Source organism: Vicinamibacterales bacterium (genome assembly GCA_041659285.1).
Classification (GTDB): domain Bacteria; phylum Acidobacteriota; class Vicinamibacteria; order Vicinamibacterales; family UBA2999; genus 12-FULL-67-14b.
In genome coordinates this window covers 1-56260 of record JBAZYO010000003.1, presented here as the reverse complement: position 1 = coordinate 56260, position 56260 = coordinate 1, and the positions used below count along the sequence as shown (strand labels likewise).

The window sequence follows — 56260 nt, the reverse complement described above, 5'->3', positions numbered from 1 at the left end:
CACCTGCCCCTTGTTACTTCCGAACCCTCCGGCGACACGGCATGCCAGCCGCATTGCGCGATGGGTTTCACGGTTAATGCTCGTGTTGAGGGTGACCCCTGCTTGTTGCTCCGTCCGTGTCTAGCGCGCGCTCAAAACAATGGAGCTGGCGAAGGGATTTGAACCCCCGACCGGCTGATTACAAATCAGCTGCTCTACCGGGCTGAGCTACGCCAGCCTAGACAAAACGGAAATGCTAGCACGTCTTGTGCCAGCCATGCAACCTGAAGGGACACGTATCTCGTACAGCAGTTCCTACTCTCCTCCGGGGTGCAAACGGCCGAGTCATCCTAGGACGACCCTGGCCTCCCCCGGCTCCGGCTCCGCCGCTGCCTGACCGCCTCATACAAGACAATCGCAGTCGCGGCCGAAACATTAAGACTTCCCACGTGGCCCAGCATGGGGATGCTGACCACCTGGTCACACCGTTCCCTCACGAGCCGTCGCAGCCCGTGACCCTCGGCGCCAACAACCAGCGCCGTCGGAAGAGTGAGATCCCATTCATAGTAGGACATTTCCGCGTCGGCGTCGAGTCCCACCGTCCAGACCCCCGCCTTTTTCAGCTCTTCGAGGGACCGGGCGATGTTCACCACGTCGGCCACCGGGACGTAATTGACGGCCCCGGCCGAGGCCTTGGCCGCCGCCCCGTCGAGCGCGGCCGCCCGGCGGGTCTGGCGCACCACGCCGGTGGCCCCGGAGGCGTCCACGGTCCGCAGGATGGCGCCCACGTTCTGCGGATCTTCGACCTCGTCGAGCACCACGATCAGCGGCGGCCCGGCCTCGCCCTTCGCCAGATCGTCAAGGGTGACCTCCGCGCGCCTGGCGACATCGGCCACCACGCCCTGGTGCGATCCGCCGCGCGACTCGTTGTCCAGCACCTCACGCGACACCCGCCGTACGCGAACGCCGCGGCGCGCGGCGTCGTCCAGGAGGCGCTGCAGGCGGTCGTCGGAGCGCTCCGCGACACGGATCTCCGTGACGCGGCCGCTCTTGATCGCCTCGGCGACCGGGTTGATTCCGTAAATGAGCATGGCAGTTCAGGAGGGTTTAACAAAAGACCTGACTCCTTGACTCTTGATCTCCTGTTAAGTCTACCGCTTCGGCGAAACGAGCTGTTCGACGTCGTGCATGCGCCCGTTCGCCATCACCTTGCGGACCTTCACGGTGTTGGCGATGTTGGCGAGCGGATCGCCGTCGATCATGATGATGTCGGCGAGCTTGCCCGCCTCGATCGTCCCGGCCTCGAGGCCAAGCGCCTTCGCCGGGTTCACCGTGGCGGTCTTGAGGATGTCGAAGGGCGCCATGCCGGCCATGCGATACGACATCAGCTCGCCATGTAGGTTCACCGCATTCGGCGTGTCGGTGCCGGCCACGACCAGACCGCCGGCTTTCATGATGTCGAGCACCATCTTGCCGCTGCCGCCGGTGGGATCGACGCCGCCGCTCGGACTTGGGGCGTTGGGCTGCGCCGCCACCTGGCGCTGGATCCAGCCCGGATAGAGCTTGAAGCGCGGATCCAGCTTCAGCGCCGGATCATCCTCGAACAGCTTGCGCGCGCCGCCGCCGGAGATCATCGGGCAGAAGATCCGCTGGCTCTTGCCGAACAGCTGCACCACATCCTCGTACGCGGTCTGCAGCGTCGCCTGCTTCGGCGAGTAGCCGCGGCGACTGGTCGCGGCGGTGTGCTCGGTGTTGTCCACGCCGACGAGCGAGGCCGGCCAGATCTCGTGCGTCGCCACCGGCACGCCGATGCTGTGGGCGAACTCGACCATGCGCTTCTGCTGCAGGTCGGGGAGGCGGACGTAGCTCTTGATCAGGTCGTGCTCGAGCACCTTGGCGCGCTGCAGTTCCATTTCGAACTGGCTGACGCTGGAAATCGCGATGCCCATCTTGTAGTAGACGCGGTTCCATTCCATCAGGTAGCCGGTGCCGTAGACGCGCGGGCCGGGGCGCACGCCCGCCTCATTCGCCTCGCGATCCTCCACCGCCTCGTACGGCGTATTTCCCGGGCTGCGCACCGTCGTCACGCCGAAGGCCAGCCAGGCGCGGCCCTGCGCTTCGCCGTAGTCCTTCTGCAGGTGCGAGTGGAACTCGACCAGGCCCGGCATCACGGTGAGGTTGGAGGCGTCCACCACCTGCGCCTTGGCGTGGTTCGCCGCCGCGTGCGCGACCACCGACACGATCTTGTTCCCCACCACCGTGATGTCCACGTTGCTCCGCGGCGTGGCCGTCTTCATGTCGAGCAGGCGGCCGGCATGGATGACAATCCGGGTCTTCGGGATGGCCGGCGTCCACGTCAGGTTCAACGGGACCGTCCTGGTCTCGCCGGTTTCGATGTCGACGATGCGCAGCTGATCGAGCGACTGGTAGAGGAGGTGCCGCGAGTCGCCCTGCCAGCTGGGCGCGTGCGCGCTTTCGGAGGTGACACGCCGCGGCGGCCCCTGGGGCTCCCCGCTCGCCGCCACCGGCCACACCGACAGCACGCCTTCGTAGATGGCCGCCATCTTGGTGCCGTCCGGCGACCACACCGGCCCGCCGCCGCCGCGCGAGTCGATCGAGAGCATCGGCACCGGGGCGTACCATTTGACGTCGCCGCCGGAAGCCGAAATCGTCTGCACCTGGTTGGTGCCCTCGCGGAAGCGCACCGTCATCGGCGCAATGCCGGCCAGCGCGATGCGCTTGCCGTCGGGCGACCAGGTCGGCGTGCCGGGCTGCGGCAGCGAGTCGTGAATCTTCGTGATCCGCCCGCTGTCGAGATCGAGGATCGACATCTCGGCGACGCGCCACATGCCGTCGACGTTGAAGAACGCGATGCGCTTGCCGTCGGGCGAGAACGAGGCGCCCTGCGGCTGCGTCGGGATGTTGGTCACCTTGCGGCTCTGACCGCTCTTCATGTCGCGAATCCAGAGCTGCAGCTGCTCGCTGTCCTTGTCGGAGGAATACACCAGCGACGAACCGTCGGGCGACCACGACGGGTCGGTGTCGAGCGCCGCGTCCCTGGTGACGTTGACGGCGGCGCCGCCGATCGGCATCACGTAGATGTCGCCGACCGCCGCGAAGGCGACCTGGGTGCCGTCCGGCGAAATCACCGGCCGCACGATGCCGAGCGCCTTGCGCGGCGCGGCGGAGGTGAAGTCGCGGACGCGGCGCGCGTATTCCGGGTGCGTCACCTGCATGGTCGCGGCGAAGTCGACCGTCTGCATGGGCAGGCCGGCGATGGAACGCTTGCGGATCCTGCCGTCAGACACGTAGATGATCTCCGTCGCCGATGCCCATGACGCGCGGAACGCGAACACGTTCTCGGGGCCGGTCACCGCCTTGCCGTCGATCTCGTAGCGGGTCTGGTTGGCCGCGGTCACGTGATACAGGAGCTGGCCGCCCGGTCCCCACGACGGCGCGTCAACGCGGCCGCCGGCCACGGTGCGCACCTTGCGCTCCGCTCCCGTCGCCACGTTGCTGACCCAAAGGCCTTCGTAGTTGTCGCGCGACGACGCGAACGCGATCTCGGTGTCGTCCGGCGACCACGTCGGCATGAAGTCCTCACCCGCGGCCTTGGTGACCTGGGTGATGGCGCCCGACCGCGTGTCGAGCATCCAGATGTTGTAGTCGCTGCCCAGCGGGTTGCCGCGGTCCGACGAGAACGCCACGCGCGTGCCGTCGTGCGACCAGATCGGCTCGCGATCGTCGAAGGTGCCCCACGTGAGCTTGCGCTGGTTGGAGCCGTCGGGGTTGATCGACCAGAGGTCGTAGCCGCCGTCGCGATACGCGAAGAAGGAGATGGTGCGGCCGTCGGGCGACCACATCGGCTGGCGCGCGTCGTTGAAGACGTCGGTGATGCGCGTCATGGCGCCGCCGCCGGCTGGCAGCGTCCAGATGCTGCCTTGCATGTCGGTGGCCAGGGTCCGGCCATCCGGCGAGATGGCCACGGACATTGACGTGCCTTCGTGGACGGTGACGTCGATGGCGGCGGGCGCCGCCGCCGCGGCGCGGCGAACCATGGGCTTCTGTTGAGCCTGGGCGGCGAGGGTGGCAACCATCGCCGCCGTGACGAGCAGAATGAATTGGCGCTTCATTGAGCGCATCTTACAGGAGGTCAGGGATTTAGCATCCTCGCCGCGAAAAGCGCCCGCTCCTGGCAACTCGCCACGCCTGCCAGGCCCGAGTCGCGCAGGTCAGCGGCGCGATCGATCGCGGGGACGATGAGGTCGAGCTCGGGGCCTTCGGCGGCGCCGGTCAGGATGACGCGAATGGGATGAAACAGCCCCTTGCCCTTGAGGCCGGTGCGCTCCTTCACCCGGCCCGCCACCGCGCGAAACGTGTCCTTGTCCACCAACCGTGCCCCGCCGCCAAGTTCGGCGGCGAGCGCGAACGCAACCTCGGGAAGGCCCGGCTCATTCTCGAGAGGAGCCCCCGGCTGCCGGAAGACGGCCTCGAGCCGATCCGCCAGCTGCGGCAGTCGGTCAACAGAGGTCGCCATTGCGGGGAGGACCTGCTCGAGCCAGGCGCGCGCGTCCGCCGACACCGGACCGACGATCTGGCCGCGCGCGCGCAAGTGCGGCTCGGCGAGCTGGGCCAGGCGATCGGGCGCGCACAGTTTCAGGTAATGCCGGTTCGCCCACGCCAGCTTGTCTTCATCAAACACGCCCGAGCTGTGGGACACATCTTCGAGCCGGAAGCGGCGCGCCAACTCCGCGGCCGGCAGCAACTCCTCGTTCTGCCCGGGCGACCAGCCAATCAGCGCCAAGTAGTTCACCAGCGCCTCGGGCAGGTAGCCCTTCTCCCGGAACTCGCGGACCGAGGTGGCGCCGTGGCGCTTCGACAGCGGCGCGTGGTCGGGCCCCATCACCAGCGACAAGTGGGCAAAAGCCGGCGGCGTGTAGCCGAACGCTTCGTACAGCAGGACCTGCCGCGGCGTGTTCGAGATGTGGTCCTCGCCGCGGATCACGTGCGTCACCTTCATCAGCTCATCGTCGATGACCACCGCGAAGTTGTAGGCGGGAATGCCGTCGGAGCGCACCAGGACCGGGTCGCCAATCACATCGGTGTGGAACGTAACCGGCCCACGGACCACGTCGTTGAAGGTGACCTCGCGGCCTTCGGGCACGCGCAGGCGGATCACCGCCGGCTCGCCGTTGGCGCGGCGGGCGGCCGCCTCGGCGAGCGGGATGTTCCGGCAGGTGCCGGCGTACTTCGGCGGCAACGCCGCGGCGAGCTGCGCCTTGCGCTGCGCCTCCAGCGTTTCCGCGGAGCAGAAGCAGTAGTAACCCTGGCCGTCCGCCAACAGGCGTTGGGCGTGGTCCGCGTAGGTCTGGAGCCGCTCGGTCTGGCGATACGGACCGAAGTCGCCGCCCGCCTCGACGCCCTCGTCCCACTGGAGGCCCATCCAGCGGAGATCGTTCAGGATGGCCTGCTCGGATTCCCTGGTGGACCGCTCGACATCGGTGTCTTCAATGCGCAGGATGAACGTGCCATTCTGACCGCGCGCGAGCAGCCAGTTGAACAGCGCCGTGCGCGCGTTGCCGACATGCAGGTGGCCGGTGGGCGAAGGGGCGAAGCGGACTCTCATGGACGTGCAGTCGATCTTACCAGCTTGAATCGCCTGCTTTGGCGTATCCTCGCGTGAAGCCGGAGTCCGGCTCGGTGTGGCACGATGCGCCGAACCCGGCACCCACCGAGAGGTGGCCTCCCAAGACGTCGAGGCGAGACTGACCATGTCGATCGAAGAGCTGCGGCTCGAGAGCGATCGCCGGCTGGCGACCGTGGTGTTCGTCGTCGTCCTGATCCCGGCCGTGTGGTTTGGCGCCGTCACCCCCAGCGACCGGGGCTTCTGGACTCTGGATGGCCTGGCGCCTCACGTGGCGTCGGCCGTGGTGGCGATCCTGGCACTCTGGTTCGTGCGGCGGGCGCGGACCCGGGCGCAGTTCTCCGGCGCCGTCTTCGCGGCTACGCTGGCCATTGTCCCGGTGTTCGTCACCATCGCCCTGCAACAGCCACAAGGCTGGTTCTACCAGCCGAGCCAGGCGATCCTGCCCTTGGTCGCGATGTACGGCGCGCTGCCCAACAGCGTGCTTCGGCAGGTCGTTCCACCGCTGCTGCTGACGGCGTTCTTGATGTTCGCGCGAATCTGGATGCCCGGGCGCGCCGACCAACCGTTGGGGGCCGATCTCGTCGTGCTCGCGCTCATCAATGCCATCGGCGTCGTCATGGTCCGGCGCCGCGCCGGCCTGCAGAACTGGGTGTCGGAGGCCTGGGACCGCGAGCGCGCGGCCCGGGCGGCGGCGGAACGCGCCCTCAACGAACTGCACACGCTGCGCGGCATCATCCCGATCTGCTCAAACTGCAAGAAGGTGCGTACCGACGCGGGCGACTGGCAGCAAGTCGAGCAGTATGTGCACGAGCACAGCGCGGCCCAGTTCTCGCATGGCATTTGCCCGGACTGTGCCCGGAAGTTGTATCCAGATATTCTGCCGCCCGACTCGGATTCCTGAAATCGGTCCCCGGCCCCTTCGTGCCGTTCGGGCTCAGGCCTGTGCAAGCAGCGCGACGGCGTGGCAGGCCATCGATTCGCCGCGGCCCATGCTGTCCACGCCCTCGTTGGTCTTGCCCTTCACGCTGACCGCTGCCGCATCCACCTGCAACGCCGCCGCGAGATTGGCGCGCATGGTTTCGAGGTACGGCAACAACTTCGGCTTCTGCGCGATGACGGTCACATCCACGTTCGAGACCCGATAACCCAGGGCGTGCACGTGCTCCAGGGCGCCGCGCAGCAAGGCGATGCTGTCGGCGCCTTGCCACTTGGGATCGGTGTCGGGAAACAGCCGGCCGATGTCGCCGGCCGCCGCCGCGCCGAGCACGGCATCGGTCACCGCATGGCACACGATATCGGCGTCGGAGTGGCCGTCGAGGCCGAGCTCGAAGGGAATGGTCACGCCGGCCAGGATCAGCCGCCGCCCCGGGACCAGCCGATGCAGGTCGTAGCCGTTACCGATGCGGATGCCGCCGGCACTGACGTGCCGGCCTTCCGGCACCAGGCGTCGCTGCGCTTCCGCCAAATCGTCCGGCGTGGTCACTTTGATGTTCCCTGGATCGCCATCGACGATATGGACCGGCAGGCCGAGACGTTCGACCAGCATCGCTTCGTCGGTGGCGTCGATGGCGTGACCGGCGTCGAGCGCGCGCGCCAGCACGTCCCGCCGGAACGCCTGCGGCGTTTGCGCCAGCAGCACCGACTCGCGCGGAATGGTCGCCGTGATCGGACGCGAGCCGTCAGGCGCGGTCGCTCCCGCCTGCTTCACGGTGTCGCGTACGGGGATGGCGGCAATCGCGGCGCCGTGCGCGCGCGCCGCGTCAATCGCGCGGCCAATGACCTCGCCGGTGACGAAGGGCCGGGCGGCGTCGTGAATCAGGATGATGTCGGCGCCGGCCGAGGTCTTCGCAAAGGCGTTGGCCACCGAGTCTTGCCGGCGGGCGCCGCCGGCCACAAAGGTCAGCGGCTTGCCGGCGCCGTGCGCCCACGCCGCCGCGGTGGCGTCCAGGTGGTCCGGCGGGACGGCGACTACGATCTCGTCGATGCGGCCGCTCGACGCCAGGGCGGCGATGCTCATGTCGAGAATGGATCGGCCACCGAGGTCGAGGAACTGCTTGGGGCGGTCGGCGCCGAGCCGGACGCCTCGCCCACCGGCGGCAATGATGGCGGCTACGTGCATGGGTACGGTGAATTGTACTCCGTGAGGTAGCATGGGCCCGCCGCCGTGTGCGGCGGGGAGCATTACCGATGATCACCAGACGCGACTTCGTGAAAACCGCTTCCGCCACCCTGGCGGCGGCGTCACCGCTCTCGGCAGAGATCCTGATCCAGCGCACGGTGCGCCCCGTGGTGATCTCCGACTACTCGGGGTGGGAATTCAAGAACGGCGGCACCGAGAACGCGGTGCAGCGCGCCTTCCGGCTGATCACCGAGGGCCAGGACGTCCTCGACGCGCTGATTGCCGGCGTGAACATCCCCGAGCTGGATCCGCTCGAGACCGGCATCGGCTACGGCGCGCTGCCCAACGCCGACGGCGTGATTCAACTCGACGCCTCGTGCATGCATGGCCCGAAGAAACGCGCCGGTGCCGTGGCCGCCATCGAGGGCGTCCGCACGCCGTCCCTCGTGGCCAAGGCGGTCATGGACGAAACCGATCACCACTTGCTGGTGGGGGCCGGGGCGCAACAGTTCGCGCGGGCCATGGGGTTCAAGATCGAGGACGACCTCAACACGGACCAGTCGCGCAAGCTGTGGCGCGAGTGGAAGCGACGCGTCGATCCGGAGCACTGGCTCGACCCTAACGGCGATGCGCGGAAGCCCAAGCCGAGGCACGAGAAGGACCCCGGCGACCTGGCGGCCCGCGGCCTCGCCGCCGGCCGCTCGATGGTGCGCGACGGCCTCATCCGCGAGGGCAGCTTCTGGGGCACCATCAACTGCGACGCCATTGGGCCGAACGGCGACCTGTGCGGCGTCACCACCACGAGCGGACTGGCGTGGAAGATCCCGGGGCGCACGGGCGACTCGCCCATCCTCGGCGCCGGGCTCTACGTGGACAACGAAGTCGGCGCGGCCGGCTCCACCGGACGCGGCGAGGCCAACCTCTACAACCTGTCGTCGTTCCTGATCGTCGAGGGGATGCGGCGCGGCCTGTCGCCGAAGGACGCCGGAATGGAGGCGCTCAAGCGCATCCGCGCCAACACCGTCGAGGCGCGGCTGCTCAACTCGAAGGGCAATCCCAACTACAACATCCGCTTCTTCGTGCTGAACAAGCGCGGCGAATACGCGGGTCTGGCGATGTATCACGCCGGCGAGACGAAGTACGCCGTGTGCACCGAGAACGGCGCGCAGGTCCTCGAACTCGAGCCCTTGCTGCCGGGCGCGCCGGAAGACTAGGCAGGCCGACATGAATCGACGGTCGTTTCTCAGTACGGCGTCAGGGCTGTTCGCCGCCCCGCCGTGATGAGCCGCGTGCTCCAGGAATCGGCCGGCCCGGCGATGCCCGGCGGCGTGCAGGTGGGCGACGTCACGCCGACCCGCGCAATGCTGTGGAGCGCGGCCGATCGCCCGGCGCGAATGATGGTGGAGATCGCGCGCGACGAGCGCTTCACGTCGCCGCGCCTGATCGAAGGTCCGGCCGCGCTCGCAACCACCGGCCTCACCGCCAAACTCGACCTCGGCGGCCTCACGCCTGGTGAGCCGGTCTTCTACCGGGTCTGGTTCGACGACCTCGCCCGCCCAGGGCTGCGCAGCGCGCCGGTGACCGGCCGATTTCGCGCCGCACCCACCGCCGCTCAACCGCTCACCATCTGCTGGTCGGGCGACGTCGTCGGCCAGGGCTGGGGCATCAACCCCGACTTCGGCGGCCTGCGCCTCTACGAGACCATGGCCCGGCACCACCCGGACCTGTTCATCCACTCCGGCGACATGATCTACGCCGACGGCCCGTTGCAGCCTGAGGTGAAGCTGGATGATGGCACCGTATGGAAGAACGTGATGACGCCGGCGAAGAGCAAGGTCGCCGAGACGCTGGACGAGTTCCGCGGCAACTACGCCTACAACCTGCTCGACACCCACGCCCGCGCCTTCAACAGCCAGGTGCCGATGGTGGTGCAGTGGGACGACCACGACGTGCTCAACAACTGGAGCCCAGGCACCGACCTGTCGGCACGCCCCGGCTACACCGAGCGCAGCATCGCGCTGCTGGCGGCGCGCGCCAAGCGGGCCATGTTCGAGTACCTGCCCATTCGATCGCATCCCGACGAGGCGGAACGCGTCTACCGCGCCTACCGGTACGGGCCGGTCGCCGAAGTGTTCGTGCTCGACCAGCGCAGCTATCGCGCCGCCAATGGCGCCAACCGTGAGGAAGCCGCGGGCCCCGCCACGCGCATGATGGGCGACGCGCAGGTGGCGTGGCTCAAGCAGGGCCTTGGCGCGTCCACCGCCACGTGGAAGATCATCGCCAGCGACATGCCCCTCGGCCTGCTCGTCGGCGATGGGCAGGTGAACGGCGTGCCGGCGTGGGAAGCGTGGGCCAACGGCCCCGGCGGGCCGCTCGGCCGCGAACTCGAGATCGCCGACCTGCTGTCGTTTATTCGCCGGCAGCGCGTGCGGAACGTGGTGTGGGTGACGGCGGACGTGCACTACTCCGCCGCGCACTTTTACGATGCGAAGGCGGCGGTGTTCAAGGACTTCACGCCGTTCTGGGAATTCGTGGGAGGGCCGCTCCATGCGGGCACGTTCGGACCCAACGCCGCGGACCCTACCTTCGGCTGCACCCAGGTGTTCAACAGCCCGCCCGCGGGCATGAAGCCGAACCGACCGCCCAGTGAAGGCCTTCAGTTTTTCGGCACGCTGACCATCGACCCGCGCACGCGGCGGATGACGGCGGCGCTGTGGAACCTGAAGAACGAGCGGCTGTGGAGCCAGGAACTGGACGCCGAGAAGTAGCCGACCAACTGGAGTGACCGTCATGAACCGTACCCTCACCTTCCTCTCGGGACTCGTGCTGATCGTCGCCCTCGGTACGCTGACCTGGGCGCAGCCGGCCTCGTCCGTGTCGATCGACGCACTGATGGAGACGTCGTTCGAAACCGACCTCATCGCCGCGCCCACCGGCGGCCGCATTGCCTGGGTGTCGAGCAACAGCGGCGTGCACAACCTGTGGGTGGCCGATCCACCGGATCACAAGGCCCGCGCGGTGACGGCCGACACCGGCGATAGCGGGCTGTGGATCACCGAGCCGGGCTTCACTAGTGACGGCAAGACCCTGGTGTATGTGCGCGGTGACGGCGCCAATCGACAGGGCGAGTCGCCGAACCCAGCGCAGTTGCAGGACGGAACGGACCAGGCGGTCTACGCCGTCGCGATCGATGGCGGAGCGCCGCGCCGTCTCGGGCCCGGCAACGGTCCGGCCGCGTCGCCGCGCGGCCAGCGCGTGGCGTGGGTGTCGCGCGGACAGATCTGGAGCGTGGACCTCGCCTCGCCGGACGACAAGCCGGCGCAGCTGGTGAACGCGCGCGGTTCCGCGTCGGGCCTGGCGTGGTCGCCGGACGGATCGATGCTCGCCTTCACCAGCGGCCGCGGCACGCACAGCTACACCGGCGTGTTCACGCTCGCCGGCCGCGACTTGCACTACCTCGACCCGTCGCTCGACCGCGACGTCAACGCCGCATGGTCACCGGATGGATCGCGCCTCGCTTGGATCCGGCAGGCCGCCGCACCGCGCGCGCGAATGTTCTCGCCCCGCCGCGACGTGGATGAGCCGTGGTCGCTGCGCGTGGCCGACGTGAAGTCCGGACAGGCGCGCGAGGTGTGGAAGGCCACTAAGGGCTACGGCAGCGCCTTCCAGGGCGTGGTCGCCGACAGCCAGGTGCATTGGGGCGCGGGCGATCGCCTGGTGTTCCCCTGGGAAAAGGACGGCTGGCTCCACCTCTATTCGGTTCCGGCCAAGGGCGGCCAGGCCACGCTGCTCACGCCCGGCGAGTTCGAGGTTGAGTACGTAAGCCTGAGTCCAGACGGCTCGCGGATGGTCTACAACTCGAACCAGGACGACATCGATCGCCGGCGCGTGTGGACGGTGCCCGTTGACGGTTCGGCGAAACCGGTGGCGATCACGAAGGCCGGCATCAGCTGGCAGCCGTCGGTCACGAGCGATGGCCAGACGGCGATGCTGCATTCCGACTGGATGATGCCACCGCAGGTGCTGGTGGTGAACCCGGCCGGCGCCGGCCACTCGCTGGCCGAGACGATGCCGCCGGATTCGTATCCCGCGAAGCAATTGGTGGAACCGCAACCGGTGATGGTGACCGCCACCGACGGCATGCCCATCCACGCGCAGCTGTTCGTGCCGCGCGACCTCAAGGCCGGCGAGAAGCGCCCCGGCCTGATCTTCTTCCACGGCGGCTCGCGCCGGCAGATGCTGCTCGGCTGGCACTACAACTACTACTACCGGAACGCCTATGCGATGAACCAGTGGCTGGCGAGCCAGGGCTACGTGGTGCTGTCGGTGAACTACCGCAGCGGCATCGGCTACGGCCTCGAGTTCCGCGAAGCGCTGAACTTCGGCGCCTCCGGCGGCGCCGAGTTCAACGACGTGATGGGGGCCGGCCTCTACATGAAGAGCCGGCCTGACGTGGATCCGTCCCGCATCGGGCTGTGGGGCGGCTCTTACGGCGGCTACCTCACCGCAATGGGCCTGTCGCGCGCCTCGAACCTGTTCGCCGCCGGCGTCGACTTCCACGGCGTGCACGACTGGAACCAGGGCATCCGCACGTTTCAACCCGACTACAACGTGCTCGATGATCCGGACTTCTCGCGCCGCGCCTTCGCCTCGTCACCGATGGCGAGCGTCGATGGCTGGAAGTCGCCGGTGCTGCTCATCCACGGCGACGACGACCGCAACGTCTCGTTCATCGAGTCGATCAACCTGATCATCGCGCTGCGCAAGCGGGGCGTGGATGTCGAGCAGCTCGTGTTCCCAGACGAAGTCCACGACTTTCTGCGACACCAGAACTGGGTTCGCGGCTACAAAGCAGCCGCCGAGTTCTTCAACCGGAAGCTCAAGCACCGGTCAAACTAGGGCCGCAGATTACGCCGATTCACTCCCGCGCGACTCGCAGGACACCAGTTCGCCGAGCGACGCTTCGCGTCGCTGGTGAAATCGGTGTAATCGGTGGCTGTCTTAGGACGCCAGTCGCGCGGTTTCGCGGCCACCGGCAATATCGGCAATGCGGCTTGCCGTGATGTCGAGCACGCGCTGCATCTGCGCTGGAGCGATCTCCGCAGGCGCGTAGACCACCACCAGCGCCTCGGTGGTGGCAGTCGTCACCATCGTGCGCGCCGAATCCGAGGTCGGGTTCCCGAACGCGCCCACGCTGTCGGCCATCGTGATCCGGCCGCCCACATTCACATCGTCCTTGCGAATGCCCGCGTACGACTCCCCTGCCGCGCCCAGGCGCATGGTGACCGGACCAACGACCTTCGAGAGATCGTAAAGGCCGTACGGCAACTGGAACTCGAGCGAGCACCAGTTAACGATGTCCACCAGCGAGTTGATCCGCGGCATGGTGTCGCCCTTGCGCACGCGGCGCAGCAGCGCCTCGTTCGACGGCCGCGTCTTGGTGGGATCGATGCCGACGCGCTTGTACATGGTGCGGACCGCGGCCGACTCGGCCGGCGGCGACAGCCGAACGCGCGCCTCGGCCTCGGCCAGCAGCGGATCGAGCCGGTGTTCGTGCGACACCACCGTGGCGCCGGTCCACCACAGGAGCCCCGGCCGCACGATGCCCGCTACGTCTGACGCCAGGGTGAATTCAGCCACCCAAGTCCGCCTTCGCTCCTGAACCGTCCGAGCTTCGGCGCGACGTCGCGCCACCGGCCTCCGGCCGCGTGCGCGACGCCTCGGCTTCCACGGCGGGGCGAATCACCTCGCGCACCTGATCGGCCAGCTCGCGGACCTGGGCGGCCGACGGCTCGAGGGTGGCGGCCGGCGCAATCGGCTCGTGCACGATCAGCGTGACGTGCCCGGGCCGGGTGGTGAGCTCACCCTTTTTCATCACGTGCCGGCTGCCAACGACGGAGATCGGGACCAGCGGCAGGCCCGCCTGCATCGCCAGCATGATGCTGCCGCCCTTGAACTTCCCCATCATGCCGTCGCCGCTGCGCGTGCCCTCGGGGAACACGATCAGCGACAGGCCGTTGGACGTGAGCCGGCTCGCCCACCCGAAGATCCCGGCCTTGTCGGGCCGGCTGCGGTCCACCAGCATGTGACCGGTGCGCTTCAGGTGCGGCCCCAGCATGGGAAAGCTGCCGAGCGATTCTTTCGCGATGATGCGGAGCTGAAACGGGATTGACCAGAACAGCACCGGGATGTCGTAGATGCTCTGGTGATTCGCCACGAACACGTAGGTCTTGCCCGGCACCAGCCGGTCCAGGCCCTTGACCGTGACGTCCACGCCGGTGGTCGCCAGGATGAGCCACGACCACGCCCGCGCGCACCCGTGCGCGAAGTGGCCGCGCCGATCGAAGAAGCTCGAGGTAATCGAGGCGATGCCGAGCACGACGGTATAGACGGCGATCGTCGGGATCAGCCAGAGGATCGTGCGGAGTAAATGGAACGACAATGTGGTGATTTGGTGATTTGGCGATCTAGTGATCTTTGGCGACGATCGGGGACGGCGACACCACGGCCTGCAGCGACGACGCCGGCGTGGCGGCTTGCGCGGGCCGGAGGGCCGGGGCCGGTGAGCCGCCCGGCTCGAGGTAGCGCCCGAAGATCATCTTCCCGGCCGTGGTCTGCAGCACGCTGGTCACGACGATGTCGATGGTCTTGCTGATCATCTTGCGCGCGTTGTCCACGACCACCATGGTGCCATCGTCCAGGTAGGCGACGCCCTGGTTGTATTCCTTGCCTTCCTTGAGGATGAAGACCTTCATGACCTCGCCCGGCAGCACCACCGGCTTGAGGGCGTTGGCCAGCTCGTTGATGTTGAGCACGGCGACGCCGCGCAGTTGCGCCACCTTGTTGAGGTTGAAGTCGTTGGTGACGATCTTGCCCGACAGGGTGCGCGCCAGTTCGATCAGCTTGAGATCGACTTCGCGCACATCGGGGAAGTCCACGTCGGAGATCACCACGTCGATGCCGGCCATCTTCTGGATCTTCTGCAGGATGTCGAGGCCGCGGCGGCCGCGGTTCCGCTTCATCGAATCCGACGAATCGGCCACCATCTGCAGCTCCTTCAGCACGAACTGCGGGATGACCATGGCGCCGTCGATGAAACCGGTTTCGCACAGGTCGGCAATGCGGCCGTCGATGATCACCGAGGTGTCGAGAATCTTGTAGTGCCGGTCAGGGCCGGCGGTGTGGAACAGCGTCATCAACCGCGACGGCTCGAGCCACTCGCCCTTGCGCCCGCCGAGCACCACGCCGATGTACGGGAACACCAGCAGGATGAAGCTGTGAAGGAAGGCGACGCGCGGGTCGCCGTGGTCAATCCAGAACAGCGCCGCGCTGATGCCCTTGGCGAGGAGCAGGCCGACGGCGCCGCCGATGAACGCCCCGATGATGAGGGTGACCGCGGTGTGGCGCAACTGCCACTCGAAGCCGACCGACAGCGCCGCCAGGGCGACGCCAAACCCGACGTTGAGGAGCGGATCGCTCCCCATCGGCCGCAACATGAATGCGGAAGTGGCGACCGCCGCGATGAATGCAAGCCGCGCGAGTATGAACCAGGCCATATCAAGGCCCCGCGAAACCGCGGGGAGTATCCGGCAACCTTAGAACCGCTTGGGTAGCAAGGTCAAGCAAGGAGCATGTCGAGCGCCTCGCCGACCGAGCGGACGCCGACCAGTTCCACCTTCGCGCTTTGCGCTTCGGTGGACTCGCCGAAGCCTTGGCCGAGGCGGTCAGCCTTGCCCGCTTCTTCACTCGCGTCGATGTTCGACGCCGGCAGGACGATGCGGGTGAAGCCCATTTGTTCGGCCTCGCGGATCCGCAGGTTGGCCTGGGCCACGCCGCGGATCTCGCCGCCGAGGCCGACTTCGCCGAACACCGCCGTGCCGGTGGCCACCGGGCGGTTCCGCAAGCTGGATCCGACGGCCGCGACGATGCCGAGGTCCACCGCCGGCTCGTCGATGCTCATGCCGCCGGCGATGTTCACGAACACATCGTCCGACACCAGGTGGAGGCCGGCGCGCTTTTCGAGCACGGCGAGCAGAAGCGACAGCCGGTTCTGGTCGATGCCCACCGCCATGCGGCGCGAGGTGCCGTAGCTGCTGGTGCTGACGAGAGCCTGCACCTCGACCAGGAGCGGACGCGAGCCTTCGAGGCAGCACAGCACGGCGGAGCCGGGCGTCGCCGTGGGTCGCTCGGCCAGGAACATCGCCGACGGGTTCGCCACCGGCCGCAGCCCGGCGCCGGTCATCTCGAACACGCCGAGCTCGCTGATGGCGCCGAACCGGTTCTTGACCGCGCGCACGACGCGGTGCGAGTGATGCCGCTCGCCTTCGAAGTAGAGCACCGTGTCGACGACGTGCTCGAGCGCCTTGGGGCCCGCGATGTTGCCGTCCTTGGTGACGTGGCCAACCAGGAAGGTCGGAATGTTGTGACCCTTGGCCATGAACAGGAACTGCGTCGCCGCCTCGCGGACCTGGCCAATGCTGCCGGGCGCCGACTGGAACTTCAGCGAGAACACCGTCTGCACCGAGTCGACGATCAGGAGTGCCGGCTTGACGCGGCCGACTTCCTCGAGGATGCGCTCGATGCAGGTCTCGGCGAGCAGGTAGAGCGGCGCGTCACCGACGCCGAGGCGATCGCCGCGCGACTTGATCTGGTGCTCGGACTCCTCGCCCGACGCGTAGAGCACCGGGCCGAAGGTGTTGGCGAAGTTGGCCGCCGCCTGCAGGAGCAGGGTGGACTTGCCGATGCCGGGCTCGCCGCCGAGCAGCATCAGCGACCCCGGCACGATGCCGCCGCCCAGCACGCGATCGAATTCGTTGATGCCGGTGGTGAGGCGATCGGCGTCCGAGGCCTCGATGTCGGCGTACTTCTTGGCGCCGTGCGAGACCACCCCGAGCGTCGAGTAGCGATGCTCGGTCGGGCCGGCGCTCGGCTCGACCACCCGTTCCTCCACGAACGAGTTGAACGCGCCGCAGTCGTGGCACTTGCCCTGCCACTTGGGCTGCTGGGTGCCGCACTCCTGGCAGACGAATACCGGTTTATTGGCTTGCTTCATTTCCAGTCAATACTTTCGCTCAACGCGGGCACCGAGGCGGCAGAGAATCTCATACGGGATGGTCCCAATCCACGCCGCCATTTCACGGGCATCAATGGACTGCTGCGGCTCGCTGCCCTGCGATCCGAGAAACACCACTTCATCTCCCGGGCCGACGGCGTCGATGTCGGTGACGTCGGCGGTCAGCATGTCCATGCTCACGGCGCCGACGATGGGCGCGCGGCGGCCGCGGATCAGCACGGCACCCCGTCCCTCCAGCCGCCGATCCAGTCCGTCAGCGTAACCCGCGGGAATGACAGCCAAGGTCACGGCCCGATCGGCGGTGAACCGGCTCCCGTAGCCAACGCCCTCGCCGGCGCGCACGCCCTTGACGGCGACTACCCGGCTGGTCAGCGACATCACCGGCGTCAGCGCCAGCGTCGAGGCGAGCGGCGGCGGCACCAGCCCGTACAGCAGCAAGCCCGGGCGCACGAAGTCGTACCAGACGCGCGAATCGCGCAGCAGCGCCGCGGAGTTCGCCGCGTGGCGCACCCGCGGGCCCGCGCCCAGGTCGTCGAGCACGCGGCAGGCCGCCTCGAACCGCGTGCGCTGTTCATCAAACAGCGCGTGGCCCGGTTCGTCGGCGCTGCCGAAGTGGGTGTGCACCGCGTCCAGCGACAGGTTGGCGCTCGACAGCAACGCCGGCAGCGTCCGCCGCAGGTTGTCGTGTCGGAACCCGAGACGGTTCATCCCGGTGTCGATCTTGAGGTGATAGTGCAGGGTGGTCTTGCGCTGCGCGGCGGCGGCCTGCAGCGCCGCGCCGGCGGCCGGGCTGGAGATGGTCGGCGTCAGGCCGTGAGCGAACACCCCGTCCACGTCACTCACGCTCAGCGCGCCAAACACGAGAATGGGGGCGTGAATGCCCGACCCGCGCAGGTCCACACCCTCTTCGATGTCGGCGACGGCGAGCATGGTGGCGCCGGCCGCCTCCAGCGTCCTGGCGACATGACGCGCGCCATGGCCGTAGGCATTGGCCTTGACCACCGCGATGATGCCTGGCGGCCGCACCGGCCCGCGGCCCGCCCCGCGGTTGAGCGACGCCTCGTCCTGCAGGTATGAGCCGATGGCGCGGAAATTCCGGTCGAGGGCGGCGAGGTCAACGCGCGCCGCGGTGCAGCGGGTCATGGCGAGGGCCGTTAGTCGTCGGAGGTCGCGTAGCCGGGGCCCGAGTAGTTCGCGAACCGGGTCTGCTCGCGCAGGAACGTCAGCTTGATCGTCCCGGTTGGGCCGTTGCGCTGCTTGGCGATGATGATCTCGGCGACGCCATCGGAGTCGGCCGGCTGATCGTCGGTCTTGTACATCTCCTCGCGGAAGATCATGGCGACCACGTCGGCGTCCTGCTCGAGGGCGCCCGACTCACGCAGGTCAGACAGCATCGGCCGCTTGTCGGAACGCGCTTCCGGGGCCCGCGACAGCTGCGACAGCACGATGATCGGCACGCTCAGTTCCTTGGCCAGGCCCTTGAGCGAGCGGGAGATTGACGCCAGTTCGAGGTTGCGGTTCTCGAACCGGCCGCGGCCGGTCATCAACTGGACGTAGTCGATCGCGAGCAGGTTCAGGCCGTGCTCGGCCTTGAGGCGGCGCGCCTTGGCCCGCATCTCCATCACGCCGATGCCGGCGGTGTCGTCCACGAACAGCTGCCCTTCGCTCAAGGTCTCCAGCGCGTGCGTGATCTGCCCGTATTCCTTCTGCCCGATCTGTCCGCTCAGCAACCGGTAGGTGTCGATCTTCGCCTCCGACGCGAGCATGCGCATGAACAGCGATTCTTTCGACATTTCCAGGCTGAAGAAGCCGGCCACGCCGCCGTGCGTGGCGACGTACTGGCAGATGTTGAGGACCAGACTGGTCTTCCCCATCGACGGGCGGGCCGCGACGATCACCAGATCGCCGGGCTGCAGGCCGCGGGTCTTCTTGTCGATGTCGTCGAAGCCGGTGGGCACGCCGGTGACGAAGGTCTTGTTCTCGAACAGCTTCTCGATCTTCGGAAAGCTGTCGCGCACCAGGTCGCGCATCGGGACGAAGCCGGTCTTGATGCGGTCCTCGGCCACCCCGAAGATCGCCGCCTCGGCCTCGTCCAGGATCAGGTCGGCTTCCTGGTCGGCCTCGTAGGCGCTGGCGGTGATCTTGTTCGCCGAGAAGATCAACGCCCGCAGGGTCGCCTTCTCCTTGACGATTTGGGCGTAGTACTCGACGTTGGTCGACCGCGGCACGCCGTCCACCAGCGACGCGACGTAGGCGGGGCCGCCGACCTCGTCCAGCTCACTTGCCCGCTCGAGCTCTTCCTTCAGGGTGACCAGGTCGATCGGCTGGCTGCGCTCCGACAGGTCGGCCATCCGCTCGAAGATGCGGCGGTGCGCATCGCGGAAGAACGCCTTGGCGTCGAGCATCGCCGCGGCGACGTTGTAGGTGTCGTTGTCGATCAGGATCGCGCCCAGGACGGACCGTTCCGCTTCGAGGTTGTGCGGGAGCGTGCGTAGAGCTGGTGCGGTTGCGGTTTCGGCCATGTCGTGCGGGATCGAAAGTATAGCGCGGACAAACCTCGCGGGTTGTCGCGGCGCGGCGGGTTGACCGCTGGAAAAAAGAAAAGGCCGGACGCCCGTGGCGCCCGGCCTTGAAACCAACGTTCGGTCGTACGCCCTTTAGGCGGCTTTGACGACCGTGATCTTGAGCTGCGCCGTCACGTCGCGGTGCAACTTCACCGGCACGTGCGCTTCACCTAGTGCGCGCAGCGGGTCCGGCAACAAGATCTTGCGGCGATCGACGTCGAAGCCCTTTTCTTTCAGGAGCTCCGCGATGTCGGCGTTGGTCACCGAACCGTAGAGGGTGTCGTTGTCGCCGACCTTGCGGCCAATCTGCAGGTCGAGCGCCACGAGCCGATCGGCCAGCGCTTCGGCGGCCACGCGCTCTTCACCTTCACGCGCTTCGGCAATCTTCCGCTCGCGCGCGATCCAGTTCTTGTTCGCGGGGGTGGCCAGCAGGGCCAGCTTCCGCGGCAGCAGGTAGTTGCGGGCGTAGCCGTCGGCGACCTTGACGACGTCGCCGCGCTCACCCACGTGTTCAACGTGGTCTCGGAGAATGACTTCCATGATTCGCGTTCTCCCTTAATCCGCCGCGTACGGCAGCAGCGCCAGCTGGCGCGCCCGGACGATGGCCACGCGGAGCCCGCGCTGATGCTTCGCGCAGGTCCCGGAAATCCGGCGCGGCAATACCTTGCCACGCTCGGGAACGAAGCCGCTCAGCAGCTTGACGTCCTTGTAGTTGATGTCGTCGATCTTGTCCGCGCAGAACTTGCAGACCTTCCGGCGCCGGAAAAATCCGCCGCCTCGACGCTTGTCGCCGCCCTTGGCGTCCTTGGCATCCTTGCCACGGGCTCCGCCCGGGCCGCCTCGCTTGGGTCCACCGAATGCCATGTTAAGCCTCCATCTCCCCGCCGTCGAACATCAAGTCGCCGGAATCGTCGTTATCTTCACCCTGCGGTCCCTCACCCGGCTGACGGTCGGGGGGGAGGCCACGCGCCACGCGGCGGCGGCGCGATTCTTCGGTGCGCTTGGTGCGCATGCGCTCGGCCTTGATCGCCGCCTCGTCGACGCGGACGATCAGGTGGCGCAACAGGCCTTCGGTCACCTTCAGCCGGCGATCGATTTCCTTCATCAACTCGGCCGAGCCGGTGATCACTTCGAGGACGTAGAAGCCTTCTTTGTGATGCCCGATCTCATACGCGAGCCGGCGACGCCCCCAGGGCGCCACGTTCTCGGTCTTGTCGATGGTGCCGCCCAGGCGTTCGACGATGTCGGCGACCTGCTTGTGCATGTCGGCGACCTCCGTCTCGGGCGCGTCCGGCTTGAGGACGTAGATCAATTCGTACGTTCGACTGCTCATTCACTGTCTCCTTGTGGACACGCCTTCGCGCTTCGCGCTTCGGCGGTGCAGGCACCGTGAAGCAGGTCACGTTCGACGAGGCCACACTCGTGGCAAGGAGAACCGGTCTGCACTACGCAGGGTCCGGGTCTTGCTTTTCCGCTGCGTTGAACACGTTCATCACGCGTTCGATGCCCTCGGAGAGAAACATCTCCGCGGCATCGGCGGCCCGCAACACGGCCGCCGAAACTGTTTCGCGCTCGCCGGCTTCGAACCGGCCCAGCACGTGATCCGCGAGGTCGCGGCGGTTGTCGCCGCGCCCCACCCCCACCCGCACGCGCGGAAACGCCGGCGTGCCGAGGTGCTCGATGATCGACTTCAACCCGTTGTGCCCGCCGGCGCCGCCGTCACGCCGCGCCCGCAACCGCCCGAGCGGCAGCGCCACGTCGTCGGTCACCACGAACACCTCGGCGGGCTCGATCTGGTAGAAGCCCGCCAGCCCGGCCACCGCGTGGCCGCTCAGGTTCATGAACGTCAGCGGCTTGGCGACGAGCACCGGCTCGCCGCCCGCCACCGTCTTGATGTACAGCGCCCCGAACTTCTCGCGCCACCCATCCTGCACCCGCCAGCGGTTGGCCAACTCGTCGGCGACGAGAAAGCCCACGTTGTGACGGGTGTCGCGGTACTCGGAACCGGGATTGCCGAGCCCGACGACAAGCTTCATTACTTCTTCTTGTCGTCCTTCTTCTTGTCGTCCTTCTTCTCGGCCTTGGCGCCTTCGCCTTCCTTGTCGGTCTTGCCCTTCTTGAGCACTTCCGGTTCGGCCGCGCCGCCGGCGGGGGCGGCAGCCGCCGCGCCTTCAGCGCCAGGCACCACCGCTTCCTCGACCGCCTTGATGGTGATGATGTGGACGAGCATGAGGTCGGAATCGGTCACCGGGGTCCAGGCCGCGTTGGCCGCGACGTCGCGCACGTGGATGGCGCCGCCAATGCCGAGGTCGGTGATATCCACTTCGATCGAGTTCGGAATCTCGGCCGGGAGCACTTCGACTTCAATCTCGCGGTGCACGAAGTCGAGCACGCCGCCGTCCTGCTTCACGCCACGGGACTCGCCACGCAGGGTGATCGGCACGGTGACCTTGATCTTGCGGTCCATGTTGACGCGGTAGAAGTCGGCGTGGAGCAGGTGATCCGACACCGGGTCGAGCTGCACGTTGCGGACCAGCACGCGGGCCTCGTTGCCACCGGCGATCTTCAGCGTGATCAGGGTGTTGAGGCCTGAGCTGGAGTGGAGGATCTTCATGAACGGCTTGGGATCCACCGCCACCGCTTCCGGCGCCGGCGCATCGCCGGCCTTCTGGGCGCCGTAGACCACGGCCGGGATCTTGCCGGCCACGCGGAGACGCCGCGCTTCGTTCTTGCCCCTGGTGTTGCGGGTGACTGCGTCGAGAACTGCTTCCATGACCTGACTACCTTCCTCGGGCTTCGGCTGCGGCCTACACCCTTTGCCGAGTTAAACGAACAGTGATGAAACGGAGGTTTCTTCGTGGATGCTGCGGATGGCCTGGCCGAGCAGTCGCGCCACCGACAGCACGACGATCTTCTGGCACTTGGCCCGGTCCGCGGTGAGCGGAATCGTGTTGGTGATGATCAGCTTGTCGATCGGCGCCTTCTCGATGCGATCGATCGCCGGACCGGAGAGCACGCCGTGGATGGCGCAGGCCAGCACCCGCTCGGCGCCCGAGTCTTTCAGCGCCTGCGCCGCCTTCTGGATGGTGCCCGCCGTGTCGATGATGTCGTCGGCGATCACGCAGGTGCGGCCGGCCACCTCGCCGATGACGTTCATCACTTCGGCGGTGCCGTCTTCGCTGCGGCGCTTGTCGATCACGGCCAGTTCGGCGTCGAGACGCTTGGCGTAGGCGCGGGCGCGCTCGGCGCCGCCGGCGTCGGGCGCGACGATGGTCAGCTTCTCGTACGACTGGCGCGAAAGGTAGTCGATGATCACCGGCGCCGCAAACAGGTGGTCCACCGGCAGGTCGAAGAAGCCCTGGATCTGCGCCTTGTGCAGGTCCATGGTCAGCACGCGGTTCACGCCCGAGGCGGTGAGCACGTTGGCCACCAGCTTGGCGGAAATCGGCACGCGCGGCTTGTCCTTGCGGTCCTGTCGGGCATAGCCGTAGTACGGAATGACGGCGGTGATCCGGGCCGCGGACGACCGGCGGAACGCGTCGGTCATGATCATCAGCTCCATCAGGTGAGGATCCACCGGAGCGCAGGTCGGCTGGATGATGAAGACGTCGGTGCCGCGGATGTTTTCGTCGATCTGGAACGAGACTTCGGTGTCGGGAAACCGGCGGAGGCGTGCCTGTCCGAGCTCCACCCCGAGGAACTCGGCGATCTCAGCCGCGAGTTGCGGGTGAGCACTGCCTGAGAAGACTTTCAGTTCTCCGAAACCGGTTGGTCGCATTTGCTCATCACTGGAGTTCAGTTCAATTGCCCTGCGGGCCGTTCCGACAGAACGGCCCCAGTTTCGTCGGTCGAGCCGTCCTGCCCGACCGGGCGATGCTGAAACGCTCCAATCGAATGGTTGGGGCGGAAGGATTCGAACCTTCGAATAAGGGTTCCAAAGACCCTCGCCTTACCGCTTGGCCACGCCCCAACACCCCGGGGCAAACACTTATCGTAGCCGAGTTTACGGGAGTTGGGCAACCCAACAATCCGCCTGACGGCGGATGCTACAGGTGGCGTCCGGCATCTTGGGCGCCAGGCCTTGGCAAAGGCGGCTAGCCCGAACTACTGCCTACAGGCCGGCGGCAACCCGCCTGGCGTACTCGCGGCGCGCCATCGTGCGGGTATGGAGCGACAGCCAGCCAGGCCGGGCCAGATCGTTGGCGGTGCGGCGGGCCGCGTCAGCCCGCTCGAACAGCCCAAATACCGCGGATCCGGACCCCGACATGGCGGCAAAGTTGGCCCCGGCGTCGAGCAACGACTGGCGAATCCGCGCAATCGCGGGATGGTGGCGCACGACCGGTACCTCGAGGTCGTTGCGCAGGGTCGCCGCCCAGGCCGGCCAACCGGCCGGGTACGGGCGCGGCGCCGGCTCGCGGCTGGAGCGGCGGGACTCATCGTCGAACCACTGGTAGGCGTCGGCCGTCGCCACGCCGAACCCCGGCCGCAGGATCACGACGTGCACCGTCGGCAGGTCGGCCAGCGGATAGATGTCGTCGCCGCGGCCGAGGCCGAGCGACGTGCCGCCGCCCAGGAAATACGGCACGTCGGCGCCCAGTCGCGCGCCGATGCGCGTCAGCGTGGCGACGTCCAGGTCCATCTTCCAGAGCTTGTTCAGCGCGAGCAGCGTCATCGCCGCATCGGCGCTGCCGCCGCCCAGCCCCGCCTGCATGGGAATGCGCTTGCGCAGGTCGATCGAGATGTTGCGAGCGGCCGTGGCCTTGCCGGTCGCGACGCGGTGCAGGAGCGACGCCGCCTTCCACACCAGATTGCGACGGTCGGTCGGGATGTCGGGCTGGTCGCACACGATCTCGAGCGGCCCGCGCCGCCGCGTCACCGTCACCGTGTCGAACAGCGCAAGGCTTTGAAAGATGGTGCGCAGGTCGTGATACCCGTCGGGCCGCGTGCCGAGGATCCGCAGGTCGAGGTTGATTTTCGCGAAGGCGGGGAGACTGACGGACTGGACCATATCAGGACTTGGGCACGAGAGGAGCGACCGACCGCAGCTCGTCGAGCGTCATCGGATCGGCGTCCGATGGTATCTCGAGCGCGAACGCGCGCGGGTCGATCGTGGTGTTCACTTCGAGTTCGCCGACGCGGGCGGTCACGTCGGTCGTGGCGTCGCCTTCGCCAAGGCCTGGGCGCCCAGGGGCGCGGCGCACCCGCACGAGGCGCGGGTAGCCGCCCAGGTGTTCCGAATAATCCAGCCGCCACGGGCCGTAGTCGGCCGCGACCACCACCGGCTGTCCCTGCCGGAGGCGAAGATAGGCGACGCGATCGGGCCCGAGCGTGACGGCCTGCCAGCCGCCGGGCCACTGCTTCCCTTCCGCGGGCGCGGCATTGTCGGCCAGACAGCCGGACACCATCAGCCGCAGGTCGTCCGCGCCGAGGGCGAGGCCCGTCAACCGTTCGAGCACGGCGGCCACCGCGGTCTCCCTGAGCACGCGACGCTCGCGCGGCAGCAGCAGCGTGGCGCGTTCCGCGCGGCCGGCGAGGATGAACACGGGAGGGCCGAAGGGCGCGACCCCCTCAAGGCGGATCGAGCCGCCGGCCTCGAGGCCGGCGATCACGCGGCCGCGAATGCGCTCGCCGCCGGCCTTGCCTGACAGTGACAGCTCACCGGTCAACGAGCGGAAGCCGCGGCACGACGCGGTCGCCCTGGTGAACGCCTCGATCGCGGTCGGATCCGGGCCGGGCGTGCCGGTGGGACGCGGCGGCGTCCGCGCGGCGCACGCCGACAGCGCCAGCACGATCGCCAGGGTGGCGAGGCGCCTCATTACTTGACGCGGGCGCGCGCGGCCTTGATCTTCTTCTCGATGGCGGCGCGATCGATCTGATCGCCGTCGCCGGCGAGGGCCCGTTCCCAGGCGGCAATCGCGTCGGCGTGGCGGCCGCGGCGCGCCAGCACGTCGCCGTGGTGATCCTGGATGATGGAGTTGGCGGTCAGCACGGCGGCGGCCTTCGCCAGCGGCGCGTCGGCTTCGTCGGCCTTGCCCTGCTTGAACAACGCCCAGCCCAGGGTGTCGAGATAGGAGGGGTTGTCGGGCTCGATCTTCACGGCGCGCTGCGCCAGGTCCACGGCCTCGGCCAGCCGCAGGCCGCGATCGGCCAGCATGTAGCCAAGCGAGTTGAGGGCGCTGGCGTTCAGCGGGTCCTCGGCCATCAGCCGCCGCAGTTCCTTCTCCGCTTCCGCGTACTTGCCGCCGCCCTCGTAGGCGTTGGCCAGGCGCATGGTCAGCACATCGTCGTCACCGAACGTCTTGCGGGCCTGCTCCAGCATGCGCACTGCATCGTCGGTGCGCTTCTGTTCAGCGTAGAGGTCGGCGAGCCCGACCACGAATTCGCGGCTGGTGGGATGCTTGGCGGCGCCGTCTTCCATGAGCTGCAGGGCCTCGGCCGGCTTGCCGCCCTTCGCCAGCGCCTGCGCGCGCAACCGGGTCATGCGGGGCTGGTCGGGATTCTTCGCGAGGTTCTCGCGGGCCAGGGCTTCCGCGCGATCGAAGCGCCGCGCCGCCAGGTGCGCCTGCACGAGGTAGGCGTCGATTTCGGTGTCCCTGGGCGTCAGCGCCCTGGCCGCCGTAAACGCCGCAACCGAGGCGTCCCACTGCGCCAGCTGCTGCTGCGCGATGCCCAACTGCACGAGCACGGCGGCGCCTTCGACTTCGCGGCCCTTGGCCCGCGACGCGGGATCCTTCGCAAACGGCGCCACCGCCTCCACCACCTGCTTGAAGTCGTAACGATCGAACAGGATCTGCACGAGCGCGTACAGGCCGGTGACGTTGGCCGGGTCGGCGGTGAGGATCTTCCGGGCCGCGGCCTCCGCGGCCTTCAGGTCGCCGTCGGCGCGCTCCATGCTCGACAGCAAGGACAGCGCGCGCGGGTCGCTCGGATTGGTCTTGAGCAGGTCGGCGAGCACGGCCCGCGCCCGAGTGGCGCCGTCTTCGACATTCAGCAACGCGGCGACCAGGCGCAACTGCACGTCGCGGCTCGGCTGGCGCATTTCCTTGAGCGCTTCGTCGTAGGCGGCGGCCGCGTCTTCCCACTTGTTGCTGCGCTCGTAGAACTGGCCGAGCTGGGCCCAGTAGCGCGGGTTGATCTGCGCCGCCCCCAGCAGCGCGCGTTCGGCGTCGTCGAGCTTCCCGGTGGTGGCGTAGGCTTCGTACAAGAGCACGAGCGGTTCGGCCGCCCACGGCGCCTGCGCCGAGACGCGTTCGAGAATCGGGATGGCGTCGCCGGTGCGGCCGGCCCGCAGCTGCAGGCGGCCCAGCGTCATCTGCAGGTTGGGATCCACCGCCATCACCGGCGATTTCTGGATCGCCGCGAGATGTTCGATGGCCTTGAGCCGCGCCCCGGCTTGCGTCTCTCCGGCCGGCGGCCGGACGCCGGCCTCGGCCCACGACGAGTAGATTTGAGCCAGCACGTGGTGCGCCTCGACGTTGTCGGCGTCGAGCTTGAGCGCCCGCTCCGCCTGCAGGATCGCGGACTGCGCCTGGTCCTGGCGGGCGTGCGCGCCGGCCATTTCGGCGGCGATCCCGGCGGAGTCGGGGTCGAGCGCCTGCGCGCGCTGCAGCGCGGCCATCGACCCGGCGGTGTCGCCGGAGGCCTCGAGCCGCCGCGCCATCATGAACTCGAAAAACGCCTGCGCCTTGGAGCTGTCGGGGGCGGCAGCCGTTTGCCCGCCTTCGCTGCCGAAGGCAGCTTCGGCGAGGTCGCGCCGAAGCTCGCTCGGAGCCATGCGAGCGGAGGCGGACGCCAGCGCGGGCGCGGAGACGACCAGCGCGACCAGGACGAGGCGAGTCAAGAGCATGCCGCGATCTTACCCTCGGGAGGAACCGTCGTGAAGAACCTTCGCGGGGAAGCGGTGCTAGTATTTGCGTATGCCCGTCGATGCTGAACTGCTGGAAATCCTCGCCTGCCCGGCCTGCAAGACGCCGGTGGTGCTGGTCAAGGACGGGACCGCGCTCAAGTGCGGCTCCTGCCACCGGGTGTATCCCATCAAGGACGACATCCCGGTGATGCTGATCGACGAGGCGACGGTCGAGCCCTGAAGATCCTCCTGATCCGGCTGCGCCTGATCGGCGACGTGGTGTTCACCACGCCGGCGATCGGCGCCCTGCGGCGCCGGTTTCCCACAGCTCGAATCACCTATCTCGTTGAAGGGCCGGCCGAGCCCGTGGTGCGTCATCATCCGGATCTCGACGACGTGACCGTGCTGGAACGGCCGCGCGGCCTGGCGCGCATCCGCTACGACCTGCAGCTCGCCCGGCGCCTGCGCGCCGAACGCTTCGACCTGGTCGTTGACTTCCATGGCGGCCCGCGCAGCGGATTCCTCACCTGGGCCAGCGGCGCGCGGCAGCGCGTCGGCTACGCGCTGCCCGGACGGCGCCTGGCCTACACCACGCGCGTGCCGTGGACCCGCTCGCTCGTGCCGCCGCGGCATTCCGTGTTGAATCAATGGGACCTGATCGCGCCGCTCGGGATCGAGTCGCCCACGGGCGCGGCCAATCCGGTGGTGATGCCGGTGGACGCCGGCGCCGCGGCGCGCGTGGCCGCCCGCCTCACCGCGGCCGGCGTTGGCGAGTCCGCCCCGGTCATCGTGCTGCACGTGAGCGCCGGCAACCCCTTCCGGCGCTGGCCGACCGCGTCATTCGCCGCGGTGGCCGCGGCGCTCGCCGCCGAGGATCACGCGCGCCGCATCATCATCACCTCCGGACCGTCGGAAGCCGACGCCGCGCAGGCGGTGGCCGATCAGGCGCGCGCGCTGGCCGGTGCGGCGGCGGCGGGCATCGTCCGCACCGGCGAGTTCGACCTCTCGGAGCTGCGCGCCCTCGTCGGCCGCGCCGCCCTCTACATCGGCGGCGACAGCGGCCCGCTCCACATCGCCGCCACCACGACCGCGCCGGTCGTGGCGCTGTTCGGGCCAACGCTGCCGGAGCGGTCGATGCCATGGCGCGACGCCGCCATCGGCGGCATCGCGGTTGACGCGGGGCCGCTGCCCTGCCGGCCGTGCCATCAGCGCCACTGCGTGCCCGGCGACTTTCGCTGCCTGACCGGGATTTCGCCTACCATGGTGGTCGCCGCGGCGCGGACGCTGCTGACGAGACCATGATCACCTTTTCCCTGACGGCCGGCATGCCGCCACGCGATCGCCTGGAGCAGATCGGGCTGATCGCCCTGGTCGGCATCGTCGCGGCCATGCAGCTGTCGATTGCCGCGGCGCAGATCCTGCTGGCCGTGGCGGCCGTGACCTGGATGGCGTCGCACGTGTCGCGCGGCGAGCGGCTGCAGGCGCCGCCGTTCTTCTGGCCGCTGGTGACCTATGCCGCCCTGACCCTGGCGTCGGCGGGCTTCTCGCTCGATCCGGAAGTCAGCTTCACCGACTGCAAGCAGCTGGTGCTGTTCATGCTGGTGCCGATCACCTACGACCTGGCCCGCGGCGCCCGCGCCAATTCGGTGCTGAGCATCATTCTCACCATCGGCGCCGCCAGCGCGCTGGTGGGCATCGTGCAGTACGGCGTCTTGAACTTCGACGGCCTCGGACGCCGGCCGCAGGGCACGCTGTCGCACTGGATGACCTACTCCGGCACCCTGATGCTGGTGATCTGCGCCGCCACCGCCCGGCTGCTCTACGGCAACTCGGGCCGCCTGTGGGCGGCGTTCGTGATGCCGGCCCTGCTCGTGGCGCTGAGCCTCACGCTCACCCGCGGCGCCTGGGTCGGCGTCGCCGTCGGCGTCGCGGTGCTGTTCCTGAGCAAGGACTTCCGCCTGCTGGCGGTGATTCCGATCGTGGTGGTCACCGGCATCCTGCTGGCGCCGCAAGCCCTGACCGATCGCGTCTATTCCATCTTCGATCGCAACGACCTCACCAGCCGCGACCGCGTCGCCATGCTGCAGGCCGGCGTGGCGATCGTCAGGGACTATCCGCTGATGGGGGTGGGGCCGGATCAGATCGAGCGCGTGTATCCGTACTACCGTGTGCCCGACGCCGTGAAGCCGACCAACCCGCACTTGCACAACGTGCCGATGCAGATTGCCGCCGAACGCGGCCTGCCGGCACTCGGCGCCTGGATCTGGTTTCTCGGGTCGGCGTCGATCGGCCTCTTCAACCTCCTGCGGCGCTCGCGGCACAAGGGCCTCGCCGCCGCCGGCCTCGGCGCCATGGCGGCGATGCTCGCCGCCGGCCTGACCGAGTACAACTTCGGCGACTCTGAATTCCTCATGCTGCTGCTCGTGATGATCACCCTGCCGTTTGCCGCCAACCGTGATGGAGGCCTGCCGACATGAGCGCGTCGCAGCTGCCGGAGATTGCCTCGTCGCGCGCGCACGAGTTGATCGACCGCTTCAACTCCCGTCGCATCACCGTGGTCGGCGACGTCATGCTCGACCACTTCGTGATCGGGCGGGTCAGCCGCATCTCCCCCGAAGCGCCGGTCCCGGTGGTGGTCTTCGACCATGAGGAGTGGCGCCTCGGCGGCGCCGCCAACGTCGCGCACAACCTGCGGGCGCTGGGCGCGGCCGTGGACCTGATTGGCGTGGTCGGCCAGGACGAGGCCGGCACGCAACTGCGATACGAACTGGCCGCGAAGGGCATCCACGCGACCGGACTGATTACCGACGTCGACCGCAAGACCACCACCAAGATGCGCGTGGTGACCACACGGAACCAGCAGGTGGCGCGCGTGGACTACGAATCCGATCACGAGATCGGCACGGCGATCGAAGAGGCGGTGGCGGCGCAGGTGGACCTGCGCGCCAGGAGCGCGCAGGTCATCCTGGTCTCCGATTACCAGAAGGGCGTGGTCACGCGCCGGTCGATGGCGCACGTCTCCGCCTATGGGCAGTCGGCCGGCATTCCCGTGATTGTCGATCCCAAGGTGCCGCACATCGACTACTACGCCGGCGCCACGCTGGTGACCCCGAACCACATCGAGGCCGAGAGCGCCACCAACATGCGCATCGTGTCGCACGACGATGCCCGCACCGCGGCGGAGTCGTTGCGGAAGCGCCTGGGCGTGGAGAACGTGCTGATCACGCGTGGCGAGCATGGCATGTGGCTCACCCACGCCGGCGTCGACGGCTTCCTGCCCACCTTCGCGCGCGAGGTGGCCGACGTCACCGGCGCGGGCGACACCGTGATCGCGACGCTGGCGCTGGCCATCGCCGCCGGCGCCACCATGGTCGAGGCCGCCCGGCTCGCCAACGAAGCCGCCAGCCTCGTGGTCGGCAGGTTCGGCGCCGCGGTGGTCGATCCAGACGAGCTCAAGGGCCGTTTCCCGATCTAGTACGGCCACCGAGACACCGCGCTGCGGCCCCGTCAGTCTTGCGGAGCTGTGGTCGCCGGATAGCCCATGCGGATCACGCCCGTGCGGGCGTCACCCACCGCGCCCCTGGTCAGCCAGTCGAGCGACGTCTGGAACATCAGCAGCCGGTTCTTCTCCCACATCGCGTTGTGCGACGAACAACCCAGGTCGATCAGCACCTTCTGGCTCGAGCCGAGGTCGTCGTAGAGCGGCCGGACGCGCTCGGGCGTCACCTGCTTGTCGTGGACGCCGGCGATGATCAGCGCCGGAATCTTCGTCGCCGCCGCCATCGCCGTGTTCCAGCCCCACGTGGTCGTCGCCGGAGCGCGGCGAACACCCGCCCACCAGGTCGCGCCCACCGGATCCGACGCAATCATGTCGGCCCATACGGCATCGCGCACCGATGGCTCGAACTGATCGGTGCATCCGACCTGGCGATCCCAGTTGGCCACGAACTCGGCGCGCGACTGCGTGTTGAACGCGACACCGGCTCTCGGCAACGGCGGTGCCGCGGCATCGGCAGTGCGGTTATACGCCGGCGCCAGCAGCACCATCGACCGCACCTTCTCCGGATGTTGCGCCGCATAGCCGCCGGCGCGCGGGCCGCCGAGCGACCACGCCACGAGGCTGACCTTCTCCACCTTGCGCAGCGCGCGGATGTAGTCGACGACGCCGTCGATGTCGTTCCAGTCCGAGCCGATGTTGGTGAGCTGGTGCGGATACGCCGGCGCGCACGGCGCCGTCATCAGCGCCGGCACCAACAACTTCTGTTGCTCGGGCGACAGGTTGCACGGATCGTTCATCGCCGCCGGACGCGTCGAGCGGCCGTAGCCGGTGGTGTCCATGGCGAACACGTCGAAGCCGGCGGCGGCGAGATACGCCATCCAGCTGTAACCGGGCGCCGACGGATCGAAGGCGACCTCGGCCGGGGTGCCGGCGCCGTGGACGAACAGCACCACGCGATCGGCGGCCGGTGCCACGGCGCTGGCCGGCATGCGCTCGCGCACGTAGATGTTGGCAATCTGCCCGGCAATGGACGGCACGGTTGAGGTCACGCGCACGTAGTGATCGGCGGACTTGACGGTACCGGCCGGCCGTTGCTGGGCAACACCCGTCAGCACGGCGGTCGATGCGATCAGGACGACGAGGGCGGGCAGCTTCATCGGATACCTCGGGGCGGATTCTCTCACAGCCCCCTAGACTAGTCGTCCTCGAACGAGAACGCGATTGTGACCCGGGCGCCCTCTTCCTTGCCGCCGCGGATCCGCTTGGGCACCGGCAGGAAGCCCTCGCCCGTCTTGGCTCGCCAGACGCTGGTGTCCCACTCGATCCCGTCGATCGAGGCGTGGACCGGCGTGCGCGCCCAGGCGCGGGTGATGGGCGGCGTCAACTTCCTGGGAACGCTGACATACGTCCATCCGCCCTTGCCGGGAATGCGGCGCAGCGTCGTCTTGAAGCGCCGGGTCGTTGCCGTCACCGCGATTCAGTCGACGATGAACAACTTGGCGCCGGCGTCCGTGCTGGATCGGTGTGGCTCCGCGCTATCCGCCACCTGGTAGCTCATGCCGGGGGTAAGCGTGAAGCGGCGGCCGTCTTCGAGCTCGGTGTGCAGCTCGCCCTCGAGGCACAGCAGGATGTGACCTTTCACGCACCAATGATTGGCGACGTAGCCGGGCGGGTACTCCACCATCCGGACGCGGATGCCGGCAAACTGCTGCGTTCGCCAGGTCGCCACGCCCTGGTCGCCCAGGTGTTCCGTCGGCTCGATCCGCGACCAATCCGTCGTCCCGAACGGGATATCAATCATCCGCATATGTGCTCCAGTCACCGATCCAAGAGCCTGGCCGTGGACGAGTCTGGGACGGCCAGCTGCCGCGTCCGACCGTAACGTGTTCCGGAACGATGGCATGAAGGCCACGGGCCGTCAACGCCACGGGGTTCTGGTATTCTTGGGCCCGAAGGCCATGGCTCCTGACCCCATCAAACCTGCCGGCCCTGCCAACGAACCTGACCGCGCCGAAGAGCAGCGGGCGCTGGCCGAGGAACTGACCGCCGTGGCCAGGCACCAGCGTGACGTGGCGGAGGAACAGCGCGCCGTGGCGGAGGGCCAGCGTGCGGTGGCCGAGGGGCAGCGTGCGGTGGCCGAGGGACAGCGCGACGAGGCGGAGGGGACGCGGAACACGGCCGAACAGAACCGGCGGAACGCGGAGCACGCCCGTCAGGCGGCCGAAGACTCGCGCAACCTGGGTCCCCACCCAAAGGGCTTGCCCGCGAAGGATTCAAAGGACACCGCCTGAGCTCACGCCTCTCGTGAGCCATCCCCCCTGAGTCCGGCCAGGACGAAGACACACACCAGTACCATCGCGACCGCAAGGGAGAGCAACAGCGCTTGTACGACGCCCTCTTGCGACGTCGTGCCGGTCCGTCCCTGCCCCGCGATCGGCATCATCGCTCCGGCCCCCCACGCGGCGGCGAGCAAGGTCGCCGTCCAGTTCGCGAACGTCCCGTAGCACGCGAGCCAGAACGTGGCCGACAGGAGCCGGTCAGACAGAACAAGCCGCGGCCAGATAAGGCCGAGCGCGATCAGGAACAGCCCGTTCATGAGCCCTTCAAGATGGCTCGCCAGGCCCATTCGCGGATTGGCTAGAGCCGGCACCGCAAAGCCGACGAGCAGGCCGAGCAGGAAGAGCGCGATGCCGAGCTGCAGCAGCCGGTGACCGCCGCGATGTCGCGATGACGCTGTCATGCCATTACCTAATCCTTCTGCCCCACCTCGACGAACGCGGCCAGCTTGTAGTGATTCAGCGCGCCCGCTTCAGAGCGGCGCTATGGCCGCTGCAACGGCCGCAATTGCTTCCAACGATCAATGAAGCGGACCGCCGCATCGACGAACGCATCGGTCGCGCGTTTGCCTTGTTCCGCCGTGGCCTCGCGGGGGTCGCGTTCACTCCACGCACCGGTTGTTGACATTTCAGCGGTCGACGTTCCCTTCCCTGTGGCTTTCGGCTTGAGTGCTTCGGCCAGGAACACCAGCGTCGCGGCGCGATCTCCGGTCGCGACCAGTGGTGGCAACGACGCCAGCGCCGGCGGCACGCTCAACGTGGCCCGCTCTGCCTTGTCCATCTGCACGAGAGTCGGAAACAGATACAGCGCACCCGAGGTTTCCCCCACGCCGCCATGGCGGTCGAACGGCACAGGCTGATTCGCCGTCGATTGGCGGCCAACCGGCTGGTCACGCATCGCGGTGACGCCATCGGCCAGGTTCACGGCAACCGCGCGCGTTTCCTGATTGATTCGATCCGCCACGTAACTCGCGATGTACTGGTTGCCGGCGTGGCTGGCAAACAAGAGGATGCGCCGGAATCCCTGATTGATCAGGCTCTGCGCCGCCTCGAAGTACACCTGCTGGAGGGTCCCCGCTGACAGGGCAATGCTCCCTGGGAATTCCAGGTGGTAAGGCGACTGGCCGGCAAACACAACTGGCGCCACCAGGACGTCCGTCCGCTGCGCGATCAGCTTCGATTGCTCGATCCCGGAGTAGTAATCCGTTCCGATGGGTCCGTGGAGGCCGTGCTGCTCCAGGGCGGGCATGGGAATCAGCACCATATCGGTGCGACTCAAGAGGTCTCGCACTTCCGGCGAGGTCATGTGGGGCAAGAAGTTCTTGACCTTCTGCTCGGACCACAGAGGGTTGGTCTGCGCGCCGGCCTGGGCCGGAATGCACGCAGTCACGACGACTACGAGAGCGAGCCAATGACGCATGGATTCTCCTATCGAAGTGGAGCTGGTCGTGTCCGTCCGACAAGGGAGTCTAAACCATCCGGCCAGAGGTGAGAATGCCACCGCAGGGCCGGCCACCACGGACCCAAGCAGACCGATCCCTACGGCAGTGACGAGCGGGTCAAGCATGAGTGACCCGTACGCTCACAACGACCTGTTCTCCGGGAATTCTGGACTCGCACAAAACACCGCAACCTTGTACCAATCCTCGGCGGGGCTCCTGGGGTCGCCGGCGGCCCCGCCGTCCCACGTACCCCGAACCAGACACGCCACTCCCGCCTTGCGAAACGCGAACGACGTCCCGTCCGTGCCGTCAGCGCTGTACGCCGCCATCTCCTGCCACCCTCGAGTCTGAAAGTCCTGGCGCAGGCGCACCGCCGCGTCGCCACTCGCCCTTGCCCGAGCGAAAGAACCAGACATCGCTAATCCGCAGCCGAAGACCGGCTCGCGAATCGTCTCGTCGCGGAAGGTTCCTGTGCGTCGCTGGACCGAGACGCCGGGTGTCTTCGAAGCAATGGCGTATGCCGCATCGCAGGCGGCGCGAACCTCACCCGACACCGCCCTCGGCGCCGGCGGCTGCTTCTGCGGTGCCTCACCATCCAAGCCGCTTGGAACAACGAGGAGGGCGAACAGCGAGGCCGTCAAGAAATCACGACAGCTCGGCATGACTTTCCAAAATCTACTGTTCCACTCCGCACCGCTGACGCTCACACCGCCAGCGGCGGCCCGAGCAGTTCCATGCCGTGCGCCCGCCAGAACGCGGGATCCTGCGGCGGCATGTTGTTGGTCTTGGCCACGGCCTGGAAGAACGCTTCCATCCGGCCCGGCGGCGTAAACGTGATCAGCAGCCGGCCCATGCCGCTGCCGGTGTACGCCCACACGTGCGGGACCTGCCGCGGCGCCAGCAACGAGTCACCAGGCGCGAGCGTGAAACGATCGCGTCCCACCTCCACCTGATACTCACCCTCGATCACATAGAACAGCTCGTCTTGCTCGAGGTGCCGGTGGCGCGCCGGTCCGCCCTTGGCGCGGTTGGTGTTCTCGATCACCAGCACGCCGCCGTGGCTGTCGGCGCCGGTCACCTTGAAGTCGATGGTGCTGATGCCCAGCCCCTTGGGGGCGCCCAGCCGGTCGGTGCCCGCCGCCACGCGCACGGCGCCGCGGTCCGCGGGCGTTTGCGCGCCCACCGCGGAGGCCAACGGCCACCCGGCGGAGAGCGCGAGGAAGCCTCGACGATCGATCACATGCACGCCACACCTCGAACGCCGTCCCGCCTCAGTGGCGGAAGTGCCGGCGTCCCGTGAAGACCATCGCGAGCCCGTGCTCGTCGGCGGCCGCGATTACTTCCGCATCTCTCACCGACCCGCCCGGCTGACGTTGCGCGCTGAGCCGCAGCGCACCCTCATACACCGGGCGCTGGGAGGTTCCCCAGCCGTCGGGTGCAGCCGCGGGTTAGGTCTCACGTCTGCGCCTTTGGTGACGGGCTGAAATGGCGATCGAGGAATTCGCGCGTCAGCCGCTCGCCCTCTTCGGTCAGCGCGACCGACTTGGCCTTGCCTACGGGATCTTCGATCCAACCCCGCTGGTGCAACACCGCCAACAGGTCCCAGTCCATGCCCTTCCAGGCTCGAGTCTGGGTGTGGAATCGATGCGCGGTCAGGCCGAGAATGGCCAGCGCTGCTTCGGCGAGTTTCTGTTCGTCAACAGTATCGGGGAGAGGCATGAGAAGCTCCCATCATTCGGCTAACCAAAGAAAATGCCAGTCGGATCGGCTTCGACCTCGCGAAGGAGATCGCGGAAGTGCGGCCGGTTCTCGAAGCCATCGTACTGATGCCACTTGGAGTTGCGATCGGACCACCGGAGCGACCAACCACCGACCTTCGGACTGTACACGAACTTCGCGATGGTCAGCTCTGTGTTCCGCGACGAGTCACGGAAATGTGGTCGGCGCTCGAGGAGCAGCACGGTGGTGCGCTCGACGCGGTAGCCGTAGGACAGCTCATGTCGGATCGCGACCGGCACCTTCTCGCAGAACGCGTCGAGAAGCCGGTTCACTCTCGCTTGTTCAAGTTTAGGAATCGGCATTCGTGCTCGGTGTTCATTGCGCGGTCTAACGTACTCGGCCTGAGCCGCGGCGGCCCAGACGCGGCTGAGAATGTAACACCACCAACCGCCGTCGGCTCCAGGCCGGTGTTAGCCTGCGTCGCAAGATGCTATGGAGCATCTTGATTGCGCCGAAGATCAGCGAAGTCACGGGCACCGTGCACAAACGCCCTCACTTCCACGCGATCGGGCGCAACGTGGTACATCAGGCGATAGCGGAATACGAACACTTCCCTAATGGCCGGGTCCTTCAATTCAGGGACCACGCGGCCGCGCTCGGCCAATGTCGAGAGATGCTTGGCTGCTTCGAGCGCGCTCTCAAGCACTCGAAGAGCGTTCTCGCGCGAATCGCCCGCGATGTACGCGACTACTTCGTCGAGCGCAAGTTGCGCCGACTCGGCCCAGATTACCCGACGTTCCCGAGGAGCCACTTGCGACGCATCTCGGCTTCAACTTGTTCGTGCGGCACCGCACGGCCATCCGCGATATCGGCTTCGCCACGAGCCAGGGCCTGGAGCACGTAGAGGTGATATTGAACGTCGTCCAGGCTGCAGTTCTCCGGTAAGCGATCGAGCAGCGCGCGAACGGCGTCTTTGGTAGTCATTGGGTCGGACCTAAAGGTAACCCCAGTCTACGCCTGTAGATCCCGGAGATCAAAAGTCGAATTGTCGAGGTCTTCGCTCAGTCAGGCTAACTAGTCTTGCAGTAGACCGCTGGCGTACTCTCGCAGCCTAACGCAAGTCGTTCTGAATGCCATACCCTTTCTATCTCACTGCGGGGGATAGTCTTAGCACGCCATCCCTCCGTGGTATTCCCGGGAATGGCCGCAAAGACTCGATTGGCTGCGATGACTTCGCAGCTAACCGCGGCACGCGCCCTGACCGATTTCGAGCGAAGTCGTTGACGGGCCGTTCGTTACCGACCGCCGGCGCAAGCGTGATCGGGTTTAGCCAGCGGATTCCTTGCAGCGAACGGCATCACAGCCGATCAAGCGGGCTGCGCACGCCCAGGCCACCGCGATTCAGCACGTGCGTGTACATCATCGTCGTGCTGACATCCGCGTGCCCCGGCAACTCCTGCACCGTCCGGATGTCGTAGCCCGCCTCGAGCAGGTGGGTGGCAAACGAATGCCGAAACGTGTGACAGCCAACCCGCTTGGTCACGCCAGCCAGCCTCGCCGCCGCCGTCACCGCCCGCTGAATCACCGACTCGTGAATGTGGTACCGCGACGGCGCACCCCATCGCACGTCACGACAAATGCGCCCGGCCGGAAACACGAACTGCCAACGCCACTCCGTGGGTGCGCCCGGGAACTTCCGCGCCAGCGCCTCGGGCAGCACGACCCGACCCAGGCCGGCGGCAAGATCGGCGTGATGCTGCCGGCGAACACCGTCGAGATGCTCTCTCAGATCCTTCCGCGCGGCCTGAGGCAGCATGACCCGCCGGTCCTTCTGCCCCTTGCCACGACGGACCGTCACTTCCCCACGCTCGAAGTCGATGTCTTTGACCCGCAGTTCGAGGCACTCCTGCAGCCTGAGGCCAGCGCCATATAGCAGCGTCGCCACCAGCCGCGGTACGCCCGTCAGGCAACCCAACACCAACCGCAGCTCCTGCGGGCCCAGCACCACCGGCACCCGCCCAGGAACCCGCGCCCGTGGGACCTGCTCGATATGACCCAGCTCGATCCGCAACACATCTCGATACATGAACAGCACGGCGCTCAGCGCCTGATTCTGCGTGGAGGCCGCAACCTTTCGGTCTGTCGCCAGCCACCCAAGGAACGCAGACACCTCGGGCGCCCCCATCTCGGACGGGTGCCTCTTGTGGTGAAACAGAATGAATCTCTTGATCCAGAAGACATAAGCCTCCTCCGTCCGGCGGCTGTAGTGACGCGCCCGAATCGCCTCGCTCACGCGCTCCAACAACCGCGGCTTGCCCGCGACAACCTCGTGCGCCATCACATCACCCCACGACGACGATGCCATCGTCGCGCGCGAGGTGCAAGACGACTTGACAAGCCGTCGACGACGATGGCAACGTCGTCGCCATGACACACATCCGACACCGTCCTGAAGGGAGGTCCAAATGAACCAGCTAGCCTAGGAGGGCTTCGACATGCGCTTGAAGATTCACGGAGGCACCGTTTCAGACGGACACGCCTCGCTCTGCTCGACCTGCCGCTCGGCCACGATCATCCGCGGAGCCCGCCTGACCGACGAAATCATCTCGTGCGGCAAGCGGCTCGTTCGCGACGAAATCCGCTTTTCGGTCGCTTCCTGTACCGGCTATTCAGATCGGTCGCTGCCCTCCCTCTACGACTTGGAAGACATCGCGTGGGTCCTGCGCTCCGACGCACGCACGAAGAAGATCGGCTTCGTCCGCGCCCACGACCTCAAGCTCGCCGACCGCCACGTCCTCGACGAAGACGACTGGGCGTAGCCCTGACCCTCGAGCCGCAGGCCCCACGCCTCAAACGGTGCTAGTGCCTGAAGTGCCGGCGTCCCGTGAACACCATCGCCAGCCCGTGCTCGTCGGCGGCCGCGATGACTTCCGCATCCTTCACCGATCCGCCAGGCTGCACCACCGCGGTGGCGCCGGCGGCGGCAACGGCGTCAAGACCATCCCGGAACGGGAAGAACGCATCCGACGCGGCCACCGATCCCTTGAGAATCATCGCCACATCGCTGGACTTCCATCCCGCGGCCTTCATGGTCGCCACCTTGACCGCATCGACGCGGCTCATCTGGCCGGCGCCGATCGCGAGCGTGCGGACGGCATCGGTGAAGATCACGGTGTTCGACTTCACGTGCGCCATCACCCGCCAGGCAAAGCGCAGCGCCTGCCACTCTTCAGCGGTGGGCTGGCGCCTGGTCACGACCTTCAACACCTCCGACGGCCACGGCATGTGCGCTTCGAGCACCTGGTCGCGCTGCTGCACGAGCAGGGCGCCGAGAATGGATCGATACTCGCTCCCACCAAGGGTCGTGAAGTCGGCCTCCAGCACCCGCAGGTTCGCCTTGGTGGCGAGAATCGGCTTCGCCGCCTCATCCACCGACGGCGCCACCACGGCTTCGATGAAGGTGGAGACAATGGCCCTCGCGGTCGCTTCATCGATCGGCCGGTTGAGGCCGATGATGCCGCCGAACGCGGCCAGCGGATCGGCTTCGCGGGCGCGGACGTAGGCCTCCGCGGCGTTGGCGCCCGTCGCCACGCCGCAGGGATTGGTGTGCTTGATCACCGCGGCCGCCGGCTCGTCGAACTCGAGCACGATGCGGGCGGCGGCGTCGAGGTCGAGGAGGTTGGTGAACGAGAGCTCCTTGCCCTGCAGCACGGCGGGCGCGCCGAGGCCCGACGCCGGCTCGAGCGCGTACCACGCCGCCGGCTGGTGCGGGTTCTCACCGTAGCGGAGGTCGCGCAGCTTGTGCGCGGACACGGTCAACTCATCCGGCGCGAACGCGGCGGCCGGAGCGGGCCCTCCGGCAGCAGGCCCCCGCGCGAACTGCTCACCGTGCACGCTGACCTCATCGAGCGTGCCGGCAATGGCGGTGTCGTAGCTGCCGGTGTGCGCGAACGCGCGCCGCGCCAGGTCGAACCGGAACTCCACCGACGGCCCGCCGGCACGATCGAGCTCGGCGATCACCTCGTCGTAATCCTTCGGCGACACCACGATCAGCACGTCGCGGAAATTCTTGGCCGCCGCGCGCACCAGGCTCGGGCCGCCGATGTCGATCTGCTCGATCAGGTCGTCGAAGTGGATGCCGGGCTTCGCCGCGGTCTCGACGAAGGGATAGAGGTTGACCACGACCAGGTCCACCAGGCCGATGCCATGTTCCGCGGCCAGCTGGAGGTCTTCGGGATGGTGCCGGCGCGCCAGGATGCCGCCGTGAATCTTTGGATGGAGCGTCTTGACGCGGCCATCCATCATCTCGGGAAAGCCGGTGACGTCGCTCACGTTGACCACCGGCAGGCCGGCGTCGGCCAGCGCCTTGGCGGTGCCCCCGGTGGACACCAGCTCGAAGCCACGTTCCGCCAGCGCCCGCCCGAACGGCACCAGCCCACTCTTGTCAGAAACACTCAAAATCGCACGGCGCATCGACCTCAGCCCCCAATGAAACGAATAAAACATGAAAACACATCGGTATCTGGCCCGATTGCCATTTGACACCAAATGTAACGGCCCAGTATCATCCCCGCAGTCCATTTATGCGGACCAGAAAGGCCGCACGTTGCGGCCTTTTTTTGTTTCCCCTAGCTCATCCACAAGTGAGACAGGGGTCGATCACTACGGTGGCTTCGGCCACCTGCAAGACAGGAACAGAACGATGCGTATTACAGGCAAGGTCAAGTGGTTCAATAACGCCAAGGGTTACGGCTTCATCGAGCGCGAAGGCGGCAGCGATGTGTTCGTGCACTACTCGGCGATTCAGGGCGCTGGCTTCCGCTCTCTCGAAGAGGGTCAGCCGGTTGAGTTCGAAATCGTCGACGGACCCAAGGGTCCCCAGGCCGGCAACGTGACCCGCGCCGCCTAGTACCGCATTGACCAGGAACGGTGCCGGGCTCCCTCCCGGCATCGTTTCCCCGTAAGGTTCAGTCCTCCCCCGCTTTTACCGGCCTCACCGTCAGCGACACTTTCCCGTCTTTCAAGGCCACCCGGAACGCCACCTCGCTGCCCTCGGCCGCGTACTTCTCGACCTGTGCCTTGACCAGCGCGGCGACGCGCTCAATCGGCACGGTCGCCTCGCCAGCCGCCTGTTTCACCGCGGCCAGCTTCTCGTAGAGGTCCTTCACCCGCTCGGCGTCGGCGGCGAGGTCGCGTCCACTCGAGAACCTGACCACCCGCTCGCCGTCGGCGGCCGCCTGGGCCGGTTCGGCCTTCTCGGCCCGGCGGGGCTCGGGGGGCGGCTTCGCGCCCCGCCTGGGCCGTCCGCCTTCCATCTGGCTAAGCTGCCGCTCCCACAACTCGCAGAACTTGGCGTAGCGGTTCTGCATCGTCTCGAAGCGGAACCGGTCGGCGGTGTTGCGGATGAACGACCGATCGTGTTTCTTGACCAGCGCTTCGACCTTGGTCCGCGTCTCCCAGGGCAGGCGCGGCAGGCGGCCGGCGAAGAACATGTTGTATTCCGCTTCGAGCCGCCGGATCTCGGCGTCGAGCAGCTGCATCTCGCGATCGAAATCAGACTTGGGAGACGCCACGTGCTGGGGCTAGTCGAGAAGCAGGAACCAGATCAGTGGCAGCCACAGCTCCCGTGAATACGGGATGGGCCGGTCGTCGATCAACACCTCGCAGCCGGGCACCGGCCCGATCAGCTCGAAGAGATCCCTGAGGCTCAGCGCATCGCCGGAAAAGAACCGGGCGCGATGCCGGCGGTTGGCGCCCTCCCCGGTCTCGAGATACTCAGCCGACGCGCGGGCCTTTGCGACGGCCGGGTCGTAATTGGGGCCCTCGAAGGGCGGGAAGACGAGCGTGACCGAAAACGGCAGGTCGCGCGGCCCGAACAGGGTGATATGGAGAACTGGATCGAGCGCGGCCAGCTCCTCGGCCGTGGGCTCTTCCGGCTTCTCGACGTACGGCCAGAACTTCTCGGCCGGACGGTGCGTTCGCTGCGTCATCGGAAGGGGAATCGTACTATATTTCCCTGGTGCGAGACTTCCGGGTCATTCCCTCAATCGATATCCTCCGCCAGCGAGACGAGGTCCGAGCGCTCGAGGCCGCGTACGGCGCCGACGCCACGGTGAACGCGCTGCGGGCCGGGGCCGGGCGGCTGCGCGAGGCCATCGCCGCCGGAACGGGGCCGGCCGACGCCGACACCGCCGCCGCCATCATCGAGCGCGGCGCGCACGAGGCGCTGGCGTCCGGCGCGCGCGGGTCGTTGCGGCCGGTCATCAACGCGACCGGCGTGGTGATCCACACCAACCTGGGGCGGGCGCCCATTGCGCCAGCCGCGCTCGCGCGGGCGACGGCCATCGCCGGGGGATACTCCAACCTCGAATACGACCTGGCTGACGGGACGCGCGGCTCCCGCACCGTGCACGCCGAGTCGCTCATCACCGCCTTGACCGGCGCCGAAGCCGCGGTGGTGGTCAATAACAACGCCGCCGCGATTCTGCTGATCCTCACCGGCCTGGCCGCCGGACGCGAGGTGGTGATCTCGCGCGGCGAGCTGGTGGAGATCGGCGGCGGCTTCCGCGTGCCCGACGTGATGCGGCAATCCGGGGCGACGCTGCGCGAAGTGGGCACCACCAACCGCACGCGGGTCAACGACTACACCGCCGTGGTCTCGGCGGCTACCGCGCTGTTCCTGCGCGTGCATCCCTCGAACTTCCGGATCGAGGGCTTCACCGAGCGCCCGGCGCTCGCCGGCCTCGTGCAGGCGGGGCGGGCCGTGGGCGTGCCGGTGGTCGAAGACATCGGCAGCGGCTGCCTGCTGGACGACCTCGCCGGTGAGCCCTCGGTGCAGGCCTCGCTCGCCGCCGGCGTGGACCTGGTCTGCTTCAGCGGCGACAAGCTGCTTGGCGGTCCGCAGGCCGGCATCATCGCCGGCTCGCGCGCGCTGGTCGATCGGCTGCGCACCCACCCGCTGATGCGCGCCCTGCGCGCCGACAAGATCACCTTTGCCATCCTGGAAGCCACGCTCGCGGAGTATGTCGCCGGACGCGCCACGGCGACCGTGCCGGTCCAGCGGATGCTGCACGTGACGGCGGATGAGATCGAGGCCCGCGCGATAGCGCTCGGTGAGCTGCTCACCTCGAGCGGCTGGCGGACCGCATTGACGAGCGGATCGTCGGCGGTGGGCGGCGGCAGCGCGCCCGGGCTGGGCCTGCCGACCGTGCTGCTGTCGATCGCGCGAGAGGGACAATCGGCGGACGCGACAGAGGCCTGGCTCCGCACGCTGGATCCGCCCGTCGTGGCGCGCATCGAGGACGACCGGGTGGTGCTGGATCTGCGGACGGTGTTGCCGGAGCAGGACGAATTACTGGCCGACTTGCTAGGGGTCTGACCCCGAGTGGGATGTGCCGAGGGGTCTGACCCCTTCGTAGAGAGAGCCGCGGGGTCTGACCCCGAGTGGGATTCGTCGCGGGGTCTGACCCCATCGCAGCGCTGCGGAGGGGACAGACCCCTCGGCATCGCCTGCTCGGGGTCAGTCCCCTCAGAAGATGGTGCTGATTGACGCCTGAGCGAAGTCGATGATGGCCGACGGCAGCACGCCGAGGTAGAGCACGCCGATCAGCGACAGGATCAGGCCGGCATACGCCACGTTGGTGATCGGCGGCGGCACCGGGCGCGCATCGCGCTCGGTCATGTACATCATCACCACGATGCGCAGGTAGAAGAACACCGAGACCACGCTCGACAGCACGCCGATGATGGCGAGCCCGTAGTAGCCGGAGCCAATCGCGGCGCTGAACACGTACCACTTGGCGATGAAACCCGCGGTCGGCGGGAAGCCGCCCAGCGACAGCAGGAAGAACGTCATCAGCGTGGCCAGGGCCGGGTGGCTGTGGAACAGGCCGGCGTAGTCGCGCAGGTCGTCGTTGGCGCGCTCGCGCGTGCCCAGCAGCGCGATGACGCCGAAGGCGCCGAGGTTGGTCACGGCGTAGGCGGCCAGGTAGAACAGGATGGCGGCCTTGCCGACGTCGTTGCCGGCGACCAGGCCCGCCAGGATGTAACCGCCGTGCGCGATGCTCGAATACGCCAGCATGCGCTTGAGGCTGGTCTGCGCCACGCCGACCACCGTGCCGAGGATCATCGTCGCCGCCGCAATCACCCACAGCACCGGCGCCCAGTCGGCAATCATCGGCTCGAGCGCCGACAGGAACACGCGCACGAACGCCGCCACCGCCGCCGCCTTCACGCCCGTGGACATGAAGCCGGTCACCACCGCCGGCGCGCCTTCGTAGGCGTCGGGCGACCACATGTGGAACGGCACCGCCGCCACCTTGAAGGCGAAGCCGACGATCAACATCCCGACGCCCAGCAGGATCATCGGGTTGCCGCTCATCGACTGGGCGGCAATCACGGTGCCGATGCGATCGAGGTTGGTGCTGCCGGTGACGCCGTAGAGGAACGCCACGCCGTAGAGGAAGAAGGCGCTGGCGAACGCGCCCAGCAGGAAGTACTTGAACGCCGCTTCGGTGCTCTGCTGCTGCTCGCGCCGGATGCCGGTCAGCACGTAGACGGCAAGCGACATGGTTTCGAGCGCCAGGAAGATCACCAGCAGGTCGGTGGCCTGCCCCATCAGCATCATGCCGACGATGGCGAACAGCATGATGGCGTAGTACTCGCCGGCCGGCAGCCGGTCGCGGTCGATGGTCTGCGACGAGAACATCACCGTCAGGATGCCGACAACCACCAGCACCAGGTTCACGAACAGCGAGAAGTTGTCGGCCGTCACCACGCCGAAGCTGGTGGCGTTGCGGTTCCACAACAGGATCGAGGCCGCGCCGGCGCCGATCAGGCCGATGATGGCGAGCCCGCCAATCGGCATCTTCTCGTCGCGCCCGCGGAACGCTTCCGCCAGCAGGACCACCAGGCCGGCCAGGGCCACGCACAGAATCGGGATGATGGCGTCGAAGGAGGAACTGATCATTGCTTCACCGCCACCGACGTGTTCTGAACGGTTCCGAGGGGTTCAGAAAGGTTCGGAAGGGTTCTGACCGGTTCAGGAGGGTTCGCCACCGTCAGCGGCTGGTGCGCTTGCACGCGATCGACGAGGCGCTGAATTGCCGGTTCCATCGGTTTCAGGAACACGTTCGGCACCACGCCCATGGCGATGGCGACCGCCGCCAGCGGGCCGATAATCGCCCACTCGCGGAACGACAGGTCCGCCAGGTTCTTGTTGTGGTCGTTGGTGACCTTGCCGTAGAACACCCGCTGGAACATCCACAGCATGTAGACCGCCGACAGGATCACGCCGAGCGCGGCGATCACCACGAAGCGCGGGTCCCACTTGAAGGCGCCGAGCATGATCAGGAACTCGCCGATGAACCCGTTCATGCCGGGCAGGCCGATCGACGACAGCGTTAGGATCAGCATCACCGCCGTCAGCCTCGGCATCACCGACTTGAGGCCGCCGAACTCGCTGATCAGGCGCGTGTGCCGACGGTCCGACAGCATGCCGACGACGCAGAACAGGCCGCCGGTGCTGACGCCGTGCGCCAGCATCTGGTAGGAGGCGCCCTGGAGCCCTTGCATGTTGAACGCGGCAATGCCGAGCACGACGAAGCCCATGTGGCTCACCGAGGAGTAGGCCACCAGCTTCTTCAGGTCCGGCTGCACCATCGCCACCAGCGCGCCATAGACGATGGCAATCACCGACAGCGTCGCCAGCAGCGGCGCGAAGTAGAGCGCCGCCTCCGGGAACAGCGGGAACGCGAAGCGGATCAGGCCGTAGCCGCCCATCTTCAGCATGACGCCGGCCAGGATCACCGAGCCGGGCGTCGGCGCCTGGACGTGGGCGTCGGGCAGCCACGTGTGGAACGGGAACAGCGGCACCTTGATGATGAACGCGATGGTGAAGGCCAGGAACATCCAGTACTGCGTGCCTTCCGGAATCTGCAGCTCATACAGCTTGAGCAGGTCGAAGCTGTATTCCCCGGTCATCGACTGGTGCAGCCACGACAGGCCGATGATCGCCACCAGCATCAGCACGCTGCCGGCCATGGTGTAGAGCATGAACTTGACCGCGGCGTAGATGCGCTGGTCGTAGCCCCAGATGCCGATCAGGAAATACATCGGGATCAGGACGAAGTCCCAGAAGATGTAGAACAGGAAGACGTCGAGCGCGCTGAACACGCCGATCATCGACGCCTCGAGCAGCAGCATGAAGATCGAGAATTCCTTGACGTGCTTCCCGACGCTTTCCCACGAGGTCAGCAGCGCCAGCGGCGTCAGGAAGCCGGTCAGCACCAGCAGCATCAGGCTGAGGCCGTCGATGCCGACGTAGTAGTCGATGCCGAAGGCCGGGATCCAGGCATGGCGCTCGACGAACTGGAACGCCGGCGCGGCCGCCGACGGGTCGAAGCCCGCCCACAACAGCAGCGTGACCGCAAACGTCACCAGCGAGATGCCCAGCGTCAGGTTGCGGACCAGCCCGTTGTTCGAGCCGTCGCGGTTCGACACCAACAACAGCAGGGCCGCCCCGATGACGGGGAGCAGGATGGCGATGGAGAGTAGGGGCAACCCGTTCACGTCGCGCTATCTCCAGAGGTAGAAGGCGAGGATGGCGACCGCGCCTGCAAAGATGGATGCCGCATAGGTCTTAACCGACCCGTTCTGCAGCAGGCGGAGCACGATGCTCACCCCGCTCACGAAGTAACCGGCGCCGTTGACGGCGCCGTCCACGACCTTGACGTCGAAGCCGCGCCACAGGCCCTCCTGCGACACCACCTTGATCGGCTGCACGATGGTCGCGTCGTAGATTTCATCCACGTAGTACTTGTTCAGCAACAGCTTGTGGACTCCCGAAAACTGGGTGGCCATCTGCGCCGGGATGTCCTTGCGCTTCAGCCACAGGAACGTCGCCAGCCCGATGCCGGCAAAGGCGATCAGTGACGACACCCCCATCAGCGACAGCTCGAGGCCGGTGTGGTCGCCTTCGGCGCCGGCTTCCTCGCCGGGCAGGCAATTCTCGATGGCCATGCCCGCCAGCTCGCCGGTGGTGACCGGCTGGCCGCAGTTGGTGGCCTGGAATGCCGGCTCGAGCCAGGCGTCAAGGTTGTTGTGGCCGCCGAGCGCGTGCGGCACGCCGACGTAGCCGGCGAGGATCGAGCCGACCGCCAGCACGATCAGCGCGAACGCCATCGGCGCGGGCGCGTCGTGCAGGTGCATGCCATGCGCCGGGGCGGCATGGGCGTCGTGCGCGTGACCGTGATCGGCGTGGCCGGGATCGTCGTGGCCATGGCCGGCCGAGGCGAACCGCTCCTCGCCGTGGAAGGTCAGGTGGACCAGGCGGAACATGTAGGTGGCGGTCAGCAGCGACGTCAGCGCGCCCACGCCCCACAGGATCTGGTGGCCGTGCAGGAACGTCTCGAACAGGATCTCGTCTTTCGAGAAGAACCCTGACAGGAACGGAATGCCGGCGATGGCCAGCGCCGCAATCACGAACGTCCAGTAGGTGATCGGGATGTGCTTCTTGAGGCCGCCCATCCTGCGGATGTCCTGCTCGCCGTGCAGCGCGTGAATCACCGCGCCCGAGCCGAGGAACAGGCAGGCCTTGAAGAAGGCGTGGGTCATCAGGTGGAAGATGCCGGCGCCGAACGCGCCGACGCCCATCGCCAGGAACATGTAGCCCAGCTGCGACACCGTCGAATACGCCAGCACGCGCTTGATGTCGTTCTGCACCAGGCCGATGGTGCCGGCAAACAGCGCGGTGGCGGCGCCGACCACGGCGACCACGGTCAGGGTGATCGGCGCGTGCTCGAACAGCACGGCGTTGCGGCCGATCATATAGACGCCGGCGGTGACCATGGTGGCGGCGTGGATGAGGGCCGACACCGGGGTCGGGCCTTCCATCGCGTCGGGCAGCCACACATACAGCGGAATCTGCGCCGACTTGCCGGTGGCGCCGATGAACAGCAGCAGCGTGATCAGCGACAGCGTGCCGAAGGTCGCCTCGGGCGGCAGTTCCTTCGCCGCCAGCGCGATGGTCGTGAAGTCCAGCGAGTTGAACGTCACCACCATCAGCAGCGCGCCCAGAATGAACGCGAAGTCGCCGACGCGGTTGACGATGAACGCCTTGTTGGCCGCGTCCGACGCCGACTTCTTCTGGTAGTAGAAGCCAATCAGCAGGTAGGAGCACAGGCCCACGCCCTCCCAGCCCACGAACATCACCAGGACGTTCGAGCCGAGCACCAGCATCAGCATGAAGAAGCAGAACAGGTTCAGGTACGAGAAGAACCGGCCGTATTCGGCGTCGGTTTCCTCGTGCATGTAGGAGATCGAGTAGATGTGAATCAGCGAGCCGATGCCGGTGATCACGAGAATCATCACCGCCGACAGCGCGTCGAGGCGCAGCGCCAGGTCGAGCGTGAAATCGCCGGCCGTGATCCAGGTGAACAGGGTCTGGTTGATCTGGCGCGATTCCGGCGGCATGCCGGCCAGCGCCCACACCTGCATGGCGGCAATCAGGAACGACAGCACCATGACGGCGGACGCCAGCCCGCCGGTCACCGCCTTGGGCAGCCGCCGCCCCATCGTCGCGTTGACGAGGAAGCCGGCAAACGGCAGCAATGGAATGAGAGCTAGCACGTCGTTATCCCTCGGCTCCCAACGTAATCGGCGTCATCTGTGTCATCTGCGGCCCTGGTGTCCCCATCTGTGTTCACCATTTCAACGACGTGAAGGCTTCAGGGTTGAGCGTTTCGCGGTGGCGGAACAGGCCAATCACCAGGGCCAGGCCCACCGCCGCCTCGGCGGCGGCCACCGTCATCACGAAGAAGGTGATGATCTGGCCGTCCACGGTGCCCAGCTGGCGGCCGAAGGCCACAAACGCCAGGTTGACCGCGTTCAGCATGATTTCCACCGACAGCAGCAGCGTAATCAGGTTGCGGCGCAGGAAGACGCCGGCGGCGCCAATCGAGAACAGCAGGCCCGAGAGCACGAGATAGTGGCCGATTGACATGGTCAGTCCTCCCTCTTCTTGGCGAGGACGACGGCGCCGACCATCGCCACGATGATCAGGATCGACGTCACTTCAAACGCAAACATGTAGTCGGTGAACAGGACGCGGCCCAGCTCGGCGACCGACGCCACCGCCGGGTGCGCCTCGGCGACGCCGCCGCCCAGCCCCGCCGTGCGCGACAGGGCCCAGCCCAGTTCGAGCGCCAGCAGCAGCGCCAGGGCGCCGCCCACGCGCACCGCCAGCGGGCGGTAGAGCGGATGCGACCGGTCCCACTCCGAGGTGTCTTCGCGCGGCACGTTGAGTAACATCACCACGAACAGGAACAGCACCATGATGGCGCCGGCGTAGATGATGATCTGCACCACCGCCACGAACGGGGCCTCGAGCAGCACGTACAGGCCCGACAGCCCGAAGAACGACCCGATCAGCGCCAGCACGCTGTAGACCGGGTTCCTCTGGGAGACGACCAGCAGCGCGCCGAGCACCGCGGCGCCGGCGAACAGGTAAAAGAGCAGCGCGTCAGAGGCCAAAGTAGAGCACCCCCGCGGCTGAGAGAAGCAGGTTGACCGTGGCCAACGGCAGCAGCACCTTCCACCCGAACGACATCAACTGGTCGTACCGGAAGCGCGGCAGCGTCCAGCGCAGCCACAGGTAACAGAACAACAGGAACGCCAGCTTGATCAGGAACCAGATCCAGCCGTACTCAGCCGGGATGAACGGGCCATGCCAGCCGCCCAGGAACAGGTTGACCGCGACCGCCGAGACCGTGACCATGTTGATGTATTCGGCCATGAAGAACATGGCGAAGCGCATCGAGCTGTACTCGGTGTGATAGCCGGCCACCAGCTCCTGCTCGGCCTCGGGGAAGTCGAACGGCGCGCGGTTGGTCTCGGCAATGCCGGCGCACGCGAACACGAAAAACGCGATCGGCTGGAGGAAGATGTTCCACTGCGGGATGAAGCCGAACCAGTAGCCCTGCTGCCCGCCGACGATCTCCCGCAGCGACATCGAGCCGGCGAACATCACCACCGTGGCCAGCGACATGCCGTAGGCCAGCTCGTAGCTGATCATCTGCGCCGAGCTGCGCAGGCCGCCCAGCAGCGAGTACTTCGAGTTCTCGCCCACCCGGCCAGCACGATGCCGTAGACACCCATCGAGGCGACGGCGAAGATCACCAGCACCGCGACGTTGACGTCCGAGATCATCAGCGCCATCGGCTCGTCGAGCAGGCCGAAGAAGGTGGTGGGCGCGCCGAACGGCACCGGCGCGAACGCCAGGAAGGCGGTGGTCACCGAGATGATGGGCGCCAGCGAGAACAGGAAGGCGTCCGCCGCCTTCGGCCGCAGCTCTTCCTTGAAGAACAGCTTGACGATGTCGGCAATCGGCTGCAGCAGGCCCTTGGGACCGACCAGCGTCGGACCCATGCGCTGCTGCATGAACGCCGCGACCTTGCGCTCGGCGTAGACCATCACGGCCGCCGAAATCTGCAGCGCCATGAACACCACGCCAACCAGCGTGGCGTAGGCGATGAAGGTCGGCGACGTGACCCAGGCGATGATGTCGGCCACGTTAGTGCGCCTCCGCCTTGGTGTGCGCGCGATACGCGGCCGGCTTGGGCTGCGTGCCCTTCACATACGCCTCGAACTCTGGCTTGAACAACTTGAGGGTCGTCAGCACCGGCGTCGCGGCCGCATCGCCGAAGGCGCACAGCGTCTTGCCGTTGATCTGATTAGCCACGCTGCCGAGCAGCGCGATGTCCTTTTCCGTGGCCTGGCCGTTCATCATGCGGTGCAGGATGCGATACAGCCAGTCGGTGCCTTCGCGGCACGGCGTGCACTTGCCGCACGACTCGTGGCGATAGAAGTGCAGCAGGTTGTCGGCCAGCCACACCATGTCGGTGGTCTCATCGAGCGCCATGATCGCCGCCGAACCGAGCAGCGATCCCGCCCTCTGGACGTCGTCAAAGCTCGCCGGGATGTCGATCTGATCGGGCAGCAGGATCGGCACCGACGAACCGCCCGGGATCACGGCCTTCAACGTGTGGCCGTCGAGCGGGCCGCCGGCGTAGTCGAAAATCAGTTCCCTGAGCGTGACTTTCATCGGCGCTTCGAACACGCCGGGGCGCCTGACGGCGCCGCTCACGCAGAACAGCTTCGGGCCGCCGTTCTTCTCGGGGCCGAGGGCGGCAAACCACTCGGCGCCGCGGGTCATCACCAGCGGCACGTTGCACAGCGTCTCCACGTTGTTAACCGCCGTGGGGCACCCCCAGGCGCCCTCCACCGCGGGGAAGGGCGGCTTGAAGCGCGGCTGCGCGCGCTTGCCTTCAAGCGATTCGAGCAGCGCGGTTTCTTCACCGGCCTCGTAGGCGCCGGCGCCGCGGTGCAGGTAGACCTCGCAGTCGAAGCCCGAGCCCATGATGTTCTTGCCGACGTAGCCCGCCTGGCGCGCATCGTCGATCGCCTTCTGCATGGCGGGGAACAAATGGTAGAACTCGCCGCGGATGTAGATGTACGCCGCCTTCGAACCAATGGCGTAGCAGCCAATCAGGCAGCCTTCCACCAGCAGGTGGGGGTTGCGCTCCATCAGCAGGTGGTCCTTGAAGGTGCCCGGCTCGCTCTCGTCGGCGTTGCAGACGATGAACTTCGGCTTGGGCGACTTCTTGTCGACGAACTGCCACTTGAGGCCGGTCGGGAAGCCGGCGCCGCCGCGGCCGCGCAGGCCTGATTTCTTGACGTCTTCAATCACGGCGTCGGGCGTCATGCCGAGGGCCTTCTTCAGCCCTTCGTAGCCCGCCTGGTTCTTGACGTAGTGATCGAACTCCGCACCACCCGGCGTGAACGCGTACTTCGTCAGCACGGGTTCGTAGTCGGGCACCGCCTTCGGCTTCACCGGCGTCGTGGTCTTGCCCCGCCACTCGCTTTCGGGACGGCCCTCGATGGCGAGGTGGCAACCGCCAAGCGCCTTGAGGCCCTCGGTCTTCATCTGGTCGATCAGGGCGCCGGCCGACTCGGGCGCGAGGTGTTCATGCCAGTGGTCGTTGTTCACCATCATCACCGGCGCGCGATCGCAGGCGCCGAGGCATTCCATCTGCTGGATGGTGAACATGCCGGTCGGGTCGGTCTGGCCGGCCTTGATGCCAAGCTTGTGTTCGAGCTCTTCAACCACGCGCTCGGCGCCGGCCAGCGCGCACGACAACGTGGTGCAGACCTGCAGCACGTACTTGCCCACTGGGTTGCGGTGGAACATCACGTAATAGGAGACGACGTCCTCGACCTCGGCGGTGGTGCAGCCAATCACCTGGGCCACGTGCCGGGTCACGTTGTTGCTGATGTAGCCCTGCTGCTCCTGCGCCAGGTACAGCGCGTGCAGCGTCGCCGACTTGCGATGCTCGGGCGCGTAATGCGCGGCAAACTCCTCGAACTTCGCGCGCGCCTCGGCGCGGTACGCGAACTCCGGGCCCTCCGGCAGCGTGGCCCGCATCGAGCGATGCCAACCCTCCGTGCCGTACGGCATCGTCGGATGAAAGCTCATCGATCGACGTCTCCCATCACGACGTCAAGCGAGCCGATCACGGCAATCACGTCCGCGATCATGCCGCCGACGACGAACTTGTGCAGGGCCTGGCAGGCAAACAGTCCGGGCGCGCGCATGTGCACCCGCCACGGCCGGTTGGTGCCGTCCGACACCACGTAACAGCCATGCTCGCCGCGCGGGCCTTCGACCGGGACGTAGGCATCGCCCGCCGGCACCTTGAAGCCCTGCGAGTAAATCAGGAAGTGCTGAATCAGCGCTTCCATCTCGGTGTAGACCTGGTCCTTGGGCGGCGGCACGACGCGCTTGTCGTCGCACGCCCACGCCCCGACCGGGTCGATGCGCTCGAGGGCCTGGTTGCAGATCTTGACGCTTTCGCGCATCTCGGCCATGCGGGTGAGGTAGCGATCGTAGACGTCGCCGTTCGAGGCGCCAATCACGTCGAACTCGTAGGTGTCGTAATCACAGTAGGGAAACGCCCGGCGCACGTCGTAGTCGCCGCCGGCGGCGCGGGCGATCGGGCCGAAGAGCCCCCACCGGCAGCAGTCGTCGTAGCTGATCACGCCGACGCCGCGCGTGCGGTCCAGCCAGATCGGGTTCTTCGTGATCAGCGTTTCGTATTCATCGATCTTGCCCGGCAGCCGATCGAGGAACGCCTTGACCGCTTCCTTGTAGCCACGCGGGATGTCTTCTTTCAGGCCGCCCACCCGGATGTAGCTGGGGAAGAACCTGAAGCCGCCGAGCATCTCGTTCAGGTTCATGATGATCTCGCGCTCGCGCAGCGCGTGGAGCAGGCCGGTGATCGCGCCGATCTCCATGGCGTGCGTACCGAACCAGACCAGGTGGCTGCTGAGGCGCTGCAGTTCGGCGATCATCACGCGGATCGCATTGACCCGCGCCGGCATCTGCTCGTCGAGGCCGAGCATCTTCTCGACCGACAGGCAGAACGCCAGGCTGTTGGACTGGGCGCCGAGGTAATCCATGCGCTCGACCAGCGGGATCACCTGCTGCCACTTCTTCTGCTCGCAGGTCTTCTCGATGCCGGTGTGCAGGTAGCCGACGGTCGGCGACACCGACACCACGGTCTCACCATCGAGCTCCAGCACCAGCCGCAGCACGCCGTGCGTGCTGGGATGTTGCGGCCCCATGTTGACCGTCATCGTCTCGGTGCGTACGTCAGCCATTCAGCTCGTCCTCAACCCACTCGCAAAGGATGTGCAACATCGTGATGTGCACCTCCTGAATTCTCGGCGTCCGGTCGTCATCCACCGCGAGCTGGATCCGGGCCAGCCGGCCGGCCTCGCCTCCCCGCCCGGTCAGGGCGATGGTGACCAGCCCGCGTTCGTTCGCCGTCTCGAGCCCGCGCAGCACGTTGGGTGAATTCCCGCTGGTGGTAATCCCCAGCGCGATATCGCCGGCCGCGCCATGCGCCTCGACCTGCCGCGCGAACACCCGATCGAACCCGTAGTCGTTGCCGAGCGCGGTCAGGATGCTGGTATCCGTCGAGAGCGCGATCGCCGGCCACGCCCGACGCTCAACCCGGTACCGTCCCACCAACTCGGCGACGAAGTGCTGGGCATCGGCCGCACTGCCGCCGTTGCCGAACACCAGAATCTTCCGCCCCTGCCCGAGCGCCGTCACCATCGCCTCGGCGGCCCGGGTCAATCCGCCAACGTCCTGCGCCGCCCGTTCATGTGCCCGCGCGGCCTCGCGCAGCGTCGCCGCCGCCCGGCCACTGCGCGCCGCGCTCGTCATTTCGGCTTGGCAGCGGTGCGCTGGAACCGATCGCGCTCCATGTTCGCCTGGAACTCTTCCTGCGTGACCTGCAGCGGCATGTAGGTCTGCGCGTCCTTCCGCAGCTGCACGGGGTAGTCCTTGCGCAGCGGATGGCCGTCCCAATCATCGGGCATCATCAACCGGCGCAGATCGGCGTGACCGTCGAACACGATGCCAAACAGGTCGTAGAGCTCGCGCTCGGGCCAGCCGGCGCCCGGGTAGAGCAACGTCAGCGTCGCGACCGCTTCCTGCGCGTTGATCTGCACCTTCAAGCGGACGCGCGCGCGGCGGTGCGGCGACACCAGGTGATAGACAAGATCGAAGCGCGGCAGGCGGTTGGGATGAAAGTCGACCGCGGTGACGTCGGAGAACGCGACGAACTCGAGGCCCGGGCCCTGCAAGGCGCGGCACGCCTGGACGATGAACTCGCGCGGCACCCCGATCGTCGGCGTCACGGCGGCGTCCGCCGAGGCCAGCGCTTCGAGCCTCGCCCCGGGAATCGCGGGCGCGATCGCGGCGATCAGTTCGTCGGCGGTCATGCGATGCGGACCTTCGGGGTCTGATCGAGCTTCGAGGCGGCGATCTTCTTCTGCAGCTGCACGATGCCGTAGATCAGCGCCTCGGGACGCGGCGGGCAGCCGGGAATGAACACGTCAACCGGCACGACCTGGTCGGAACCCTGGACGATGGCGTAGTTGTCGAACACGCCGCCGCACGACGCGCAGGCGCCCATCGAGATCACCCACTTCGGCTCGGGCATCTGGTCGTAAATGCGGCGCATCGCCGGCGCCATCTTGCGCGACAGGCGGCCGGCAATGATCATCAGGTCTGCCTGCCGGGGCGAGCCGCGGAACACTTCGGCGCCAAAGCGCGCCAGGTCGTAGCGGCTGGCGCCCGTCGCCATCATCTCGATCGCACAGCAGGCCAGACCGAACGCCACCGGCCAGATGGCCGAGCGGCGCGCCCACTGAATCATGAATTCAGCGGACGTCGTCAGGACCGGGATTTCGTAATCAGTTTCGAGTCCCATAACGGTATCTCTTCACCACGGCGGGGCCGGGTTTGGGCGCGTGCCTGTAATCGGGGTCGTATTCGGGGCCCCAGTTGAGCACGCCCTTGCGCCAGATATAGATGTAGCCGACGACCAGGATCAGGAAGAAGACCGTGATCTGAATGAGGCCGGGCCACGACAACTGGCGCATCGCGAGCGCCCAGGGATAGAGGAATGCGACTTCGATGTCGAACAGCAGGAAGATCATCGCGACAAGGTAGAACTTGACCGACTGCCGTTCGCGGGCGTCGCCGACCGGCGGCATGCCGCATTCGTAGGCCGCCAGCTTCTCGGGAGTGGGATTGCGCGGGCCAAGGAAGTACGACAGCACCACGGAGACGATGCCGAAGCCGACTCCGATGACACCCAGTAGTAGGATTCCGCCCCAGCCGTCCATGATCTCGCGCTCTGAAGAAGTTATGTCACGCACTCAGGATTTCGGCGTGCTTGTGAAGGATATCACACGGAATACATTCGCACCGGGATAGGCGGGCGGCCTGGGCGGCCGCTGTAGGCACACCCGGCCCGGCTCGCCGATCGCCTGCGCGACCGGGCTCCGGGATGCCGCGAAGCAACGGCGAGCGCCGTTACTTTTTCTTCTTCGCGAAGTCGGCGAGACGGCGTTCGATTTCCGCCACCGCCTGCCCGATCTGGTCGCGCCGAGCCGGGTGGGTCGTC

Annotated in this window: 57 protein-coding genes, 3 tRNA genes and 1 pseudogene (1 of these 61 cut by a window edge); 12 read left to right on the top strand and 49 right to left on the bottom strand. The window is 67.3% G+C overall.

Translation table 11 applies throughout. The features are described 5' to 3' along the window. From WC815_05135 to gltX, 5 genes are all read right to left on the bottom strand, one after another. Nucleotides 1-9 (bottom strand) — tRNA-Tyr (locus tag WC815_05135); it reaches 78 nt to the left of the window's first position. Between the two features lie 131 nt (nucleotides 10-140). After that, nucleotides 141-217 (bottom strand) — tRNA-Thr (locus tag WC815_05130). A 112-nt stretch (nucleotides 218-329) separates the two neighbouring features. After that, on the bottom strand, nucleotides 330-1070 hold the full coding sequence (gene rlmB, locus WC815_05125; GenBank protein MFA5908141.1) for a 23S rRNA (guanosine(2251)-2'-O)-methyltransferase RlmB: 741 nt from the start codon (nucleotides 1068-1070) through the stop codon (nucleotides 330-332). A gap of 60 nt (nucleotides 1071-1130) precedes the next feature. Beyond that, complete coding sequence (locus WC815_05120) at nucleotides 1131-4112, bottom strand: amidohydrolase family protein (protein ID MFA5908140.1); 2982 nt, start codon at nucleotides 4110-4112, stop codon at nucleotides 1131-1133. A gap of 20 nt (nucleotides 4113-4132) precedes the next feature. Beyond that, nucleotides 4133-5605, bottom strand: coding sequence for a glutamate--tRNA ligase (gene gltX, locus WC815_05115; protein MFA5908139.1), 1473 nt, complete (start codon nucleotides 5603-5605; stop codon nucleotides 4133-4135). A gap of 145 nt (nucleotides 5606-5750) precedes the next feature. On the opposite strand from gltX, the gene WC815_05110 reads away from it, so the two are divergent. Then, nucleotides 5751-6527: a hypothetical protein gene (locus WC815_05110; protein ID MFA5908138.1), complete on the top strand. Its 777-nt coding sequence runs from the start codon at nucleotides 5751-5753 to the stop codon at nucleotides 6525-6527. A gap of 33 nt (nucleotides 6528-6560) precedes the next feature. Here WC815_05110 and ispD read toward each other — a convergent pair whose 3' ends face one another. Beyond that, entirely contained in the window at nucleotides 6561-7745 is a 1185-nt protein-coding gene (gene ispD, locus WC815_05105; GenBank protein ID MFA5908137.1) for a 2-C-methyl-D-erythritol 4-phosphate cytidylyltransferase, read from the bottom strand. A 68-nt stretch (nucleotides 7746-7813) separates the two neighbouring features. On the opposite strand from ispD, the gene WC815_05100 reads away from it, so the two are divergent. The 3 genes from WC815_05100 (at nucleotide 7814) to WC815_05090 (ending at nucleotide 12644) form a co-directional block, all read left to right on the top strand. Continuing rightward, a complete protein-coding gene (locus WC815_05100; GenBank protein ID MFA5908136.1) occupies nucleotides 7814-8959 on the top strand; it encodes a N(4)-(beta-N-acetylglucosaminyl)-L-asparaginase in 1146 nt (381 codons plus the stop codon). A 75-nt stretch (nucleotides 8960-9034) separates the two neighbouring features. Beyond that, nucleotides 9035-10513, top strand: a complete 1479-nt coding sequence (locus tag WC815_05095) for an alkaline phosphatase D family protein (protein ID MFA5908135.1) — start codon at nucleotides 9035-9037, stop codon at nucleotides 10511-10513. A gap of 22 nt (nucleotides 10514-10535) precedes the next feature. Then, a complete protein-coding gene (locus WC815_05090) occupies nucleotides 10536-12644 on the top strand; it encodes a prolyl oligopeptidase family serine peptidase (protein ID MFA5908134.1) in 2109 nt (702 codons plus the stop codon). Between the two features lie 102 nt (nucleotides 12645-12746). On the opposite strand, the gene WC815_05085 is transcribed toward WC815_05090, so the two are convergent. From WC815_05085 to WC815_05010, 16 genes are all read right to left on the bottom strand, one after another. Further along, nucleotides 12747-13385: a phenylalanine--tRNA ligase beta subunit-related protein gene (locus WC815_05085; GenBank protein MFA5908133.1), complete on the bottom strand. Its 639-nt coding sequence runs from the start codon at nucleotides 13383-13385 to the stop codon at nucleotides 12747-12749. Next, complete coding sequence (locus WC815_05080) at nucleotides 13378-14187, bottom strand: lysophospholipid acyltransferase family protein (protein ID MFA5908132.1); 810 nt, start codon at nucleotides 14185-14187, stop codon at nucleotides 13378-13380. Before WC815_05080 ends, WC815_05085 begins: the two co-directional genes overlap by 8 nt. A 25-nt stretch (nucleotides 14188-14212) precedes the next feature. Next, nucleotides 14213-15301, bottom strand: a complete 1089-nt coding sequence (locus WC815_05075; protein ID MFA5908131.1) for a PIN domain-containing protein — start codon at nucleotides 15299-15301, stop codon at nucleotides 14213-14215. Nucleotides 15302-15363: 62 nt separating this feature from the next. Continuing rightward, complete coding sequence (gene radA, locus WC815_05070) at nucleotides 15364-16797, bottom strand: DNA repair protein RadA (protein ID MFA5908130.1); 1434 nt, start codon at nucleotides 16795-16797, stop codon at nucleotides 15364-15366. A 6-nt stretch (nucleotides 16798-16803) separates the two neighbouring features. After that, nucleotides 16804-17961: an alanine racemase gene (gene alr / locus WC815_05065; protein MFA5908129.1), complete on the bottom strand. Its 1158-nt coding sequence runs from the start codon at nucleotides 17959-17961 to the stop codon at nucleotides 16804-16806. Nucleotides 17962-17972: 11 nt separating this feature from the next. Continuing rightward, a complete protein-coding gene (gene dnaB / locus WC815_05060) occupies nucleotides 17973-19340 on the bottom strand; it encodes a replicative DNA helicase (GenBank protein MFA5908128.1) in 1368 nt (455 codons plus the stop codon). 135 nt (nucleotides 19341-19475) lie between these two features. Continuing rightward, nucleotides 19476-19922, bottom strand: coding sequence for a 50S ribosomal protein L9 (rplI, locus tag WC815_05055; GenBank protein ID MFA5908127.1), 447 nt, complete (start codon nucleotides 19920-19922; stop codon nucleotides 19476-19478). Nucleotides 19923-19937: 15 nt separating this feature from the next. Next, the gene (rpsR, locus tag WC815_05050) at nucleotides 19938-20246 is read right to left on the bottom strand and encodes a 30S ribosomal protein S18 (protein MFA5908126.1); all 309 of its coding nucleotides are present in this window, start codon (nucleotides 20244-20246) and stop codon (nucleotides 19938-19940) included. 1 nt (nucleotide 20247) lies between these two features. Further along, nucleotides 20248-20715: a 30S ribosomal protein S6 gene (gene rpsF / locus WC815_05045; protein ID MFA5908125.1), complete on the bottom strand. Its 468-nt coding sequence runs from the start codon at nucleotides 20713-20715 to the stop codon at nucleotides 20248-20250. Nucleotides 20716-20827: 112 nt separating this feature from the next. Next, the gene (pth, locus tag WC815_05040) at nucleotides 20828-21418 is read right to left on the bottom strand and encodes an aminoacyl-tRNA hydrolase (protein ID MFA5908124.1); all 591 of its coding nucleotides are present in this window, start codon (nucleotides 21416-21418) and stop codon (nucleotides 20828-20830) included. After that, nucleotides 21418-22155 carry a 50S ribosomal protein L25 gene (locus WC815_05035; protein MFA5908123.1) on the bottom strand — a complete coding sequence of 246 codons (738 nt, stop codon included), beginning with the start codon at nucleotides 22153-22155 and terminating at the stop codon, nucleotides 21418-21420. Before WC815_05035 ends, pth begins: the two co-directional genes overlap by 1 nt. Nucleotides 22156-22206: 51 nt before the next feature. Beyond that, nucleotides 22207-23160, bottom strand: a complete 954-nt coding sequence (locus WC815_05030; protein MFA5908122.1) for a ribose-phosphate pyrophosphokinase — start codon at nucleotides 23158-23160, stop codon at nucleotides 22207-22209. Between the two features lie 117 nt (nucleotides 23161-23277). Beyond that, nucleotides 23278-23352: transfer RNA gene (locus WC815_05025), tRNA-Gln, on the bottom strand. Between the two features lie 141 nt (nucleotides 23353-23493). Next, entirely contained in the window at nucleotides 23494-24390 is an 897-nt protein-coding gene (ispE, locus tag WC815_05020) for a 4-(cytidine 5'-diphospho)-2-C-methyl-D-erythritol kinase (GenBank protein ID MFA5908121.1), read from the bottom strand. Between the two features lies 1 nt (nucleotide 24391). Then, complete coding sequence (locus WC815_05015; protein ID MFA5908120.1) at nucleotides 24392-25198, bottom strand: hypothetical protein; 807 nt, start codon at nucleotides 25196-25198, stop codon at nucleotides 24392-24394. Continuing rightward, a complete protein-coding gene (locus WC815_05010; protein MFA5908119.1) occupies nucleotides 25198-27228 on the bottom strand; it encodes a tetratricopeptide repeat protein in 2031 nt (676 codons plus the stop codon). The genes WC815_05015 and WC815_05010 overlap by 1 nt, the downstream gene beginning before the upstream one ends. A gap of 70 nt (nucleotides 27229-27298) precedes the next feature. On the opposite strand from WC815_05010, the gene WC815_05005 reads away from it, so the two are divergent. The 4 genes from WC815_05005 to rfaE1 are packed head-to-tail and all read left to right on the top strand — an operon-like array spanning nucleotide 27299 to nucleotide 30703. Beyond that, a complete protein-coding gene (locus WC815_05005) occupies nucleotides 27299-27469 on the top strand; it encodes a Trm112 family protein (GenBank protein MFA5908118.1) in 171 nt (56 codons plus the stop codon). Between the two features lie 35 nt (nucleotides 27470-27504). Beyond that, nucleotides 27505-28530 carry a glycosyltransferase family 9 protein gene (locus tag WC815_05000; GenBank protein ID MFA5908117.1) on the top strand — a complete coding sequence of 342 codons (1026 nt, stop codon included), beginning with the start codon at nucleotides 27505-27507 and terminating at the stop codon, nucleotides 28528-28530. Then, nucleotides 28527-29705: an O-antigen ligase family protein gene (locus WC815_04995; GenBank protein ID MFA5908116.1), complete on the top strand. Its 1179-nt coding sequence runs from the start codon at nucleotides 28527-28529 to the stop codon at nucleotides 29703-29705. Before WC815_05000 ends, WC815_04995 begins: the two co-directional genes overlap by 4 nt. Next, entirely contained in the window at nucleotides 29702-30703 is a 1002-nt protein-coding gene (gene rfaE1, locus WC815_04990; protein ID MFA5908115.1) for a D-glycero-beta-D-manno-heptose-7-phosphate kinase, read from the top strand. The genes WC815_04995 and rfaE1 overlap by 4 nt, the downstream gene beginning before the upstream one ends. A gap of 32 nt (nucleotides 30704-30735) precedes the next feature. Here the strand turns inward: rfaE1 and WC815_04985 are convergent, their stop codons facing one another. Genes WC815_04985 through WC815_04975 form a run of 3 tightly spaced genes read right to left on the bottom strand, consistent with a single transcriptional unit; the run spans nucleotide 30736 to nucleotide 32534 of the window. Then, nucleotides 30736-31884 carry an alpha/beta fold hydrolase gene (locus WC815_04985; protein ID MFA5908114.1) on the bottom strand — a complete coding sequence of 383 codons (1149 nt, stop codon included), beginning with the start codon at nucleotides 31882-31884 and terminating at the stop codon, nucleotides 30736-30738. Nucleotides 31885-31922: 38 nt separating this feature from the next. Next, nucleotides 31923-32198: a DUF1905 domain-containing protein gene (locus tag WC815_04980; GenBank protein ID MFA5908113.1), complete on the bottom strand. Its 276-nt coding sequence runs from the start codon at nucleotides 32196-32198 to the stop codon at nucleotides 31923-31925. Nucleotides 32199-32204: 6 nt separating this feature from the next. Further along, nucleotides 32205-32534 carry a DHCW motif cupin fold protein gene (locus WC815_04975; GenBank protein ID MFA5908112.1) on the bottom strand — a complete coding sequence of 110 codons (330 nt, stop codon included), beginning with the start codon at nucleotides 32532-32534 and terminating at the stop codon, nucleotides 32205-32207. Between the two features lie 151 nt (nucleotides 32535-32685). Between WC815_04975 and WC815_04970 the strand changes: the two genes are divergently transcribed. Beyond that, nucleotides 32686-33018: a hypothetical protein gene (locus WC815_04970; protein MFA5908111.1), complete on the top strand. Its 333-nt coding sequence runs from the start codon at nucleotides 32686-32688 to the stop codon at nucleotides 33016-33018. A gap of 2 nt (nucleotides 33019-33020) precedes the next feature. Here WC815_04970 and WC815_04965 read toward each other — a convergent pair whose 3' ends face one another. From WC815_04965 to WC815_04925, 9 genes are all read right to left on the bottom strand, one after another. Further along, nucleotides 33021-33467, bottom strand: coding sequence for a hypothetical protein (locus WC815_04965; protein ID MFA5908110.1), 447 nt, complete (start codon nucleotides 33465-33467; stop codon nucleotides 33021-33023). 80 nt (nucleotides 33468-33547) lie between these two features. After that, nucleotides 33548-34483 (bottom strand): creatininase family protein, encoded by a 936-nt coding sequence (locus WC815_04960; GenBank protein ID MFA5908109.1) that lies wholly within the window; start codon nucleotides 34481-34483, stop codon nucleotides 33548-33550. 725 nt (nucleotides 34484-35208) lie between these two features. Then, complete coding sequence (locus tag WC815_04955) at nucleotides 35209-35745, bottom strand: cupin domain-containing protein (protein MFA5908108.1); 537 nt, start codon at nucleotides 35743-35745, stop codon at nucleotides 35209-35211. A 31-nt stretch (nucleotides 35746-35776) separates the two neighbouring features. Continuing rightward, a complete protein-coding gene (locus WC815_04950; protein MFA5908107.1) occupies nucleotides 35777-35911 on the bottom strand; it encodes a hypothetical protein in 135 nt (44 codons plus the stop codon). A gap of 49 nt (nucleotides 35912-35960) precedes the next feature. Continuing rightward, entirely contained in the window at nucleotides 35961-36224 is a 264-nt protein-coding gene (locus WC815_04945) for a DUF6429 family protein (protein ID MFA5908106.1), read from the bottom strand. 20 nt (nucleotides 36225-36244) lie between these two features. After that, the gene (locus tag WC815_04940) at nucleotides 36245-36556 is read right to left on the bottom strand and encodes a DUF3024 domain-containing protein (GenBank protein MFA5908105.1); all 312 of its coding nucleotides are present in this window, start codon (nucleotides 36554-36556) and stop codon (nucleotides 36245-36247) included. A gap of 158 nt (nucleotides 36557-36714) precedes the next feature. Beyond that, entirely contained in the window at nucleotides 36715-37035 is a 321-nt protein-coding gene (locus tag WC815_04935) for a type II toxin-antitoxin system RelE/ParE family toxin (GenBank protein MFA5908104.1), read from the bottom strand. Continuing rightward, nucleotides 37011-37208: a hypothetical protein gene (locus WC815_04930; GenBank protein MFA5908103.1), complete on the bottom strand. Its 198-nt coding sequence runs from the start codon at nucleotides 37206-37208 to the stop codon at nucleotides 37011-37013. The genes WC815_04935 and WC815_04930 overlap by 25 nt, the downstream gene beginning before the upstream one ends. A gap of 373 nt (nucleotides 37209-37581) precedes the next feature. Continuing rightward, nucleotides 37582-38562 carry an integron integrase gene (locus tag WC815_04925; GenBank protein ID MFA5908102.1) on the bottom strand — a complete coding sequence of 327 codons (981 nt, stop codon included), beginning with the start codon at nucleotides 38560-38562 and terminating at the stop codon, nucleotides 37582-37584. A 157-nt stretch (nucleotides 38563-38719) separates the two neighbouring features. On the opposite strand from WC815_04925, the gene WC815_04920 reads away from it, so the two are divergent. Then, nucleotides 38720-39043 (top strand): hypothetical protein, encoded by a 324-nt coding sequence (locus WC815_04920; protein ID MFA5908101.1) that lies wholly within the window; start codon nucleotides 38720-38722, stop codon nucleotides 39041-39043. Between the two features lie 40 nt (nucleotides 39044-39083). Here the strand turns inward: WC815_04920 and purH are convergent, their stop codons facing one another. Then, entirely contained in the window at nucleotides 39084-40697 is a 1614-nt protein-coding gene (gene purH, locus WC815_04915; protein MFA5908100.1) for a bifunctional phosphoribosylaminoimidazolecarboxamide formyltransferase/IMP cyclohydrolase, read from the bottom strand. 229 nt (nucleotides 40698-40926) lie between these two features. Here purH and WC815_04910 point away from each other — a divergent pair, with 229 nt between their 5' ends. After that, a complete protein-coding gene (locus tag WC815_04910) occupies nucleotides 40927-41133 on the top strand; it encodes a cold-shock protein (protein ID MFA5908099.1) in 207 nt (68 codons plus the stop codon). A 58-nt stretch (nucleotides 41134-41191) separates the two neighbouring features. On the opposite strand, the gene WC815_04905 is transcribed toward WC815_04910, so the two are convergent. Together WC815_04905 and WC815_04900 are read right to left on the bottom strand one after the other, a co-directional pair. Further along, complete coding sequence (locus WC815_04905; protein MFA5908098.1) at nucleotides 41192-41797, bottom strand: hypothetical protein; 606 nt, start codon at nucleotides 41795-41797, stop codon at nucleotides 41192-41194. A gap of 9 nt (nucleotides 41798-41806) precedes the next feature. Further along, nucleotides 41807-42214, bottom strand: coding sequence for a hypothetical protein (locus WC815_04900; GenBank protein MFA5908097.1), 408 nt, complete (start codon nucleotides 42212-42214; stop codon nucleotides 41807-41809). Between the two features lie 29 nt (nucleotides 42215-42243). Between WC815_04900 and selA the strand changes: the two genes are divergently transcribed. After that, complete coding sequence (gene selA / locus WC815_04895; GenBank protein ID MFA5908096.1) at nucleotides 42244-43602, top strand: L-seryl-tRNA(Sec) selenium transferase; 1359 nt, start codon at nucleotides 42244-42246, stop codon at nucleotides 43600-43602. Nucleotides 43603-43752: 150 nt separating this feature from the next. On the opposite strand, the gene WC815_04890 is transcribed toward selA, so the two are convergent. The 12 genes and pseudogenes from WC815_04890 to WC815_04835 form a co-directional block, all read right to left on the bottom strand. Beyond that, entirely contained in the window at nucleotides 43753-45192 is a 1440-nt protein-coding gene (locus tag WC815_04890; protein MFA5908095.1) for an NADH-quinone oxidoreductase subunit N, read from the bottom strand. Beyond that, entirely contained in the window at nucleotides 45189-46793 is a 1605-nt protein-coding gene (locus WC815_04885; protein MFA5908094.1) for an NADH-quinone oxidoreductase subunit M, read from the bottom strand. The genes WC815_04890 and WC815_04885 overlap by 4 nt, the downstream gene beginning before the upstream one ends. 6 nt (nucleotides 46794-46799) lie before the next feature. Next, the gene (nuoL, locus tag WC815_04880; GenBank protein MFA5908093.1) at nucleotides 46800-48851 is read right to left on the bottom strand and encodes an NADH-quinone oxidoreductase subunit L; all 2052 of its coding nucleotides are present in this window, start codon (nucleotides 48849-48851) and stop codon (nucleotides 46800-46802) included. A 73-nt stretch (nucleotides 48852-48924) separates the two neighbouring features. Beyond that, the gene (gene nuoK / locus WC815_04875; protein ID MFA5908092.1) at nucleotides 48925-49224 is read right to left on the bottom strand and encodes an NADH-quinone oxidoreductase subunit NuoK; all 300 of its coding nucleotides are present in this window, start codon (nucleotides 49222-49224) and stop codon (nucleotides 48925-48927) included. Nucleotides 49225-49226: 2 nt separating this feature from the next. Further along, a complete protein-coding gene (locus WC815_04870; GenBank protein MFA5908091.1) occupies nucleotides 49227-49754 on the bottom strand; it encodes an NADH-quinone oxidoreductase subunit J in 528 nt (175 codons plus the stop codon). Beyond that, nucleotides 49744-50693, bottom strand: a pseudogene (gene nuoH, locus WC815_04865) (NADH-quinone oxidoreductase subunit NuoH). Before nuoH ends, WC815_04870 begins: the two are co-directional and overlap by 11 nt. A 100-nt stretch (nucleotides 50694-50793) precedes the next feature. Further along, nucleotides 50794-52755, bottom strand: a complete 1962-nt coding sequence (nuoF, locus tag WC815_04860; GenBank protein ID MFA5908090.1) for an NADH-quinone oxidoreductase subunit NuoF — start codon at nucleotides 52753-52755, stop codon at nucleotides 50794-50796. Continuing rightward, a complete protein-coding gene (gene nuoD, locus WC815_04855; protein MFA5908089.1) occupies nucleotides 52752-53939 on the bottom strand; it encodes an NADH dehydrogenase (quinone) subunit D in 1188 nt (395 codons plus the stop codon). Before nuoD ends, nuoF begins: the two co-directional genes overlap by 4 nt. Continuing rightward, nucleotides 53932-54510 carry a D-sedoheptulose 7-phosphate isomerase gene (locus WC815_04850; GenBank protein MFA5908088.1) on the bottom strand — a complete coding sequence of 193 codons (579 nt, stop codon included), beginning with the start codon at nucleotides 54508-54510 and terminating at the stop codon, nucleotides 53932-53934. The genes nuoD and WC815_04850 overlap by 8 nt, the downstream gene beginning before the upstream one ends. After that, nucleotides 54507-55070 (bottom strand): NADH-quinone oxidoreductase subunit C, encoded by a 564-nt coding sequence (locus tag WC815_04845; GenBank protein MFA5908087.1) that lies wholly within the window; start codon nucleotides 55068-55070, stop codon nucleotides 54507-54509. The genes WC815_04850 and WC815_04845 overlap by 4 nt, the downstream gene beginning before the upstream one ends. Next, on the bottom strand, nucleotides 55067-55561 hold the full coding sequence (nuoB, locus tag WC815_04840; GenBank protein MFA5908086.1) for an NADH-quinone oxidoreductase subunit NuoB: 495 nt from the start codon (nucleotides 55559-55561) through the stop codon (nucleotides 55067-55069). The genes WC815_04845 and nuoB overlap by 4 nt, the downstream gene beginning before the upstream one ends. Continuing rightward, a complete protein-coding gene (locus WC815_04835; protein MFA5908085.1) occupies nucleotides 55545-56012 on the bottom strand; it encodes an NADH-quinone oxidoreductase subunit A in 468 nt (155 codons plus the stop codon). The genes nuoB and WC815_04835 overlap by 17 nt, the downstream gene beginning before the upstream one ends. Nucleotides 56013-56260 lie beyond the last annotated feature (248 nt).

Bases quoted from the DNA above. Each gene is read 5' to 3' on its own strand.
- WC815_04970 (MFA5908111.1), top strand. From the start codon at position 32,686: ATGGCTCCTGACCCCATCAAACCTGCCGGCCCTGCCAACGAACCTGAC.
- pth (MFA5908124.1), bottom strand. From the start codon at position 21,418: ATGAAGCTTGTCGTCGGGCTCGGCAATCCCGGTTCCGAGTACCGCGAC.
- nuoD (MFA5908089.1), bottom strand. From the start codon at position 53,939: ATGGCTGACGTACGCACCGAGACGATGACGGTCAACATGGGGCCGCAA.
- nuoF (MFA5908090.1), bottom strand. From the start codon at position 52,755: ATGAGCTTTCATCCGACGATGCCGTACGGCACGGAGGGTTGGCATCGC.
- ispE (MFA5908121.1), bottom strand. From the start codon at position 24,390: ATGGTCCAGTCCGTCAGTCTCCCCGCCTTCGCGAAAATCAACCTCGAC.
- gltX (MFA5908139.1), bottom strand. From the start codon at position 5,605: ATGAGAGTCCGCTTCGCCCCTTCGCCCACCGGCCACCTGCATGTCGGC.
- WC815_04920 (MFA5908101.1), top strand. From the start codon at position 38,720: ATGCGCTTGAAGATTCACGGAGGCACCGTTTCAGACGGACACGCCTCG.
- WC815_04845 (MFA5908087.1), bottom strand. From the start codon at position 55,070: ATGACCGCCGACGAACTGATCGCCGCGATCGCGCCCGCGATTCCCGGG.
- WC815_05100 (MFA5908136.1), top strand. From the start codon at position 7,814: ATGATCACCAGACGCGACTTCGTGAAAACCGCTTCCGCCACCCTGGCG.
- WC815_04995 (MFA5908116.1), top strand. From the start codon at position 28,527: ATGATCACCTTTTCCCTGACGGCCGGCATGCCGCCACGCGATCGCCTG.
- rpsR (MFA5908126.1), bottom strand. From the start codon at position 20,246: ATGGCATTCGGTGGACCCAAGCGAGGCGGCCCGGGCGGAGCCCGTGGC.
- WC815_04910 (MFA5908099.1), top strand. From the start codon at position 40,927: ATGCGTATTACAGGCAAGGTCAAGTGGTTCAATAACGCCAAGGGTTAC.
- WC815_05120 (MFA5908140.1), bottom strand. From the start codon at position 4,112: ATGAAGCGCCAATTCATTCTGCTCGTCACGGCGGCGATGGTTGCCACC.
- rpsF (MFA5908125.1), bottom strand. From the start codon at position 20,715: ATGAGCAGTCGAACGTACGAATTGATCTACGTCCTCAAGCCGGACGCG.
- WC815_04960 (MFA5908109.1), bottom strand. From the start codon at position 34,483: ATGCGTCATTGGCTCGCTCTCGTAGTCGTCGTGACTGCGTGCATTCCG.
- WC815_04965 (MFA5908110.1), bottom strand. From the start codon at position 33,467: ATGACAGCGTCATCGCGACATCGCGGCGGTCACCGGCTGCTGCAGCTC.
- WC815_05005 (MFA5908118.1), top strand. From the start codon at position 27,299: ATGCCCGTCGATGCTGAACTGCTGGAAATCCTCGCCTGCCCGGCCTGC.
- WC815_04890 (MFA5908095.1), bottom strand. From the start codon at position 45,192: ATGATCAGTTCCTCCTTCGACGCCATCATCCCGATTCTGTGCGTGGCC.
- WC815_05035 (MFA5908123.1), bottom strand. From the start codon at position 22,155: ATGGAAGCAGTTCTCGACGCAGTCACCCGCAACACCAGGGGCAAGAAC.
- rplI (MFA5908127.1), bottom strand. From the start codon at position 19,922: ATGGAAGTCATTCTCCGAGACCACGTTGAACACGTGGGTGAGCGCGGC.
- WC815_04985 (MFA5908114.1), bottom strand. From the start codon at position 31,884: ATGAAGCTGCCCGCCCTCGTCGTCCTGATCGCATCGACCGCCGTGCTG.
- WC815_04850 (MFA5908088.1), bottom strand. From the start codon at position 54,510: ATGACGAGCGCGGCGCGCAGTGGCCGGGCGGCGGCGACGCTGCGCGAG.
- WC815_05090 (MFA5908134.1), top strand. From the start codon at position 10,536: ATGAACCGTACCCTCACCTTCCTCTCGGGACTCGTGCTGATCGTCGCC.
- WC815_04930 (MFA5908103.1), bottom strand. From the start codon at position 37,208: ATGACTACCAAAGACGCCGTTCGCGCGCTGCTCGATCGCTTACCGGAG.
- alr (MFA5908129.1), bottom strand. From the start codon at position 17,961: ATGACCCGCTGCACCGCGGCGCGCGTTGACCTCGCCGCCCTCGACCGG.
- nuoB (MFA5908086.1), bottom strand. From the start codon at position 55,561: ATGGGACTCGAAACTGATTACGAAATCCCGGTCCTGACGACGTCCGCT.
- WC815_05110 (MFA5908138.1), top strand. From the start codon at position 5,751: ATGTCGATCGAAGAGCTGCGGCTCGAGAGCGATCGCCGGCTGGCGACC.
- dnaB (MFA5908128.1), bottom strand. From the start codon at position 19,340: ATGGCCGAAACCGCAACCGCACCAGCTCTACGCACGCTCCCGCACAAC.
- radA (MFA5908130.1), bottom strand. From the start codon at position 16,797: ATGAAGCAAGCCAATAAACCGGTATTCGTCTGCCAGGAGTGCGGCACC.
- purH (MFA5908100.1), bottom strand. From the start codon at position 40,697: ATGCGCCGTGCGATTTTGAGTGTTTCTGACAAGAGTGGGCTGGTGCCG.
- rfaE1 (MFA5908115.1), top strand. From the start codon at position 29,702: ATGAGCGCGTCGCAGCTGCCGGAGATTGCCTCGTCGCGCGCGCACGAG.
- WC815_04975 (MFA5908112.1), bottom strand. From the start codon at position 32,534: ATGCGGATGATTGATATCCCGTTCGGGACGACGGATTGGTCGCGGATC.
- WC815_04945 (MFA5908106.1), bottom strand. From the start codon at position 36,224: ATGCCTCTCCCCGATACTGTTGACGAACAGAAACTCGCCGAAGCAGCG.
- rlmB (MFA5908141.1), bottom strand. From the start codon at position 1,070: ATGCTCATTTACGGAATCAACCCGGTCGCCGAGGCGATCAAGAGCGGC.
- WC815_05030 (MFA5908122.1), bottom strand. From the start codon at position 23,160: ATGCGACCAACCGGTTTCGGAGAACTGAAAGTCTTCTCAGGCAGTGCT.
- nuoK (MFA5908092.1), bottom strand. From the start codon at position 49,224: ATGTCAATCGGCCACTATCTCGTGCTCTCGGGCCTGCTGTTCTCGATT.
- WC815_05010 (MFA5908119.1), bottom strand. From the start codon at position 27,228: ATGCTCTTGACTCGCCTCGTCCTGGTCGCGCTGGTCGTCTCCGCGCCC.
- WC815_05075 (MFA5908131.1), bottom strand. From the start codon at position 15,301: ATGGCCTGGTTCATACTCGCGCGGCTTGCATTCATCGCGGCGGTCGCC.
- ispD (MFA5908137.1), bottom strand. From the start codon at position 7,745: ATGCACGTAGCCGCCATCATTGCCGCCGGTGGGCGAGGCGTCCGGCTC.
- WC815_04925 (MFA5908102.1), bottom strand. From the start codon at position 38,562: ATGGCGCACGAGGTTGTCGCGGGCAAGCCGCGGTTGTTGGAGCGCGTG.
- WC815_04900 (MFA5908097.1), bottom strand. From the start codon at position 42,214: ATGACGCAGCGAACGCACCGTCCGGCCGAGAAGTTCTGGCCGTACGTC.
- WC815_05015 (MFA5908120.1), bottom strand. From the start codon at position 25,198: ATGAGGCGCCTCGCCACCCTGGCGATCGTGCTGGCGCTGTCGGCGTGC.